At 67.7% G+C, this 55,618-nt stretch carries 53 protein-coding genes and 1 tRNA gene (1 of these 54 cut by a window edge); 33 read left to right on the top strand and 21 right to left on the bottom strand.

The window, feature by feature from the left end:
* Positions 1 to 201: the beginning of a hypothetical protein gene (locus tag AC1D0A_RS14875; RefSeq protein ID WP_243181967.1), read on the bottom strand. Its footprint begins 228 nt before the window's first position; 201 of the gene's 429 nt are visible here — the first part of the coding sequence; its start codon is at positions 199 to 201; its stop codon lies beyond the left edge, outside the window.
* Between the two features lie 20 nt (positions 202 to 221).
* Complete coding sequence (locus AC1D0A_RS14870) at positions 222 to 887, bottom strand: trimeric intracellular cation channel family protein (RefSeq protein WP_243181968.1); 666 nt, start codon at positions 885 to 887, stop codon at positions 222 to 224.
* Between the two features lie 60 nt (positions 888 to 947).
* Here AC1D0A_RS14870 and AC1D0A_RS14865 point away from each other — a divergent pair, with 60 nt between their 5' ends.
* From AC1D0A_RS14865 to AC1D0A_RS14810, 12 genes are all read left to right on the top strand, one after another.
* Positions 948 to 1,694, top strand: coding sequence for a sirohydrochlorin chelatase (locus AC1D0A_RS14865; protein WP_043436026.1), 747 nt, complete (start codon positions 948 to 950; stop codon positions 1,692 to 1,694).
* 131 nt (positions 1,695 to 1,825) lie between these two features.
* Positions 1,826 to 3,571, top strand: coding sequence for a nitrite/sulfite reductase (locus tag AC1D0A_RS14860; RefSeq protein ID WP_028276668.1), 1,746 nt, complete (start codon positions 1,826 to 1,828; stop codon positions 3,569 to 3,571).
* The gene (locus AC1D0A_RS14855) at positions 3,568 to 4,278 is read left to right on the top strand and encodes a phosphoadenylyl-sulfate reductase (protein ID WP_476946126.1); all 711 of its coding nucleotides are present in this window, start codon (positions 3,568 to 3,570) and stop codon (positions 4,276 to 4,278) included. Before AC1D0A_RS14860 ends, AC1D0A_RS14855 begins: the two co-directional genes overlap by 4 nt.
* Positions 4,275 to 5,342, top strand: coding sequence for a sulfate adenylyltransferase subunit CysD (gene cysD / locus AC1D0A_RS14850; RefSeq protein WP_476944365.1), 1,068 nt, complete (start codon positions 4,275 to 4,277; stop codon positions 5,340 to 5,342). The genes AC1D0A_RS14855 and cysD overlap by 4 nt, the downstream gene beginning before the upstream one ends.
* Complete coding sequence (locus tag AC1D0A_RS14845) at positions 5,342 to 6,766, top strand: sulfate adenylyltransferase subunit 1 (RefSeq protein WP_028276671.1); 1,425 nt, start codon at positions 5,342 to 5,344, stop codon at positions 6,764 to 6,766. Before cysD ends, AC1D0A_RS14845 begins: the two co-directional genes overlap by 1 nt.
* A 283-nt stretch (positions 6,767 to 7,049) precedes the next feature.
* Positions 7,050 to 8,228, top strand: coding sequence for an ABC transporter substrate-binding protein (locus AC1D0A_RS14840; RefSeq protein ID WP_476946125.1), 1,179 nt, complete (start codon positions 7,050 to 7,052; stop codon positions 8,226 to 8,228).
* A gap of 44 nt (positions 8,229 to 8,272) precedes the next feature.
* Entirely contained in the window at positions 8,273 to 8,998 is a 726-nt protein-coding gene (locus AC1D0A_RS14835) for an ABC transporter ATP-binding protein (RefSeq protein ID WP_028276673.1), read from the top strand.
* The gene (locus AC1D0A_RS14830) at positions 8,988 to 9,926 is read left to right on the top strand and encodes an ABC transporter permease (protein WP_243181974.1); all 939 of its coding nucleotides are present in this window, start codon (positions 8,988 to 8,990) and stop codon (positions 9,924 to 9,926) included. The genes AC1D0A_RS14835 and AC1D0A_RS14830 overlap by 11 nt, the downstream gene beginning before the upstream one ends.
* A gap of 199 nt (positions 9,927 to 10,125) precedes the next feature.
* A complete protein-coding gene (locus AC1D0A_RS14825) occupies positions 10,126 to 10,422 on the top strand; it encodes a putative quinol monooxygenase (protein ID WP_223913715.1) in 297 nt (98 codons plus the stop codon).
* A 123-nt stretch (positions 10,423 to 10,545) separates the two neighbouring features.
* Positions 10,546 to 11,832, top strand: coding sequence for a uroporphyrinogen-III C-methyltransferase (gene cobA / locus AC1D0A_RS14820; protein ID WP_476946124.1), 1,287 nt, complete (start codon positions 10,546 to 10,548; stop codon positions 11,830 to 11,832).
* Positions 11,833 to 11,921: 89 nt separating this feature from the next.
* A complete protein-coding gene (locus AC1D0A_RS14815) occupies positions 11,922 to 13,397 on the top strand; it encodes an FAD-dependent oxidoreductase (RefSeq protein ID WP_243181976.1) in 1,476 nt (491 codons plus the stop codon).
* Positions 13,398 to 13,584: 187 nt separating this feature from the next.
* Positions 13,585 to 14,586 carry a DNA topoisomerase IB gene (locus AC1D0A_RS14810; RefSeq protein WP_243181977.1) on the top strand — a complete coding sequence of 334 codons (1,002 nt, stop codon included), beginning with the start codon at positions 13,585 to 13,587 and terminating at the stop codon, positions 14,584 to 14,586.
* A gap of 19 nt (positions 14,587 to 14,605) precedes the next feature.
* On the opposite strand, the gene AC1D0A_RS14805 is transcribed toward AC1D0A_RS14810, so the two are convergent.
* Positions 14,606 to 15,187 carry a hypothetical protein gene (locus AC1D0A_RS14805; protein ID WP_476946123.1) on the bottom strand — a complete coding sequence of 194 codons (582 nt, stop codon included), beginning with the start codon at positions 15,185 to 15,187 and terminating at the stop codon, positions 14,606 to 14,608.
* A gap of 111 nt (positions 15,188 to 15,298) precedes the next feature.
* Positions 15,299 to 16,138: a DUF1206 domain-containing protein gene (locus AC1D0A_RS14800; RefSeq protein ID WP_476946122.1), complete on the bottom strand. Its 840-nt coding sequence runs from the start codon at positions 16,136 to 16,138 to the stop codon at positions 15,299 to 15,301.
* 240 nt (positions 16,139 to 16,378) lie between these two features.
* Here AC1D0A_RS14800 and AC1D0A_RS14795 point away from each other — a divergent pair, with 240 nt between their 5' ends.
* Complete coding sequence (locus AC1D0A_RS14795; RefSeq protein WP_476946121.1) at positions 16,379 to 16,915, top strand: hypothetical protein; 537 nt, start codon at positions 16,379 to 16,381, stop codon at positions 16,913 to 16,915.
* Between the two features lie 113 nt (positions 16,916 to 17,028).
* Here the strand turns inward: AC1D0A_RS14795 and AC1D0A_RS14790 are convergent, their stop codons facing one another.
* The 5 genes from AC1D0A_RS14790 to AC1D0A_RS14770 form a co-directional block, all read right to left on the bottom strand.
* Complete coding sequence (locus AC1D0A_RS14790) at positions 17,029 to 19,797, bottom strand: cation-translocating P-type ATPase (protein WP_476946120.1); 2,769 nt, start codon at positions 19,795 to 19,797, stop codon at positions 17,029 to 17,031.
* A 28-nt stretch (positions 19,798 to 19,825) separates the two neighbouring features.
* Positions 19,826 to 20,656, bottom strand: coding sequence for a polyphosphate kinase 2 (gene ppk2 / locus AC1D0A_RS14785; protein ID WP_476946179.1), 831 nt, complete (start codon positions 20,654 to 20,656; stop codon positions 19,826 to 19,828).
* Between the two features lie 379 nt (positions 20,657 to 21,035).
* Positions 21,036 to 21,716, bottom strand: a complete 681-nt coding sequence (locus tag AC1D0A_RS14780; protein ID WP_028276684.1) for a FadR/GntR family transcriptional regulator — start codon at positions 21,714 to 21,716, stop codon at positions 21,036 to 21,038.
* Positions 21,713 to 23,005, bottom strand: coding sequence for an MFS transporter (locus AC1D0A_RS14775; RefSeq protein WP_476946119.1), 1,293 nt, complete (start codon positions 23,003 to 23,005; stop codon positions 21,713 to 21,715). Before AC1D0A_RS14775 ends, AC1D0A_RS14780 begins: the two co-directional genes overlap by 4 nt.
* A 196-nt stretch (positions 23,006 to 23,201) precedes the next feature.
* Positions 23,202 to 24,644, bottom strand: coding sequence for a PucR family transcriptional regulator (locus tag AC1D0A_RS14770; protein ID WP_476946118.1), 1,443 nt, complete (start codon positions 24,642 to 24,644; stop codon positions 23,202 to 23,204).
* Between the two features lie 145 nt (positions 24,645 to 24,789).
* Here AC1D0A_RS14770 and AC1D0A_RS14765 point away from each other — a divergent pair, with 145 nt between their 5' ends.
* On the top strand, positions 24,790 to 26,220 hold the full coding sequence (locus AC1D0A_RS14765; protein ID WP_028276687.1) for a gamma-aminobutyraldehyde dehydrogenase: 1,431 nt from the start codon (positions 24,790 to 24,792) through the stop codon (positions 26,218 to 26,220).
* A gap of 103 nt (positions 26,221 to 26,323) precedes the next feature.
* Positions 26,324 to 27,688, top strand: coding sequence for a 4-aminobutyrate--2-oxoglutarate transaminase (gene gabT / locus AC1D0A_RS14760; protein WP_476943919.1), 1,365 nt, complete (start codon positions 26,324 to 26,326; stop codon positions 27,686 to 27,688).
* 163 nt (positions 27,689 to 27,851) lie between these two features.
* Here gabT and AC1D0A_RS14755 read toward each other — a convergent pair whose 3' ends face one another.
* Positions 27,852 to 28,631 (bottom strand): AMIN-like domain-containing (lipo)protein, encoded by a 780-nt coding sequence (locus AC1D0A_RS14755; RefSeq protein ID WP_476943918.1) that lies wholly within the window; start codon positions 28,629 to 28,631, stop codon positions 27,852 to 27,854.
* Between the two features lie 190 nt (positions 28,632 to 28,821).
* Between AC1D0A_RS14755 and AC1D0A_RS14750 the strand changes: the two genes are divergently transcribed.
* On the top strand, positions 28,822 to 29,694 hold the full coding sequence (locus AC1D0A_RS14750; protein WP_243181984.1) for a universal stress protein: 873 nt from the start codon (positions 28,822 to 28,824) through the stop codon (positions 29,692 to 29,694).
* On the opposite strand, the gene AC1D0A_RS14745 is transcribed toward AC1D0A_RS14750, so the two are convergent.
* The 4 genes from AC1D0A_RS14745 to rarD form a co-directional block, all read right to left on the bottom strand.
* Positions 29,661 to 30,482 carry a class I SAM-dependent methyltransferase gene (locus AC1D0A_RS14745; RefSeq protein ID WP_476946117.1) on the bottom strand — a complete coding sequence of 274 codons (822 nt, stop codon included), beginning with the start codon at positions 30,480 to 30,482 and terminating at the stop codon, positions 29,661 to 29,663. The genes AC1D0A_RS14750 and AC1D0A_RS14745 overlap by 34 nt on opposite strands.
* Before the next feature lie 65 nt (positions 30,483 to 30,547).
* Positions 30,548 to 32,080 (bottom strand): putative bifunctional diguanylate cyclase/phosphodiesterase, encoded by a 1,533-nt coding sequence (locus AC1D0A_RS14740; protein ID WP_243181986.1) that lies wholly within the window; start codon positions 32,078 to 32,080, stop codon positions 30,548 to 30,550.
* Positions 32,067 to 32,471: a DUF7793 family protein gene (locus AC1D0A_RS14735; protein WP_243181987.1), complete on the bottom strand. Its 405-nt coding sequence runs from the start codon at positions 32,469 to 32,471 to the stop codon at positions 32,067 to 32,069. Before AC1D0A_RS14735 ends, AC1D0A_RS14740 begins: the two co-directional genes overlap by 14 nt.
* A gap of 92 nt (positions 32,472 to 32,563) precedes the next feature.
* Positions 32,564 to 33,598 carry an EamA family transporter RarD gene (gene rarD / locus AC1D0A_RS14730; RefSeq protein WP_476943927.1) on the bottom strand — a complete coding sequence of 345 codons (1,035 nt, stop codon included), beginning with the start codon at positions 33,596 to 33,598 and terminating at the stop codon, positions 32,564 to 32,566.
* A gap of 121 nt (positions 33,599 to 33,719) precedes the next feature.
* Between rarD and AC1D0A_RS14725 the strand changes: the two genes are divergently transcribed.
* From AC1D0A_RS14725 to AC1D0A_RS14700, 6 genes are all read left to right on the top strand, one after another.
* Complete coding sequence (locus AC1D0A_RS14725) at positions 33,720 to 35,165, top strand: FAD-dependent oxidoreductase (protein ID WP_243181988.1); 1,446 nt, start codon at positions 33,720 to 33,722, stop codon at positions 35,163 to 35,165.
* A gap of 105 nt (positions 35,166 to 35,270) precedes the next feature.
* Positions 35,271 to 36,650: a GAF domain-containing protein gene (locus AC1D0A_RS14720; protein ID WP_476946116.1), complete on the top strand. Its 1,380-nt coding sequence runs from the start codon at positions 35,271 to 35,273 to the stop codon at positions 36,648 to 36,650.
* Between the two features lie 133 nt (positions 36,651 to 36,783).
* Positions 36,784 to 38,307, top strand: a complete 1,524-nt coding sequence (gene exaC, locus AC1D0A_RS14715) for an acetaldehyde dehydrogenase ExaC (RefSeq protein WP_459385463.1) — start codon at positions 36,784 to 36,786, stop codon at positions 38,305 to 38,307.
* Positions 38,308 to 38,432: 125 nt separating this feature from the next.
* Entirely contained in the window at positions 38,433 to 38,843 is a 411-nt protein-coding gene (locus tag AC1D0A_RS14710; protein ID WP_243181991.1) for a DUF779 domain-containing protein, read from the top strand.
* A gap of 119 nt (positions 38,844 to 38,962) precedes the next feature.
* On the top strand, positions 38,963 to 40,519 hold the full coding sequence (locus tag AC1D0A_RS14705; protein WP_476851254.1) for an amino acid permease: 1,557 nt from the start codon (positions 38,963 to 38,965) through the stop codon (positions 40,517 to 40,519).
* A gap of 141 nt (positions 40,520 to 40,660) precedes the next feature.
* Positions 40,661 to 41,266 carry a TetR/AcrR family transcriptional regulator gene (locus tag AC1D0A_RS14700; RefSeq protein WP_028276965.1) on the top strand — a complete coding sequence of 202 codons (606 nt, stop codon included), beginning with the start codon at positions 40,661 to 40,663 and terminating at the stop codon, positions 41,264 to 41,266.
* 8 nt (positions 41,267 to 41,274) lie between these two features.
* On the opposite strand, the gene AC1D0A_RS14695 is transcribed toward AC1D0A_RS14700, so the two are convergent.
* The 3 genes from AC1D0A_RS14695 to AC1D0A_RS14685 all read right to left on the bottom strand — a co-directional run bounded on the left by AC1D0A_RS14695 (position 41,275) and on the right by AC1D0A_RS14685 (position 44,104).
* A complete protein-coding gene (locus AC1D0A_RS14695; protein WP_459385459.1) occupies positions 41,275 to 41,925 on the bottom strand; it encodes a DUF2461 domain-containing protein in 651 nt (216 codons plus the stop codon).
* A 189-nt stretch (positions 41,926 to 42,114) separates the two neighbouring features.
* Complete coding sequence (locus AC1D0A_RS14690; protein ID WP_028276967.1) at positions 42,115 to 43,614, bottom strand: catalase; 1,500 nt, start codon at positions 43,612 to 43,614, stop codon at positions 42,115 to 42,117.
* A gap of 22 nt (positions 43,615 to 43,636) precedes the next feature.
* Positions 43,637 to 44,104, bottom strand: coding sequence for a Fur family transcriptional regulator (locus AC1D0A_RS14685; protein ID WP_026537503.1), 468 nt, complete (start codon positions 44,102 to 44,104; stop codon positions 43,637 to 43,639).
* A gap of 102 nt (positions 44,105 to 44,206) precedes the next feature.
* Here AC1D0A_RS14685 and AC1D0A_RS14680 point away from each other — a divergent pair, with 102 nt between their 5' ends.
* On the top strand, positions 44,207 to 45,478 hold the full coding sequence (locus tag AC1D0A_RS14680; protein WP_476946115.1) for an MFS transporter: 1,272 nt from the start codon (positions 44,207 to 44,209) through the stop codon (positions 45,476 to 45,478).
* Between the two features lie 70 nt (positions 45,479 to 45,548).
* On the top strand, positions 45,549 to 46,418 hold the full coding sequence (gene htpX / locus AC1D0A_RS14675) for a zinc metalloprotease HtpX (protein WP_476946114.1): 870 nt from the start codon (positions 45,549 to 45,551) through the stop codon (positions 46,416 to 46,418).
* Positions 46,419 to 46,543: 125 nt separating this feature from the next.
* Here htpX and AC1D0A_RS14670 read toward each other — a convergent pair whose 3' ends face one another.
* Entirely contained in the window at positions 46,544 to 47,035 is a 492-nt protein-coding gene (locus AC1D0A_RS14670; protein ID WP_018773569.1) for a YajQ family cyclic di-GMP-binding protein, read from the bottom strand.
* A gap of 196 nt (positions 47,036 to 47,231) precedes the next feature.
* Between AC1D0A_RS14670 and AC1D0A_RS14665 the strand changes: the two genes are divergently transcribed.
* Positions 47,232 to 47,486, top strand: a complete 255-nt coding sequence (locus AC1D0A_RS14665; RefSeq protein WP_028276970.1) for a hypothetical protein — start codon at positions 47,232 to 47,234, stop codon at positions 47,484 to 47,486.
* A 161-nt stretch (positions 47,487 to 47,647) separates the two neighbouring features.
* Positions 47,648 to 47,729, top strand: a tRNA-Tyr gene (locus tag AC1D0A_RS14660).
* A 104-nt stretch (positions 47,730 to 47,833) separates the two neighbouring features.
* On the opposite strand, the gene AC1D0A_RS14655 is transcribed toward AC1D0A_RS14660, so the two are convergent.
* Positions 47,834 to 48,412, bottom strand: coding sequence for a LysM peptidoglycan-binding domain-containing protein (locus AC1D0A_RS14655; protein WP_476946113.1), 579 nt, complete (start codon positions 48,410 to 48,412; stop codon positions 47,834 to 47,836).
* A gap of 133 nt (positions 48,413 to 48,545) precedes the next feature.
* Here AC1D0A_RS14655 and AC1D0A_RS14650 point away from each other — a divergent pair, with 133 nt between their 5' ends.
* The gene (locus tag AC1D0A_RS14650; protein WP_476944244.1) at positions 48,546 to 49,139 is read left to right on the top strand and encodes a DinB family protein; all 594 of its coding nucleotides are present in this window, start codon (positions 48,546 to 48,548) and stop codon (positions 49,137 to 49,139) included.
* A 128-nt stretch (positions 49,140 to 49,267) separates the two neighbouring features.
* Here AC1D0A_RS14650 and AC1D0A_RS14645 read toward each other — a convergent pair whose 3' ends face one another.
* Positions 49,268 to 49,759, bottom strand: a complete 492-nt coding sequence (locus AC1D0A_RS14645; RefSeq protein WP_476946112.1) for a DUF1810 domain-containing protein — start codon at positions 49,757 to 49,759, stop codon at positions 49,268 to 49,270.
* Positions 49,760 to 49,876: 117 nt separating this feature from the next.
* On the opposite strand from AC1D0A_RS14645, the gene AC1D0A_RS14640 reads away from it, so the two are divergent.
* The 5 genes from AC1D0A_RS14640 (at position 49,877) to AC1D0A_RS14620 (ending at position 54,082) form a co-directional block, all read left to right on the top strand.
* Entirely contained in the window at positions 49,877 to 50,809 is a 933-nt protein-coding gene (locus AC1D0A_RS14640; protein WP_476946111.1) for an ABC transporter ATP-binding protein, read from the top strand.
* Entirely contained in the window at positions 50,802 to 52,394 is a 1,593-nt protein-coding gene (locus AC1D0A_RS14635; RefSeq protein WP_476946110.1) for an ABC transporter permease, read from the top strand. Before AC1D0A_RS14640 ends, AC1D0A_RS14635 begins: the two co-directional genes overlap by 8 nt.
* A 117-nt stretch (positions 52,395 to 52,511) precedes the next feature.
* Entirely contained in the window at positions 52,512 to 53,243 is a 732-nt protein-coding gene (locus AC1D0A_RS14630; RefSeq protein WP_028276975.1) for an MgtC/SapB family protein, read from the top strand.
* A gap of 84 nt (positions 53,244 to 53,327) precedes the next feature.
* Positions 53,328 to 53,870 carry a GNAT family N-acetyltransferase gene (locus AC1D0A_RS14625; protein WP_476944240.1) on the top strand — a complete coding sequence of 181 codons (543 nt, stop codon included), beginning with the start codon at positions 53,328 to 53,330 and terminating at the stop codon, positions 53,868 to 53,870.
* Positions 53,870 to 54,082, top strand: coding sequence for a VOC family protein (locus AC1D0A_RS14620; protein WP_459385449.1), 213 nt, complete (start codon positions 53,870 to 53,872; stop codon positions 54,080 to 54,082). Before AC1D0A_RS14625 ends, AC1D0A_RS14620 begins: the two co-directional genes overlap by 1 nt.
* Positions 54,083 to 54,095: 13 nt before the next feature.
* Here the strand turns inward: AC1D0A_RS14620 and AC1D0A_RS14615 are convergent, their stop codons facing one another.
* Positions 54,096 to 54,530: a DUF7144 family membrane protein gene (locus tag AC1D0A_RS14615; RefSeq protein ID WP_043436157.1), complete on the bottom strand. Its 435-nt coding sequence runs from the start codon at positions 54,528 to 54,530 to the stop codon at positions 54,096 to 54,098.
* Positions 54,531 to 54,712: 182 nt separating this feature from the next.
* On the opposite strand from AC1D0A_RS14615, the gene AC1D0A_RS14610 reads away from it, so the two are divergent.
* The gene (locus AC1D0A_RS14610) at positions 54,713 to 55,441 is read left to right on the top strand and encodes a Type 1 glutamine amidotransferase-like domain-containing protein (RefSeq protein ID WP_476944239.1); all 729 of its coding nucleotides are present in this window, start codon (positions 54,713 to 54,715) and stop codon (positions 55,439 to 55,441) included.
* The last annotated feature ends 177 nt before the right edge of the window (positions 55,442 to 55,618 follow it).

The following is a 55,618-nucleotide window of genomic DNA, read 5'->3' as shown; positions in this document are numbered from 1 at the left end:
GAAGTAGTGGTAGGCCTCCATGATGTCCTCGCAGCCGCCGACTGCCAGGTAGAACTCGCGCAGGACCATCGGGACCTGGAACTGGTGTTCGGCGAGGGCGGCGTCGAGCTCCTCGGCCGGGAGGCCATCTTCTTCCTGCCATTCGTCTTCGAGATACTTCGGGACAAGCGCGCGGAATTTCTCGAGGAACATGTCAGTCATGGTCTTATCCTAGCTAATCCTCAGCGGTCGTTTTCCGCGCTGTCGAGGCCCAGCCGGTGCCAACCGCGCACCGCCAGCGGAACGTACCAGTGGCGCCGCCAGGCCGTGACCCGGAAGGCGAAGACAAGCCCGGCGACGGCGCAGGCGCTCACCGCGGTGAAGGTCCCCGTGAGGGACAGGATCACGGTCAACGCCGACCCGGCGAACGCCGGCAGAGCGTACAGATCCTTGGGGTCGAAGAGCTGTGGGACCTCGTTGGCGGTGATATCCCGCAGCAGGCCGCCACCCACCGCCGTCGTGACACCCAGCAGGACGGCGGCCACAGGATTCATCCCGGCGGCCAGCGCCTTCAGTGTGCCGGTGATGCAGAACAGGGCCAGCCCGCCGGCGTCGAACAGCATCAGCAGCGACGTGAAGCGCTGGACGCTGGAGAACAGGAAATACACCAGCACCGTGGCAAACAGGGGCGGTGCCAGATATGCCGGGTTGGTGAACGCGGCGGGCGGGCCCGCGTTGATGATGATGTCGCGGATGACGCCGCCGCCCAGGCTCACCACCGAGGCCAGGAGCAGCGAGCCGATGATGTCGAACTGCTTCCGCGCCGCGAGCAGCGAGCCGGAGACCGCAAAGAAGAACACACCGGCGAGGTCAAGCCAGACCAGGACAAGGCTGAAGGAGAAGGTCATGAAGCGTCCCGGTCGGTTGCAAGGGGCGGATAGGGCGGCTCCAAGGTTACGCTAACGGCTATGAATACCCCCATCCTGATCGCCTGCGCCCACGGCACGTCGAGCCCGCACGGGGCCGCGGAGGTCAACGCGCTCCGGGACGGCATCGCCGGGCTCCGTCCCGGGCTGGACGTCCGCGAGGCCTACGTCGACGTGCAGGATCCGGACCTGCCGGCCGTCGTGGCGGGCCTCCCGGCGGGGGTAACCGCCGTCGTGGTTCCGTTGCTGCTCAGCGTCGGATACCACGTCAAGGTGGACATCGCCCGCGCCGTGAAGAGCCGGCCGGACACCCTGGCCGCGGCGCCGCTGGGGCCGGATCCGCGGCTCGCAGCGCTGCTCGATGCGCGGCTGCGCGAGGCCGGGGTAACGGACAACGACGCCGTGGTCCTCGCCGCCGCCGGGTCCTCCGATCCCAGCGCCGCACAGAATGTCGAGGAACTCACGGACCAGCTCCGTGCCCTGCGTTCCAACCGGATCGTGGCCGCCTACGGCGCCTCCGCCAAACCCTCGGTTCCCGACGCCGTCGCCATGCTCCGCGAGGAGGCCGCCGGCGGTGCCGGCGCGGGGGAGTCGGCCGGAGCGGTGGACCTTGGCGGCCGCGTCGTCATCGCCTCGTATCTCCTGGCGCCCGGCTTCTTCCATGACCAGCTGGCCAAGGCCGGCGCGGACCTGGTGACGGCGCCGCTGCTTCCCTCCCCGGTCCTCGCCGAAATTGCCCTGGAACGCTACGACGCGGCGCTGGCCGGGGCCCGGCAGCCCCGGCCCTGACGGTCCGCGCAGATGCACAGCTGCAGGGCGACTTCAAGGGTTTTCGGCGGTTCGTGACGAAATGTTGCCCTAGGTGACTCCCCGTTTCTGACCCTTTGTGACGGGATTACGGCCGCCCCTACAGTCGATGCATGACTGATACAGCTCTAGCCGGAGCGTCCACGGACGAGGCTGCCGCCGGCCGCACCAAGCGCCCTCCCCGCCCGGCCGCAAAGCCGCACGGCCAGTGGAAAGTGGACGGCACCACGCCGCTGAACGCCAACGAGACCTGGAAACAGGAAGACAACGGCCTCAACGTCCGCGAGCGTATTGAGTCCGTCTACTCCAAGCACGGCTTCGACTCGATCGACGGCACCGACCTGCACGGCCGCTTCCGCTGGTGGGGGCTCTACACCCAGCGCAAACCCGGGATCGACGGCGGCAAGACCGCCACGCTTGAGCCGCACGAGCTCGAAGACAAATACTTCATGCTCCGCGTCAGGATCGACGGCGGTGCGCTCACCACCGGGCAGTTGCGCGTCATCGGCCAGATCTCCGTGGACTTCGCCCGCGACTCGGCCGACCTCACGGACCGCCAGAACATCCAGCTGCACTGGATCCGGGTCGAAGACATGCCCGAAATCTGGCGCCGGCTCGAAGGCGTGGGACTGTCCACCACGGAAGCCTGCGGCGACGTGCCCCGCGTCATCCTCGGCTCCCCGGTGGCGGGCATCGCCAAGGACGAGATCATCGATCCCACGCCGCTGATCCAGGAACTCGCCGAGCGGTTCATCGGCGACCCGGAACTGGCCAACCTGCCGCGCAAATTCAAGACCGCCATCACCGGCCACCCCAGCCAGGACGTGGTGCACGAGATCAACGACGTCGCCCTGGTGGGCCTGGTCCACCCCGAACTCGGCATCGGCTACGACCTCTGGGTGGGCGGCGCGCTCTCCACCAACCCCATGCTGGGCAAGCGCCTCGGCGCCTTCGTCCGGCCGGACCAGGCCGCCGACGTGTGGCTCGGCGTCACCAGCATCTTCCGCGACTACGGCTACCGGCGCATGCGCACCAAGGCCCGCCTGAAGTTCCTGCTGGCCGACTGGGGGCCGGTGAAGTTCCGCCAGGTCCTCGAGGACGAATACCTCGGCTACAAGCTCGCCGACGGCCCGGCCGCCCCGAAGCCCTCCACGCCCGGCGACCACATCGGCGTGCACGAACAAAAGGACGGCAAGTTCTTCATCGGCGCCACCCCGCTGGCCGGCCGCCTCTCCGGCAGCCAGCTGGTCAAGCTCGCGGACACTCTAGAGGCCCGCGGCTCGCAGCGCCTGCGCACCACCCCGCACCAGAAGCTCGTGGTCCTCGACGTGCCCAAGGACGAGGTGGACCCGCTCGTGGCCGAACTCGACGCGCTGGGCCTGTCCGCCCGCCCGTCCGTGTTCCGGCGCGGCACCATCGCCTGCACCGGCATCGAGTTCTGCAAGCTCGCCATCGTGGAAACGAAGGTGACTGCGGCGACGGCGGTTGCCGAGCTGGAGCGCCGGCTGGCCGATCTCGCCGAGAGCAAGCAGCTGCCCCAGGCGCTGTCCCTGCACATCAACGGCTGCCCCAACTCCTGCGCCCGGATCCAGACGGCGGACATCGGCCTCAAGGGCATGATGCTGCCAACGCCCGACGGCGACCCCACCCCGGGCTTCCAGGTCCACCTCGGCGGCGGGCTCGCGTCCGACAGCCGCGAGGAGGCAGGCCTGGGCCGCACCGTCCGCGGCCTGAAGGTCACGGCCGGGGAGCTGCCCGACTACGTCGAACGCGTGGTCCGCAAGTTCGTCGCCGACCGCTCCGAGGGCCAAAGCTTCGCCGAGTGGGCCTTCGCCGCGGAAGAGGGTGATCTGCAGTGACCGCAGCGCTCCGTTCCCACGACGAGCTCAAGGCCCTCGCCGAGGCCGGCGCCGCCGAGCTCGGCTGGGACGCCCCTGCCCGCGACGTCATTGCCTGGGTGGCCCGCAATTTCGAACTGCCGGCTGTCGCCGTCGCCTGCTCCATGGCGGACGCGGTCCTCCCGGCGCTGGTCGCGGACGAGCTCCCCGGCGTCGACGTCCTGTTCCTGGAGACCGGCTACCACTTCCCGGAGACGCACGCGACGCGCGACGAGGTCGCGGCCAACCTGCGCGTCAACGTCGTGGACGTGCTGCCGGAGAACACCGTGGAGCAGCAGGACCGGCTCCTGGGCAAGGACCTCTTCGCCCGCGACCCCGCGCAGTGCTGCGCCCTGCGCAAAGTGGCTCCGCTGCGCCGCACCCTGGCCGGCTACGAGCTCTGGTTCACCGGAGTCCGCCGCGACGAGGCGCCCACCCGCACCAACACGCCGCTGATCACCTGGGACGAGGCCAACGGCCTGGTCAAGGTCAACCCGGTGGCGGCCTGGACTTTCGACCAGCTGGTGCAGTATTCCGACGACAACCTTCTTCCCGTCAACCCGCTGCTTTCGCAGGGCTACCCGTCCATTGGCTGCCAGCCCTGCACCCGCAAGGTGGCGCCCGGCGACGACCCCCGCGCCGGACGCTGGGCAGGAACCGACAAGACAGAATGCGGACTACACGTATGAGAACTCAAATCACCAACGAGGACCTGGAGCTGTCGGTGCTGGACAACGACGCAGCTGAGACGCCGATTGCCGCCCAGGGAGTGGCATCGGGCCTGTCGGAGCCGCGCGCTGGGCTGATCGAAGATCAGCCGCGCGGCGCAGGGGCGGGGGCGGCAATCGGCGTCGCAGGTTCACGCCTCTCGAGCCTCGACACCCTTGAGTCCGAGGCCATTCACATCATCCGCGAGGTCGTCGCCGAGTTTGAGAAGCCTGCGCTGCTGTTCTCCGGCGGCAAGGATTCCGTGGTGATGCTGCACCTGGCCACGAAGGCCTTCTGGCCCGGCAAGGTGCCCTTCCCGGTGCTGCACGTGGACACCGGCCACAACTTTCCCGAGGTCATCGACTTCCGCGACCGCACTGTGGAACGGCTGGGCCTGAAGCTCGTCGTCGGCTCCGTCCAGGAGTTCATCGACTCCGGTGAGCTGGCCGAGCGTGCCGACGGGACCCGGAACCCGCTGCAGACCGTCCCGCTGCTGGATGCGATCCAGCGCAACAAGTTCGACGCCGTCTTCGGCGGCGGCCGCCGCGACGAGGACAAGGCCCGGGCCAAGGAGCGGATCCTGAGCCTGCGCGACGAGTTCGGCCAGTGGGACCCCCGCAACCAGCGGCCCGAGCTGTGGAACCTCTACAACGGCCGGCACACGGTGGGCCAGCACGTCCGCGCGTTCCCCATCAGCAACTGGACCGAACTGGACGTGTGGCGCTACATCGAGCGCGAGAACATCGAGCTGCCGGGCCTGTACTACGCCCACGACCGCGAGGTGTTCGCCCGCGACGGCATGTGGCGCGCCGTCGGCGAGGTCTCCCAGCCGCGCGAGCACGAGGAAGTCATCACCAAGACCGTCCGCTACCGGACTGTCGGCGACATGTCCTGCACCGGCGCCGTGGAATCGGCCGCCGCCACGGTGCGCGACGTCGTCATTGAGGTTGCCGCCTCGACCATCACCGAACGTGGCGCCACCCGGGCCGATGACCGCATCTCCGAGGCCGCCATGGAAGACCGCAAGAAGGACGGCTATTTCTAATGAGCACGGAAACGTTTCTCCCGGGCCCGGACCTCGTTGCCGCGGCGCTGCCCACCACGCTGTTCCGCTTCGCCACCGCAGGCTCCGTCGACGACGGCAAGTCCACCCTGGTGGGCCGGCTCCTGCACGACTCGAAGGCGATCCTCGCCGACCAGCTCGACGCCGTCGCCCGCACCTCGGCGGACCGTGGGTTCGGCGGTGAAGGGGCCACCGGCACAAAAGCGATCGATCTCGCCCTGCTGACCGACGGCCTGCGCGCGGAGCGCGAGCAGGGCATCACAATCGATGTCGCCTACCGCTACTTCGCCACGGACCGGCGCAGCTTCATCCTCGCGGACTGCCCCGGGCACGTCCAGTACACCAAGAACACGGTGACCGGCGCGTCCACCGCGGACGCCGTCGTCGTGCTCATCGACGCCCGCAAGGGTGTCCTCGAGCAGACCCGGCGGCACCTGTCCGTGCTGCAGCTGCTGCGCGTGGCACACGTGATCGTCGCCGTGAACAAGATCGACCTCGTGGATTTCAGCGAGGACGTGTTCCGCGGGATCGAGGCGGACGTCCAGCAGGTCGGGCGCGAACTCGGGCTCGGTTCCGATGGAGTGGCGGATCTCCGGGTCATCCCCGTCTCCGCCCTCGACGGCGACAACGTGGTGGACCGCTCGGAACGGACCCCGTGGTACGACGGCCCGGCGCTCCTGGAGGTCCTGGAGACGCTGCCGGCCGCCGACGAACTCGAAAGCCACCTCGAAAGCTTCCGTTTCCCGGTCCAGCTGGTGATCCGGCCGCAGGGCGCGCTGGCTCCGGACGCCATCGCCGGCGGCCTCGATCCTGAGGCCTACCGCGACTACCGTGCCTACGCCGGCCAGATCACCGAAGGCTCCGTGAAACTGGGGGACCAGGTCAGCATCCTGACCCCGGGCCAGGCCCCGCGCACCACCACCATCACCGGGATCGACTTCGCGGGCCGCGAGCTCGCCGAGGCGGCCGCCCCGCAGTCCGTGTCCCTGCGCCTGGCCGATGAGTTCGACGTCGCCCGCGGTGACACGATCGCGGCGGCGGGGACCGTGCGTGAAAGCAGTGCAGACCTCTACGCCGCCCTGTGCTGGCTCTCGCCCAAGCCGCTCCGGGAAGGCTCCAAGGTCCTGGTCAAGCACGGCACCCGCACGGTCCAGGCCCTGGTCCGGAACGTGACAGGCAGGCTCGACCTCGCCAGCTTCGGCCTGGAGCCGACCACCACCCTGGAGCTCAACGACATCGGGCACGCGCAGCTCCGGCTCGCCGCGCCGCTGCCGCTGGAGAACTACCTGCACCACCGCCGCACCGGGGCGTTCCTCGTGATCGACCCGCTCGACGGCAACACGCTCGCCGCAGGCCTGGTCAACGACCACCCCGGCGACCACGAGGACGAGCGCTACTCGATCTAGGCCACGTGTCACACGGGCGCAGCTTGTTTCCCGGTCGGTCGCCATGGGCGCCCGTCCGGGAAACAAGCTGCCGTCTTTTGGGGCCGAATGTGACGCTGCGTGAACCTGCGTGACCCCCGGTTTCCGGGCCGTTGAACCCCGAATGTGACACTCCCTATGGTGAATGAATGAAGACACAGGAACGGTTCCCCGGCCTCCCCCGCAGGGACTTCCAGGGGCGATGTCGCCGGCGCTGACCATCCGCCCGGCCCTTCCGCACACACCCCAGAACAGGACTTCACCCATGTCACACACCCCCGAAAACCCCGGGCCCGGCTCACAGCCTGGCACCACCCGGATCGTCGCCGGCGAGACCGGCAAACCCAAACGCAAGCGCACCCTGGAGATCGCCCTGGTCGCGGGCCTCGTGCTCCTGATCGGCGCCGGCGCTGCCGTTGCATCCTCGTTGTCCCGCAGCCCCGAAACAGCCCCCGCAGCGGCAGCGGCGGACGCCGGCCCGGCCACGGAACTCAGGCTCGGCTACTTTGGCAACATCACCCACGCCCCGGCCCTGGTGGGTGTCAACAAGGGGTTCATCGCCAAGGACCTCGGGGCGACCAAGCTCAGCACGCAGGTGTTCAACGCCGGCCCGGCCGCGATCGAGGCCCTGAACGCCGGCGCCATCGACGCCACCTACATCGGCCCCAACCCGGCCATCAACTCCTATGTCAAGAGCAACGGCCAGTCCATCAGCATCATCGCCGGCGCCGCGGCCGGCGGAGCGCAGCTGGTGGTCAAGCCTGGCATCAACTCGGCGGCCGACCTCAAGGGCAAGACGCTCGCGTCGCCGCAGCTCGGCGGCACCCAAGACGTGGCCCTCCGCGCCTGGCTCGGCAAGCAGGGGTTCAAGACCTCCACGGACGGCAGCGGCGACGTCTCGATCAACCCGACCGAGAACGCCCAGACCCTCAAGCTGTTCCAGGACGGCAAGCTCGACGGCGCGTGGCTGCCGGAGCCCTGGGCCTCCCGCCTGGTGCTCCAGGCCGGCGCAAAGGTCCTGGTCGACGAGAAGGACCTGTGGGAGAAGGGCGAGTTCGTCACCACTGTCCTGATCGTCAACAAGACGTTCGCGGCCGAGCACCCTGCCACGGTGCAGGCGCTGCTGAAGGGCCATGTCGAATCCGTGGACTGGCTCAACGCGGCGTCCGCCGCCGAGAAAGCCACCGTGCTCAACGACGGACTCAAGGCTGCCGCAGGCAAGGCCTTGCCGGCCGACGTCATCGACCGGTCCCTGAAGAACATCGTCTTCACCACCGACCCGCTCGCAGGGACGTACAGGAAACTGCTCCAGGACGGCGTCGACGCCGGCACCACCAAGCAGGCCGACATCAACGGCATCTTCGACCTCACGGCGCTCAACAGCGTTCTGAGCGAGAGTGCGGCCGGCAAGAAGATCTCCGCCGAGGGGCTCGGCAAGGACTAGCGCCCGGGCCCCCAGACATCCGCCACAACAGTAAGGACCAGACCATGCCAGTCGTACTGGAACACCTGGGCAAGCGCTTCGGCGCCGGCGCCCCGGTGCTGGACGACGTCAACGCCACCATCGGGCAGGGCGAGTTCGTCGCCCTGCTCGGTGCCTCCGGCTGCGGCAAGTCCACCCTGCTCAACATCATGGCGGGACTGGAGGCCCCGACGTCGGGCGCCCTGGAAGTGCCCAGCGACGGCGCCGCCTTCATGTTCCAGGACGCGGCACTGTTTCCCTGGCTGACCGCGCGGGAGAACATCGAGCTGGCCCTGAAGCTGCGCGGGGTGGGGAAAGCCGACCGCCGGGTCCGGGCGGGGGAGCTGCTGGACCTGGTGCACCTGGGCGGTGCGGGGGACAAACGGCCCCACGAACTCTCCGGCGGGATGCGCCAGCGCGTCTCCCTGGCCCGGTCGCTGGCCCAGGACCGCCAACTGCTGCTCATGGACGAGCCGTTCGCGGCCCTGGACGCGATTACGCGGGACCTGCTCCATGACGAGCTGGAACGGATCTGGAAGGAAACCGGCCGGACCATCGTCTTTGTCACCCACAACGTCCGCGAGGCCGTGCGGCTTGGCCAGCGCGTCCTGCTGCTCTCCTCCCGGCCCGGCCGCGTGGTGCGGGAATGGCACGTCAGCGAAGAGCACCGCACCGACGCCGGGCTGGCCGGCCAGCTCACCGGCGAAATCACCACCCGGCTACGCGAGGAGATCCGCCGCCATGCCAAGTAACCAGCTTCCCGTGGCGGAAGCACCGGCCGAGGCCCGCAAGGTCCACGCCGCCCTGACCCGTTCCTCCACCGGCAAGGAAGATCTCCGCGAGCTCGAAGCGGGCCTCGACTCCCTGCAGTCTGACTCCATCCGCAAGGTCCGCATCGACTGGAGCCGGATCCTGCTGCCGGTGGCCGCGCTCGCGGTGCTGATCATCCTCTGGCAGTTGTACGTCTCCCTCGGCTTCAAGCGGCGCGACGTCGTGCCCGGCCCCCTGGATGTCATCGGCCAGGTCGGAATCCTGTGGGGCGAGGGCAAGCTTCAAGAGGCCGTCTGGACCTCGCTGCAGCGCGGCGTCGTGGGCTTCCTGATCAGCGTGGTGATCGCGACGCCGGTGGGTCTGGTGCTGGCCCAGGTGGCACCGCTGCGGCGCGCTTTCGGGCCGCTGATCTCCGGGCTGCAGGTCCTGCCGTCGGTGGCCTGGGTGCCGGCCGCTATTCTCTGGTTTGGGATCACGGATGCCACCGTGTATTTCGTGGTGTTCATGGGTGCGATTCCCTCGATCATCAACGGCCTGATCTCCGGTGTGGACCAGATTCCGCCGCAGTACCGCAGCGTCGGGAAGGTCCTGGGTGCGTCCCGTCTCCAGCTGGCCCTGCAGATCATCCTGCCGGCAGCCCTGCCCGGGTACCTGGGCGGCCTCAAGCAGGGCTGGGCGTTCTCCTGGCGCTCGCTCATGGCGGCGGAAATCATCGCCGTCGGCGGCACCATCGGCTTCGGTCTGGGCTCCATGCTGGACCAGGGCCGCGTCCTGTCCGACATGACCATCGTCATGTCCGCCATCCTGCTGATCCTCGCCGTCGGAATCCTGATCGAGCTGCTCGTGTTCGCGCCGGTTGAAAAGCGGCTGCTCCGCCGCCGCGGCCTCCTGGCCGGCAGCACCCGCTAGGCCAGCCCCCAGCCCCTCCAAAGCAACGCGCGGTTACTTACGGCCCATATTTCCATTGGTTTATGGGCCGTAAGTAACCCCGCGTTCCTTTTTCGATGGCTCCTTGCCCGGGTACAGGCACGGGCCTACACTCACGCCTAGAGGCCGGGTTGCGGCCCCTTCCACGGCTGATGCAAAGCCCGATTCCTAGGAGGTCGCTGTGGCAGCAAAATTTGGCGTGCTGGCCCTGGTCGAAGCCAAAGCGGGGAAGGAACAGGACGTCTGGGACTTCCTGAACGGAGGGCGCGAAATCGTGCTCAACGAGCCCGGAACGCGCACCTGGTATGCCTTCCGGGTCAACGAGAACACCTTCGGCATCTTCGACACCTTCGATACCGAGGAGGACCGTCAGGCCCACCTCAGCGGCGCCATCCCCGCCGCCCTCGGCGAACACGGTCCGGCCCTGCTCGCCAAGGATCCCGACATCAAGCTGATCGAACTCATCGCCGTGAAATAGGGGTGCCCCCGGCCGCCGCAGATCAGGAGCGGCGATTGCCATTATGTGACGCGGCGTTACCTTGCGTGAACTGGTGTTGCCGCACCGTTGTTCCGCTATGTGACGCCGCCCTATCGTCGATGCATGGCAATTCAGGACATTTACCCCACGGCGCTGCGCCTCCTCGGCCGTCCCGTGCTGGTGGTCGGCGCCGGACCGGTGGCCGCCCGGCGCACCAAGGGGCTGCTCGACGCCGGAGCCCGCGTCACCGTCGTGGCCCCGGCCGCCTGCCCGGCGATCGCCGAACTTGCCGGCGCCGGCCTCCTGAACTGGGAGCCCCGCCCGTACCGTGCGTCCGACGTCGACGGCGTGTGGTTCGTCCAGACCGCCACCGGCGACGCCGCCGTGGACGCCCAGGTCTCCGCCGACGCCGAGGCGCAGCGCATCTGGTGCGTCAACGCCTCCGACCACGAAGCCTCCGCCGCCTGGACGCCCGCCGTCGCCGTGGTGGACGACGTCAAGATCGCCGTCAACGCCGGCGGAGACCCGCGCCGCGCCATGGCCCTGCGCGACGCCGTCGCCACGGCCCTGGCCACCGGAGACCTGCCGCTGCGCCGCCACCGGGTTCCCGGCACGGGGGCAACTCCCGGATCCGTGGCCCTCGTGGGCGGCGGTCCCGGCGACACCGGACTCATCACCGTCCGCGGCCGCCGGCTCCTTGGCCAGGCCGACGTCGTGGTGGCGGACCGGCTCGGCCCGCGTGAACTCCTGGCCGAACTGGCCCCCGATGTCCGCGTGGTGGAGGTCGGCAAGACCCCCGGCCACCACCCGGTGCCGCAGTCCGAAATCAACCGGATCCTGGTCGAGGAAGCCCTGCAGGGCCACCGCGTGGTCCGGCTCAAGGGCGGCGACCCCTACGTGCTGGGCCGCGGCGGCGAGGAAGCCGAATTCTGCCGGCAGCACGGCGTCGAGGTCGAAGTGGTTTCCGGCGTCACGTCGGCGATTTCCGTCCCCGCCGCCGCCGGCATTCCGGTCACGCACCGCGGGCTGGCCAAAGGCTTCAGTGTGGTCACCGGCCATGAGGAACTCTCGGAAGTCCCGGCCCGTGCCGACCACACTGTGATCCTGCTCATGGGTGTGGGCCAGCTGCGCGATTCCGCAGCCTCCCTGGGCCGCGCCGGTTTGCCTCTTCAGACGCCTGTTGGCATCGTAGAGAATGGATACCTGCCAAACCAGCGGGTGACCATCGGAACCCTCGGGACCATCGCGGACCAGGCGGAGGCCGCAGGCGTAGCGAATCCCGCCGTGATCGTGATCGGCGACGTGGTCCGCGTCAGCCCGTTCGCGCCGTCGCACTTCAAGACCGCGGACTACAGCACCACCTCCCCGAACGCTCCCCGCACCACCAAGACCCGCGTACTGACCCCCTAACACCCGTCGATTGCTCCACAACTGCCGTTATCAAGCCCCAAAAGGGCGTTTGTGGAGCAACGGATGCAGAAGAAAAAAGGAACACAGCCGTGTCAACTAGCACCCCCGTAGGAACCGCCGCCCGCCCGCTGCGCGTCGCCGTCGTCGGCTCCGGTCCCGCCGGCGTCTACGCCGCGGACATCCTGACCAAGAGCGAGGCCGTCAAGAGCGGCGAGCTCACCGTCAGCATCGACCTCTTCGACCGCTACCCGGCACCCTACGGTCTGATCCGCTACGGCGTGGCCCCCGACCACCCCCGCATCAAGGGCATCGTCAACGCCCTGCACAAGGTCCTGGACCGCGGCGACATCCGGTTCTTCGGCAACGTGGACTACGGCACGGACTTGTCCATGGATGACCTCCGCACCCACTACGACGCCGTCATCTTCGCCACCGGCGCCATCAAGGATGCTGACCTCAACATCCCCGGCATCGAGCTCGAGGGCTCCTACGGCGGCGCCGACTTCGTGTCCTGGTACGACGGGCACCCCGACGTGTCCCGCGAATGGCCGCTGGAGGCCAAGGAAATCGCCGTGATCGGCAACGGCAACGTGGCCCTCGACGTGGCCCGCATGCTCTCCAAGCACGCCGACGACCTCCTGGTCTCCGAAATCCCGGACAACGTCTACGCCGGGCTGAAGTCCTCGCCGGTCACGGACGTGCACGTGTTCGGCCGGCGCGGACCCGCCCAGGTCAAGTTCACGCCCCTGGAACTGCGCGAACTCTCCCACTCCAAGGACGTGGACATCATCCTCTACGCCGAGGACTTCGAGTTCGACGCCGAATCGGACCGGCAGATCCAGAGCAACAACCAGACGAAGACCATGGTGGGCACGCTCACCAACTGGATCGCCGAACAGCCCGAGGACCTCTCCGAGCTCACCGCGTCCCGCCGGCTGCACCTGCACTTCCTGCACAGCCCCGTCGAGATCTACGCAGAAACCATAGACGGCGCCGACGCGCCCGGCCGCGTCGCCGGGATCAAGTTCGAGCGCACCGAACTGGACGGCACCGGCAACGCCCGCGGCACGGGCGAGTTTGTCGAGTACCCGGTCCAGGCCGTGTACCGCGCCATCGGCTACTTCGGCTCCGCCCTCCCCGAGGTCGAGTTCGACCACAGCAAGGGAGTCGTCCCGAACGACGGCGGCCGGGTCCTGGACGCCGCCGGCACCCACGTGCCGGGGATCTACGCGACAGGCTGGATCAAGCGCGGCCCGGTGGGACTGATCGGCCACACCAAGGGTGACGCCCTCGAAACCGTGACCTACCTGCTTGAGGACCGCGAAAACCTGCCGCTGGCCGCGGCGCCCGCCCCCGAGGCGATCGTCGAGCTCCTGGCGGGCCGCGGCGTCGCGTACACGAGCTGGGAAGGCTGGCTGGCCCTGGACGAGCACGAGCGCGCCCTCGGTGAAAAGGCCACCGCTGCCGGCGGGTCGCACGGCGTCGCCGTCCAGCGCGAGCGCATCAAGGTGGTGCCCCGCGAGGACATGGTGGAGATCTCCCGCGGCGCCGCCGTCGAGGTCTAGCCTCGACGCAGAGCAACGACGCAGAGCAACGACTCAGAGCAACGCGGGGTGACTTCGCGCCCATTCCAGACAGGAAGAGGGTCGCGAAGTGGCCCCGCGTCGTTTTCATGGCCTCCAAGGGCGTGGAAACCCGGGTGGTAGTCAGTAGGCTTACCGTCATGGATGAACACTCGCCCGGGGCCGGCCAATGAGGCTCCGCCACAGCAACGCGTCCGGCCGCGGATACCGCAGGGTCCCCGCAGGGACCGGGTTCAGTTACAAGGACCTGGACGGTTCCACCCTGCCGCCGGGCCCCGTGCGGGAACGGCTCGAGGGCATCGGGATCCCGCCGGCCTGGACCGACGTCTGGATTGCCCCGTACGACAACGGGCATATCCAGGCCACGGGCGTCGACGCGGTGGGCCGGCGGCAGTACATCTACCATCCGAGCTGGCGGGAACGGAAGGACCGGCTGAAGTTCGACCGTTCGCTCCAGCTGGCTGAGACCCTGCCGGCCGCACGCCGCCTGGTGACCATGGACCTGCGCTCCGAAGGGCTGACGCGGGAACGCGTGCTGGCGGCCGCCTTTCGGATGCTCGACAGCGGATCATTGCGCGTCGGCTCGGAGCGCTACACCAACGAAAACGGCAGCCACGGCCTCGCCACCCTGCTCTGCGCCCACGTCAAGGTGCGCAAGGACGAACTCCGGCTCAGCTTCCCGGCCAAGAGCGGCAAGACCTGGGAGTCGCGGATTGACGACGCCGACCTCGCCGCCGTCGTGCGCCAGCTCAAGCGCCGCGGCGGCAACGCCCGCCTGCTGGCCTACAAGGACGGCCGCAGCTGGCATCCGGTGTCGAGCGCGGACATCAACGAGTACGTCAAGGAGCGCACGGGGGAGGACTTCACCGCAAAGGATTTCCGCACCCTGCGGGGGACGGCGGCGGCAGCGGTCAGCCTGGCGCAGAGCGGCCCCCAGGCGAAGGTCTCTGCCCGGAAGAGCGCGGTGAGCCAGGCCATGCAGGACGCGGCCGCGGTCCTGGGCAACACACCGTCGATCGCCCGGAAAAGCTACGTGGATCCCCGGCTGCTGGACCACTTCGCGGCCGGGGAAACGATCGACCCGAGGCGGCTGGATTCCGCCGAGTCCGAGATCCGCGCCCTGCTGTACCAGGAAGGGGACGTGGTGCCGCTGCGGAAGGCCGCCGGCTAGGGCGCGGCCCGGCGGCACCTCAGAACTCGGCGTTGATGAACCCGATGACAATCGCCGTCCACCAGCACAGCTGCGAGATCACCAGGCACAGCAGCAGATGGACCCGTTGCCCGGCGGCCAGGTCCCTGAACGAGGCGTCGGGCGTCAGCCTGGCCAGCCGCCGCATGAGCGGAATGAGCATTATCCCGTTCAGGCTGAGCACAAGGACGGCCGCGAGCTTGAGGTCCGTCATCGGGTTGCTCAGGTGCGGGTTCAGGAACGCGCCCGTGGCCAGCATGCCGGCCAGACCGCCCCAGATCAGCGGTGTCGCCGCGCCGTCGAGCCTGATGGTTTCGGCCAGGTCGCGTCTGCCGATCAGCCACAGGAAGCCGTGCCAGTCCATCAGGACGACGGCGCCAAAGGCCACCACCATCGACAGCACGTGCAGCACGACGGCGACATGGTGGACATAGGTGTCGACATGGACCGCGGTGGACAACGTGACCGAGAGCAGCCAGGCCGCGGCGGCCGCGGCGGACAGGCCGGCCACAAGCCGCCGCGTGGACCGCTCAGATTCACGGTGCCGTCGGAGGGTGCGTCTGCTCACCGGAACGTAGCTCATGCCATACCTCTGCGAGACCTGCCGCGGTGGCCGTCCCAGCCCGGCCCGGGGTAGCTCCACGATAGTCCCGCGGGCGGATGCCAACAAGGAAATCCCCGCCCAGGGCGGCGGCTACATCCGGCCGAAGCGCGCCCGGACCAGCGCGAACACGCCGTAGGCAATGAAGCCCGCCCCGATCGCCAGGAGCAGGTACGGGCCGAAGGGGTGGTCCCGGAGCGCCTTGAGGCTGCCGTCCAGGCCGGTGGAGGAACCGGGATTGTTGGTCGCCGCGGCCACGACGAAGAGCAGCCCGGTCAGGATCAGCGCCAGCCCTTTCGAGACGTGGCCGGTGACGCCAAGGGCGCTGATGACCCTGCCGCGGCGGGTCCCCTCGAAGTGCTGCAGTTCCTCCTTGAACTTCTTCCCGAAGCCCTTGACGATGAAATACACGCCGATTCCCATGATGGTGAGTCCGAGGCCGACCAGGGCCGGAACCCCCAGCGGTGACTGGACCAGGGCCGTGCTGAAATCCCGGGTCGAGTCGCCCGAATCGCCGCGCTGGCCGAGCCCGAAGCCCGCGAAGCTCAGCCCGACGCTCCCGTACGCGATGGCGAGGAAGCCGGAGGAAATGAGTTTGCCCAGCTGCTCCCGGCGCGGCAGGTGGCGGCCCCGGAGCGTCGCCTCGCTCAGCTGCCAGAGCGCGAGGCCCGCGCAGGCGATGCAGGCCGCCCACATCACCGCCGGACCCCAGGGGTTGGCGGCGAGTTGTTCGATGGCGCCGGTGGGTTCGGCCTGGCCCGGCGCGCCCAGGACCAGGGCGACGGCGATGGCCCCGATCACGATATGAAGCAGCGCCATCACCGCGAATCCGGAACGTGCGACGACGTCGAGCGCGGTGCTGTTCGACGCCGCCTCCGCGGTGTCGACGGCGTCGCCGAGGGTGGCTTCGATCCCGGACTCTTCTTCTGCCATGGTGATGCGGGTATTCCTCGTCTGGTCCGGTGGAACGGCGGTGTGCCGTGTCGTGCCTGCGGCGGTGTGCCTATGCCGCCGATTCTACGCGCGGCGAAGTGGCAGCCGCGTGGACTACCGCGTTTTTGGTAAGTGTGCTTACCATAGCCGAGTCATGGCCCCGCTCGTGGACATGCCGCGGACCGGCAGCCTTGCTGCCCCCGCGATTCGGATTCGAAGACAGATGATAGGAAGCTCAACATGGCAGGTAATCTTGTTGCCCGATCCATTCACGACCTGACGGCAGCCGCCTGGTTCGGCGGTTCCCTGATGGGCGCCATTGGGCTCAACGGTGCTACGGCTGTTGCCAAGGACCCTGCGGAACGTACCCGCCTCTCAAGCCTGGGCTGGAAGAATTGGGCGCCGTACCAGACGGCGGCGATTGGGGCGCATTTTCTTTCGGGCCTCGCCATCATGTGGGAGAACAAGGGCCGGATGGCCAAGCAGGACGGCGTCACGCGCCTGAGCGTCTACAAGTCCGTCGTCACCCTCGCCGGAGCCGCTGTGACCCTGTACGCGGGCCTGCAGGGAGCCAAGGTGGACAAGCTGGCCGCCGAGGGCGCCAAGGGTGCCACCGAGCCGAAGCCGGGTGCCTCCGAGGAACTCCGTTCCGCGCAGCAGCAGCTGAAGATCCTGCAGTGGACCATCCCCGTATTCGCCGGCTGGGTGGTCGTGCTCGGCGCCAAGCACGGCGAGATGCAGCGGCCCAAAAACGTCCTGAAGGGCCTCGTCCGCTAGCCCTGGCACAGCCGGTATGCGCCACTGTTGAGGGCCGGAACATCGCGTTCCGGCCCTCAACAGTGGCAGTCGCACTCTCGCCGGAACAGCACTCTCTCGCCGGAACAGCACTCTCACGCCGGAACGGGGGGAGCCGAGACTGCGGCCCGGCCCTTCGATTGCCGGGCCCGCAGGATGATCTTGAAGATTTCACCGAGGAACAGCAGCACCACGCCCGGCACCAGGCAGAGAAGCCACTGCTGGCCGGTAAGCGGCAGCGTGCCGAACAGGTCCTGCATCACCTTCATCTGGGTGATCAGCATCGACCCGAGGACGGCCCACGCGAACGCCCAGAGCAGCTTCGGGTTGGACACCGTGGCGGGCCCGAAGGCGCTCTCGGTCGGGTAACGCAGATTGAGCGCCACGAAGATGTTCATCAGCCCCAGCCCCACCACGGCCATGGTCTGGCCGACCTCCAGTGAACCGTAGGTGGTCTTGCCGATCTGCACGAGGACCAGCGTCGCGGCCGCCATGAAAAGCCCGACGACGAACAGGCGGACCATCATCGACCGGACGAGGATCGGCTGGTTGAAGGGCCGCGGTTTGCGGTCCATGATGCCCGGCGTCGCGAGATCCAGGCCCATCACGGCCCCAATCGGGGCGACGATCGCCATGTGGATCCACAGCACCTGGGCGGGGCTGAGCAGGGCCGTGCCGGCTATGGCGAAGGCCGAGGATCCGATGAACGCCAGAATGAACATGAACAGGTTGGCAACCTGGATCCGGATGAACTTCTGCAGGTTGTCGTACACGAGCCGGCCCTCTTCGACCGCCGCGACGATGGTGGCAAAGTTGTCGTCGGCCAGGATCATCTTGGCCGCACCCTTGGCGACGTCGGTGCCGGTGATGCCCATCGCGATCCCGATGTCGGCGGCCGCGATGGCCGGCGCGTCGTTCACGCCGTCGCCGGTCATGGCCACGATGTTGCCCTTGCGCTTGAGCACCTCGACCAGCCGTACCTTGTGTTCGGGGGCGACACGGGCGATCACGCCGATCCCGTCTACCTGGCTGTCGGCCTCCGCGTCGCTCATCGCCGCGAACTCGGCCCCGGTCACCGCGCGGCCCCTGATGCCCAGTTCGTCGGCGATCGCCGCAGCAGTGACGGCGTGGTCGCCGGTGATCATCCGGACCCGGATGCCGGCGTGCTTTGCCTTGGCGATGGCGGCCACCGCCTCGGCGCGCGGCGGGTCAACCTCGCCGATCAGCGCCGAAATCTCCAGATCCTGCATCAGCGCCATCAGGTCGCCCGAAGGCTGGAACGTCGCCGGGTCGAACTCGCGCTGCGCAAGGGCGAGCACCCGCCTGCCCTGGCTGGCGATGCGATCGTTCTCGGCAAGCACCTTGCCCCGCATTTCGTCGGTGAGGCGCTCGGCGTGGCCGCCCGGCATCCGGCCGAACGAGGACCTGCTCAGGAGGACGTCGGGTGCCCCCTTCACGTAGGCCCGGATCACGGGCATGCCATCGTCCCCCGGCATCCGGTGGAACGTGGCCATGAACTTGTAGTCGGAATCGAACGGTACCGACGCCACGCGCGGGTTGTTCCGGCGGAATTCCCTGACGTCCACGCCGCCTTTCTGCGCGAGCACGTAGAGCGCCGCCTCAGTGGGGTCCCCGACCACCTCGCCGTCGTTGATATCGGAGTCGTTGCACAACGCGCAGGAGAACATCACGTAGTCCAGGTCCCGTTCGGCGTCCCCGGTGGTCCGTTGGATCTGGCCGTCGAAACTGTAGCCCTCACCGCTGACGGTGTAGTGGTGCTGCACTGTGGTGATCTCGCGGACCGTCATCTGGTTCAGGGTCAGGGTGCCGGTCTTGTCCGAGTTGATGGCCGAGGTGGAGCCCAGGGTCTCGACCGCAGGGAGGACCTTCATGATGGCGTTCTTCTTGGCCATATTGACCGACCCGACCGACAGGATGGTGGTGACGACGGCGGGCAGCGCATCCGGGATGGAGCCGACTGCCAGCGCCACACCGATTCCGAAGAGCACCGCGAAGGACTCGCCGGAGGCCAGGCCCATCACGACGATGGCGATAAACGCGAAGAGGGCCGCGACAATGATGAAGATGGTGAGCCGGTCGACCTGCTTGGTGAGCGGGGTCTTCTCCACTTTCTGCCCGGACAGCATGTGGGCGATGTGGCCGACCTCCGAGCCCATGCCGGTGGTGGTGACGAGGATTTCGCCGTGGCCCCGCGTCACGTTCGTGTTCATGAATGCCATGTTCAGGCGGTCGCCGATGCCGACGTCGTGCCGGCCGATGGTCTCGGTGTCCTTCTCGACGGCGACGCTCTCCCCGGTCAGGGCGCCCTCCTCGATCTGGAGGGTTGCCGCCAGGATGATCCGGCCGTCGGCGGGGACGCGGTCACCGGCATCGACCACCACGATGTCGCCGGGGACGATCTGTTCGGCGGGGAGCTCCACAACGTCACCGTCGCGGCGCACCTTGGCCATAGCCTTCATCATCTCCCCCAGGGAGGCAGCGGCTTCTTCGGCCTTGCCCTCCTGGTGGTACCCCAGCCACGCGTTGAACAGCGTCAGCAGGGCAAGCCCAATAGCGGTTCCGTATTCCGCGATCAGCAAGCTGACCAGGGCGGCGACCACAAGGACGATCTGCATGTAGTCCTGATAGTGCTTGAAGAACCGTTTCCATACCGGCTCCTGCTTAGCGGCGGCCAGGGCGTTCGGGCCGTACTCCTGCAGCCGCTGCTGCGCCTCTCCCGTGCTTAACCCGCCAACTGGATCCACCTTCAGCTCGGCCGCCACTTCAGCCGGTGCCAGCGCGTACCAGCTCGCGTCAGCCTCCGCCGGGGCCACCCCAGCTACTGCTCCGGGATCGTCGCTCATGACTTCCTCCTCATCGCCGGGGCGCTGCTTAGAACGGGGTGGGGATGTGCCGCACGGACAGTGCCGGCTCGGTGTAATCGCCGGCCTTCTGGCGCTTGGGGAGCTCGACGTCAAGCCCCGGGTACGGCTCGTAGGGCACCTGGCTGAGAATATGGCTGATGACGTTGAGCCGGCCGCGCTTCTTGATGTCATTGTGCGCGATGTACCACGGCGCCCAGGCGGTGTCGGTCGCCTCGAACATGGCGTCCCGGGCCCGGGAATAGTCGTACCACCGTTTGTAGGACTTCAGGTCCATCGGAGAGAGTTTCCAGGTCTTGCGCGGATCATCCATGCGGCTCTCGAGCCGCCTGGTCTGCTCGTCCGCACTGACCTCGAGCCAGTACTTGAGCAGGATGATCCCGGAGTCGACCATCGCCTTCTCCACCATCGGGGTCATGTCGAGGAACCTCTGGGTCTGTTCCGGGGTGCAGAAACCCATCACCCGTTCGACGCCCGCACGGTTGTACCAGCTGCGATCGAAGATGACCACCTCGCCCGCCGCCGGGAAGTGCGACATGTAGCGCTGGAGGTACATCTGCGACTTCTCCCGCTCGGTCGGTGTGGGGAGCGCGACCACGCGGAATACCCGGGGGCTCACCCGCTCGACGATGCGCTTGATCGTGCCGCCCTTGCCGGCCGTGTCGCGGCCTTCGAAGACGATGCAGATTTTGGCTCCGGTGGCCTTCACCCACTCCTGCATGGCGACCAGTTCACCCTGCAGGACCTCCATCTCCGCTTCGTACTTCTTGCGCGGCATCTTCTTCCCGGCGCGCTCGTCCTCTGTGTCGGAGCCCTTGGACTTTTTCTTCTTGCCCACCATCGACCTCCTCGCGACGTACTTGCTGAGGTAAACCACAACACTGCGACACCGGCGAGACTGTCATCCAACGAGACCGGCACCCCGGCCCGGGACTGGGGCGCAGCTGCACTTGTCGCGGGCACCCTCGTGCGGCGTCCTGCCATTCTTAGTGTTGACCGCGGCTGGAGTCCGGTCTACGGCACTAAGACCCTAATGGGCGCCGGTGGAACCGGGTCTCTCTCGGCCGAGCCGGCCCCTGCTGCTGGGCGCAGGGGCCGGCGGTCCGGACTCGGCGCTGACGCCGATGATGACGGAAACCCGCCTGGCCGCGAGGCCGGTGCGCGGGTGGCGGCCGCCACTGAGACAGAGCATCTTCCGCGCACCTTGGGAAAGTCTTGGGTTACTCCTGGAGCCATTCCGCGCAGGAATTCAGGTTCCGGGTGACGCTTTCGACGGCGGCCGCCTCGTCGCGGGCGGCAATCGCAGCCACGAGTTCGTCGTGGCCCTCGTGCGGCAGGCCGTTGAAGCCTCCCCGACGCTGCTGGCGGAGCAGGTCGTTGTGGAATACGCTGCCGAAACTGACATACAGCTCATGCAGCAGCGGGTTGGCGGACGCCTCGGCCACGCGCGCATGGAAGTCCCAGTCTGCCCGTGCCCACGCGGCGTAGTCCTCGGCGAGCCAGGCGGCACGGCGGGCGGTGAGCAAACCGCGCAGGGCGGTGAGGTCGTCGGCCGTCGCATGCCGTGCAGCGAGCCGGGCCGCCTGGGTGTCCAGCCCGACCCGGACCTCGAGGATGTGCTCCTGGGAGTGGTCCTCATACATGCGCTGCGTGGCGCCTGCGATCTCGCTCGTGGCGCGGACATACGTGCCGTCCCCGCGGCGGACCTCGAGCATTCCGCTGTGGGCCAGCGCTTTGATGGCCTCACGCAGGGTGCCACGGGAAACCCCAAAGGCGGCCATCAGCTCAGGTTCGGCCGGAATGCGCTGCTGCAGCGGCCACTCGCCCGAGTGGATCAGGGCCCGCAGCTTGGCAGTGATTTCCTCCGCCAGCGGTGGCCGGTGCGAAGCTGTGAGTGTCATGGCCGGGTTCCTTCCGAGGCGTGCGGGGCGGTGGCCCGCAGCTTTTTGGCTGCCAGTTCCTTGGCCCGCAGCTCCTTCGGACCGGCCGAGAGCAGGTGGCCAACCGCGATCTGGCCGAGGGCCACGGCCAGCAGCAGGGCCAACGGCAGCGTCCAGGAATTGGTGGCGCTGTGCAACAGGCCCATGCCGAACGGGCCGAGCGTCGCCAGCAGATACCCGGCGGACTGGGCCACGGTGGACAGCGCGGTGGTCTCGGCCGTGCTGCGGCCGCTGCGGCTGATCATCACCATGACCAGCGGGAAGATGCCGAGGCCGAAGCCCACCAGCACAGCGGTCAGGGGAGACCAGGCAGGGGGGAGGATCAGCATGGCCAGGATGCCCAGGGCCATGGTCACGGTGGCAAGGTAGAACGCCGTCCGCAGCATCCGGGGGCGTGAGCCGATGGCCACCAGCACCATGCCGGCGGGGACGGAGACGAGCTGCATGAGTCCGAACATGAGCCCGCTGTCGGAGGCGGTGAGGCCCATGGTGGCCAGCATGTAGGGGAACCAGCTGAGCACGGCATAGGCCAGGAGCGCCTGCACCGTGAAGCCGAGGGTGATCAGGGCGCCCGTGCGGGTCCGCAGCAGGGGCCATGGCGAGACCCGGGCAGCCTTGGTCGCGGGCGCGTTGCGGTGGGCGTGCACAGCGATCGGGAGGAAGCCGAGGCACGCCCCCAGGGCCAGGAATCCGATCGCGCCGACGCCCGCCGACGGCGAGCCCAGGGCCTGGGCCACCGGAACGATCAGCACGGCGGTGGCGGTGGCGCCTGTGGTCATGGTCAGCGTGTAGACGGCGGTCATGAGGGACGTGCGGTCCGCGAAGTGCACGCGGATGAAAGAGGGCATGGCCACGTTGCAGATGGCCAGCCCGGACATCCCCGCCACGGTACCGGCCAGCAGCATCCCGGTGGACGGGACGCCGCGGAGCAGCAGCCCGGCGGCCAGCATCACGAGGGAGAGCAGAATGGCTTTTTCCAGCCCCAGCTGCCGGGTGAGCCAGGACGTGGCAGCGCCGGCCACCGCGAAGCACAGCGTGGGGATCGAGGGGAGCAGCGCTGCGATCAGCGGGCCGTAGCCCAGGACAGCCTGCAGGTCGTGGAAAAGCGCGGCGGCGCCGGTGATGCCGGCGCGCAGGTTGAGCCCGATGAGCACGAGCGCGACGACGCCGGCCACGATCACGCCCCGCGGGCGGACCGCGCCGGGTGGAGCTGTCTGGGAAAGTGCGGAAACCGCCGTGCTGCTAGCCATACCTAAAGGTTAGACGTTTGATGTTTGTGACTCAGCCTTTAGTGGCGAATATCTCTGCAAGTGACGGAAAGCAACGCGGGGTCACTTAGCGCCCATCCCGGGCCGCTCAATGGGCGCTAAGCGACCCCGCGTTGCTTGAGTTGCGGCTGGTGTGTGGCGCTGGTCGGTGCGGCGGTGGCCGGTGCGCTGCTGCGGGTCAGCGCGGGTGCCGGGCGCTGAGCCGCTGCACCGCGAGCGCGAGCCAGAGCTGCACCCGGTCCGCTGTCTGCGCGGGGTCATATCCGGTGAGTTCGGTGATCTGCGCCAGCCGGTAGCGGACAGTATTGCGGTGCAGCGTCAGTTCCTCGGCGACGGCCGCCACCGAACCGTTGTTGCCGAGGTAGCTTTCCAGCGTGGACATGAGTTCGGCGCCGTGCGCCGCGTCGAAGGCCCGCAGCGGGTTCAGTGATTCGCTGGCCATGTCCGCCAGCGGAACGTCCTCGCTGGCCAGCAGCAGCGAGGTCAGGCTCAGCCGCTCGGGCTCGTTGACCGGCAGCCCGTGGCTGGCCGCGTCGCGGGCCTCGAAATAGCTCCAGCGCAGGCCGTTGGGCTTGGTGTACGCCCCGCCTATGCCGATCGTGGCATGGATCCCGGCCTCGGCGAGGTGGTCGCTGAGGCTGCGGGCAAGGGCGCTCGCGCCGCTCCCGTCGTCGGCCACCACCACCACGAGGTCCTTCCCGACGACGGAGCCGACCGCCGCAGCCAGCGGCTGGGGCAGCGACGAGCTTCCCAGCTGTTTCTGGTGGGCGGCCGATTCGGCGAGCAGGACCACGTTCTTGCGGGTGCTGTTGATGCCGACGCCGGCCAGGCGCCGGGTGGCTTCGGACGCCTCCAGCGTCCCGTGGATAACGTCGTCGAGGACCTGGCCCGCCAGCGCCCGCTGCGCCTGCCGTTGCTTGACCATGTTGTTGAGCTCAACGCTGATCAGGTTTTGGGCGTAGCCCACGATGCCCGTGTCCTCGAACGGCTGCTTCACCCACAGGGTGCAGGCGTCGCGCCGTCCCGTGGGGATGGGATAGGACGCCCAGCCCTCGGCCTTGGGCGCCGGGTGGCCGGCAACGCTGTTGTACAGCTGGGCGGTGAACTGGGTCAGGACGATCTCGGTGCGCAGCATCGACCCCAGGTGTTTCAGGAGCTCGGCGAGGCCGCCGCCGGTCAGCAGGGCGCGGGCCAGGATCTGGTGCCCGGCGATGAGCCGCTCAAGCTTGACCAGGTGGTCCGCGGACTGGGCGTCGGCCACGAGCTTTCCGATCGCGATGAACGGTGTCTCGTAGGGCACTTCCACCACCGGCAGCCCCCACCGGTTGGCTTCGGCGATCAGGGCCGGCGGAACGGCGTCGTGCGTCAGGCCCACCCCGAACCCGATGCCCACCGCGCCCGCCCGCTGGACCTGACGCACGAACCGGCGCTGCTCCGCGGCACTCTTGAGCCGCATCCCGGTCGTCAGGATCAGTTCGCCGCCATTGAGGAACCGCTGCGGATCCTCCTGTTCGGTGACGGCCACCCAAAGAATGTCCTGGTGCCAGGTGGTTTCGGCGAGTCCGGCCTTGGTGAGATGCAGGGACGGAACTCCCAGTAGGGCTGCGAGTGAAATGGCCATGGATTCAGGATAGCCGGGTGCTGGTCAAGCGCACTAAAGTTCTGCGGGGATGGTGTGCAGGTGCCTATTCCCTGCCTTGGCCTGCTGGCATAGGCTCGTGACCAGTCACACATCCGTCATTGGCAGTAGAAAGAGGTTGTACACCGTGGTTCAAACCTTGCAGAACTTCATCAACGGCGAGTTCGTCACCCCCGCCGGCACAGGATTGCTGCCCATCGTGAACCCCGCCAACGGCGACGTGGTGGCGCAGGCGCCGATCTCGGTACAGGCCGACGTCGACGCCGCCATGACGGCAGCCAAGAACGCGTTCAAGACCTGGAAGCACACCACGCCCGGGCAGCGGCAGCTCATGCTGCTCAAGCTCGCGGATGCCGTCGAGGCCAACAGTGACGAGCTCGTGGAGGCCCAGCACCGCAACACCGGCCAGGTCCGCTCCCTGATCGCCTCCGAGGAAGTGGCCGCGGGCGCCGACCAGCTGCGCTTCTTCGCAGGCGCCGCCCGCATCATGGAAGGCAAGTCCGCCGGCGAGTACTTCGAAGGCCACACCTCCTACGTGCGGCGCGAGCCGATCGGCGTCGTTGCGCAGGTGGCCCCCTGGAACTACCCGTTCCTCATGGCCATCTGGAAGATCGGACCCGCCCTGGCCGCCGGCAACACCGTCGTCCTCAAGCCCTCGGACACCACCCCCGAATCCACCCTGGTGCTGGCCCGGCTCGCCGGTGAGATCTTCCCGGCCGGCGTCCTGAACGTTGTCCTGGGAACCGGCGAAACGGGCGCCATGATGGTCGAGCACAAGGTCCCCGGCCTGGTCTCCATCACCGGTTCCGTCCGCGCCGGCATCGCTGTCGCCTCGGGTGCCGCCAAGGGACTCAAGCGCGCCCACCTGGAACTCGGCGGGAAGGCCCCGGCGATCGTGTTCGCCGACGCCGACATCAAGAAGAGCGCCGCGGCGATCGCCGAGTTCGCCTTCTTCAACGCCGGCCAGGACTGCACGGCCATTACGCGCGTCCTCGTCCAGGATTCGGTGCACGACGACGTCGTTGCCGCCATGGTGGAGCACACCAAGACCCTGCACACCGGCTCGCAGAACGACGAAGACAACTACTTCGGCCCGCTGAACAACGTCAACCACTTCAACGCGGTCACCTCCGTCGTCGAGCACCTGCCGGCGAACTGCAAGATCGAGACCGGCGGCCACCGTGCGGGCGAGAAGGGCTTCTTCTTCGAACCCACCATCGTCACCGGCGCCAAGCAGACCGATGACATCGTCCAGAAGGAAACGTTCGGCCCGGTCATCACGGTGCAGAAGTTCAGCACCGAGGACGAGGCCGTGGAACTGGCCAACGACGTCGAGTACGCCCTGGCCTCGAGCGTCTGGACGACGAACCACGGAACCGCCATGCGCCTGAGCCGCGACCTCGATTTCGGCGCAGTCTGGATCAACACCCACATTCTCCTCACCGCCGAAATGCCGCACGGTGGCTTCAAGCAGTCCGGCTACGGCAAGGACCTGTCCATGTACGGCGTGGAGGACTACACCCGCATCAAGCACGTCATGTCTGCGTTGGACGCATAACGCAGGCGCATAACGCAGGCGCATATCGCAGGCGCATAACGCTGCTAACTCAACCTGACGCATAACTCGCGCGCCTCAACCGCACGCTTAGGAAGGCCTTCCCATGACCACCACCGCACATGACATCACCTACCGGCTCGAGCAGAAGCGCCGCGTCCAGGCCGACTTCCCGGGCCCCAAGTCCGTTGCCTTGACCGAGCGCCGCAAGGCGGTCGTCGCGGCCGGCGTCGCGTCCAGCGTCCCGGTCTTCGTGGCCGACGCCGACGGCGGCATCATCCACGACGTCGACGGCAACTCCTTCATTGACCTCGGCTCCGGCATCGCCGTGACGAGCGTCGGCGCCTCGGACCCCGCCGTCGTCGGCGCCGTGAAGGAAGCCGTGGAGCACTTCACCCACACCTGCTTCATGGTCACGCCGTACGAGGGCTATGTCGCCGTTGCCGAGCAGCTGAACCGCCTCACCCCGGGCGACCACGAAAAGCGCACGGTGCTGTTCAACTCCGGCGCGGAGGCCGTCGAAAACGCCGTCAAGGTGGCCCGCCTGGCCACCGGCCGGGACGCCGTCGTCGCATTCGACCACGCCTACCACGGCCGCACCAACCTGACCATGGCGCTGACCGCCAAGGCCATGCCGTACAAGACCAACTTCGGCCCGTTCGCGCCCGAGGTCTACCGCATGCCGATGAGCTACCCGTTCCGCGAGGAAAACCCGGAGATCACCGGTGCCGAGGCCGCCAAGCGCGCCATCACCATGATCGAGAAGCAGATCGGCGGCGAGCAGGTTGCCGCGATCATCATCGAACCCATCCAGGGCGAAGGCGGCTTCATTGTCCCCGCCGACGGGTTCCTGCCCGCGCTGGCGGACTGGGCCAAGGCCAAGGGCATCGTGTTCATCGCCGATGAGGTCCAGTCCGGCTTCTGCCGCACCGGTGAATGGTTCGCCGTGAACCACGAAGGTGTTGTCCCGGACATCATCACCATGGCCAAGGGCATCGCCGGCGGCATGCCGCTCTCCGCCATCACGGGCCGCGCCGATCTCCTCGACGCCGTCCACCCGGGCGGCCTCGGCGGCACCTACGGCGGCAACCCGGTGGCGTGCGCAGCAGCGCTGGCGTCGATCGGCTCGATGGAGCAGTACGACCTCAACGGCCGCGCCAAGCACATTGAAGAGATCGCCCTCGGCAAGCTGCGCGAACTCGCCGCCGAGCTTGCTGACAGTTCAGTGATCGGTGACGTCCGCGGCCGCGGCGCCATGCTGGCCATTGAACTCGTCCAGGCCGGTTCCAAGGAGCCGAACCCGGAGCTGACCAAGGCCGTCGCTGCAGCCTGCCTCAAGGAGGGTGTCATCATCCTCACCTGCGGCACCTACGGCAACGTCATCCGGCTGCTGCCCCCGCTGGTGATCAGCGACGAGCTGCTGCTGGACGGCCTCGGAGTCCTGGCCGCGGCCATCAAGGCCAACGCCTAGCCCAAGGCCCAGTGAGCTGCCGGGAAGGCGATCCTTTCCCGGCGAGCCGGCGCTACCCGAAAACGGGCGACACAGCGGAGGAGCCGCGGACACCTTGTCCGTGGCTCCTCCGCTGTTTCCGGCTTGGCTTTGTTCGGCCCTGCATCCGGTCCTGCGTCCGGTCCTACTTCCAGGCGGTCGCGTCCAGCTGGATCGCCACCACGTACAGGTGCTGGCCCTGCTCGATCTTCTCCACCTCAGTGACCCGCACCTTCGTCTCCGGAATCGTGCCCATCGGACGGCCGACGCCGATCCCGTAGCTCAGCACGCCTTCGAAGTCCCCGGCCGGCGCGTAGCTGGTGAGCGCCTGGTATCCGATTGCCGGCGGCGGCGCACTGGTCACGGTGCTGGCCGTGCCGTCCGCGGTGTGCGACTGGGCCCCGCGGAAGGTCACCTCGAGGAGGGTTCCCGTGCCGGGCATCGGGATGGGCAGGCCGCTGCCGTCGTCGACGAGTTCGGGGACCGTTTCGACGTCGTAGCTGGGGAAGCCACCGGTGAAGCGGAAGCTCAACTGGTCGTACGGCGGCGCGTCGGAGGGGTGCTGGCCCGCGCCGATGGCGGACAGCGTCGGCAGCGGTGCCGCCGGCGGGGGCGCGATCGGCACAGGGTTCTTGTGGTCCGTGTGGAACGGGGTGGTTGGCCCCGGCACGGACCAGTCGTGGGTGACCGTGGAGGAGATCACCTTGTCGCCTGGTTGCGGCGGCGCCGTTTCGTCGGCATCCCCGGTTGCCGACGGCGACGGGCTGGCGGTCGGGCCGACGGAGGCGGTCGGGGACTGCGACGGCGGCTGGCTGCCGGCGGAGGGCTGCGGGGCCGGCGTGCAGGCGGTCAGGACCAGCAGGAGCGTCAGGGTTCCCACTCCCGCGGTCCGCGTCCGCGTCCGTCCGTTGCGAATGGCGTCCATGGTGCGCTCCCCTCGACCATTCCAGCGTAGGTCCGGAAGATTGTGCTGGTCAGGGTAATAAGTCACCACCTTTTGACGTGCCGCTGGACTAGAGTCGTTCCTATCCACTGCAGGAACGCAGACCGGCCGACGTCGCCCGGAACCCCCGGGGCGCAGCTGGCATCTGCCCCAGACCCAAAGGGGTTCATACATGCGATACGTAGTCGGCTATACACCCACCGAACGTGGTGCGGACGCCGTTGCCTTGGCCTCAGCCATGGCCCGCGCGCAGGGAGCGCATCTCGACCTGGTCTATGTGGTGGATCGGCACACGCCCTATGTGGCGATGAATCCGGAAGGAAACCAGGTCAGCGCCGCGGAGCAGCAGATCCGCTCAGCGGAACGCCAGGGAATGGAACTGGTCCCCGAGGGGCTGGAGGCGCACTTCCATGTCCGCCAGGCAGAATCGTTCGCGGCCGGCCTCATCGAGGCCGCACTCGAGTTCAGGGCCGGCTTGATCGTGGTGGGTGCCGCCAGCAGCGGCCTGTTCAAGCGCCATACCGTGGGCAACGTGGCCAACGCCCTGCTGCACGCTGCCCCGGTACCGGTGGCACTGGCGCCGCGCGGCTACCGCCAGACCGAAGCCATCACGCGTCTGACCCTCGCGGTGGGCCAGCGCGTCGGAGCGGAGGCGGCGATCGACGTCGCGATCGAATCCGCCGAGCGCCGTGGCGTGCCGCTTCGGCTGGTTTCCCTCGTGGAACTGGACGTCGAGGGGGACGGCGGGGAGAACGTCAACGCCGCCCACATCCACGCCAACACCGTCCTCGCTGCCGCCGCGCACCGTCTGCCGGAGGGCCACCATGTCAGCGTGGAGGTCGCGCACGGCCGCACGATCGAGGAAGCGATCGATGACCTGGAATGGGACGACGGCGAGGTCATGATCGTCGGGTCCTCCCGCCTGGCGGAGAAGCACAAACTGTTCATTGGCAGCACGGCTTTCAAGGTGCTGCGGGCGCTTCCGGTTCCGATGGTGGTGGTCCCGCGCGACTACCAGCGGGTGGATGCCTTCCCGGAGGTCTGAGGCGCCGGGGCCAGGACCGCCCAGTACGCGGGAATGCTGCCGGGCGGTCCACCGGCCTCCATCGGCACCGTCTTCAGGACGGTGGGTCCCTCCGCGATGAGGGTCCAGCGGTCCGGGGGAAACACGCGGGAGCGTTGCCCGGCACCGAAGTGGCCCGGTTTCGGCAACGAGGCAATGGCCTGGCGGAGCGGTCCCGGGATCCGCCTGCCGGTGGCGCCGAGTTCCCGCAGGTAGCTCAGGGCGCTGCCCGGCACGTTCGTTTCGACGAGGTAGATCCTGCCCCGGGTGCCCAGGAGCGCTTCGATGGAGCCTGCGAGGCGTGCCTGCCGACGCCGGCTGAGGACATGGAGCACGCCGCGGACAAAGACGTTGGCGTCGCCGAGTTCGCCCGCCAGCGCAGCCGCCGCGGCCGGCTGCGTGGCATCCAGGCTCCGGAAACGGAGGCCTGCAACCTGCGGCTGCGCGGAATGCGCGGCTGCCACGGCCTGGGGTGAGACGTCGACGCCGAGGACCGAGGCGAAGATGTCGGTAAGCCGCCGTGTGATGGTGCCGTTCCCGCAGCCGAGATCGATCACCGGAAGGCTGGTGTCCATCGCGCCGGCCATCACTCGCAGGTGGTGCCGGATCTCTTCGTTCCCGGCGCCCGGGGCGGCGTCCCAGATGACCGGTTCCCGGAGGGATCCCTGGGACACGCCGCGCCAGAAGGCATCCCAGCGCCGGTCCGGGCGGCTGGGACGGTGCAGGGAGAGCACGGCAACCCTGGCCGCGAGCCGGACACTATCTGCCACCCAGTGCACGCGTTTTCCTGTTTTGCGTTTTCCTGTTTTGCGTCTGCCCGCCGGCACGGTTCCTCTCACGCGACCGCGCCGTCTCTGTGCGCGAGCAGGTCCGTCATGTCCGCCACCGGGAGCGGGCGGCTGAAGAAATACCCCTGGCCGAACTCGCAGTTCAGCTGCCGCAGCCTGTTGGCTTGCTCCCTGTCCTCGATGCCTTCGGCGACGGCGCCCAACCCGGCCGAATGGATCAGCTGCAGGATGGCGGCGACGAAGGTTTCCTGCTGCCGGTCCGTGGTCAGCCCGTCGAGCAGGGACTTATCGATCTTCGCCTGCGCGGCGGGGAGCGTGCGCAGGTAGCTGATGGAGGAATAGCCGGTGCCGAAGTCGTCGATCTCGATCCGGACGCCGAGGTCATTGAGCGACTGCATGGTGGCGGCCACTTCGGGGCCGCCGCGCATGATCGCGGTTTCGGTGATTTCGATCGAGATATGGCGGGGCTCGACGCCGTTCTGGCTCAGCAGGCCTTCGACGTAGGGTGCCAGATCGACGTGGTGCAGGTCCGCGGGGGAGAGGTTGATGTGCGTGCTGAAGTCCGCGGGAAGCCCCGGATCGGACTTCCAGCGGCCGGTTTGTGCGATGGCGTTCCGGAGCACCCAGTGGCCGATTTCCACGGTGAGCCCGGCCTCGTCGGCGGCGTCGAGGAAGGTATCCGGCCCCAGCAGGCCCAAGGCGGGATGGCGCCAGCGGATCAGGGCCTCGGCGCCGGCGATCGCTCCGGTGCGCAGGTCCATGATGGGCTGGTACTCCAGCTCGAGCTGGTCCGTCGCCAGTGCCGTCCGCAGCTCCGCCACCTGGTGGACCCGCTGCTTGGCGGCCTCGTGCATGGCCGCGGAAAACACCAGGAGGGTGTCCCTGCCGCGTTTCTTGGCCTCGTGCATGGCTATGTCGGCATCGCGGATGAGTTCCTCGCTTCGCAGGCCCGGTTCGCCGAGCCGGACACCGGTGCCGGCCGTGAGGGCGACCGCCACACCGCCGGCAATGATTCTGTCCTTCAGTGATTCGCCGAGCCGGGCCGCGGTCTGCAGCACGGACTCCGTGTCCTGGTCCGCGACGAGCACCGCGAATTCATCGCCGCTGAGGCGTGCGATCAAGTGGCCCGGTCCGGCCGCGGCGCTAAGCCGCAGGGCCGTCTCGCGCAGTACGGCGTCCCCGGCGGCGTGGCCGAGGCTGTCGTTGATGAGCCGGAAGGAATCAAGGTCCATCAGGATCAGGGCTGGCTGGCGTCCCGTGCCGGCCCCGGCAACGGCTTCGGCCACTTTTTCCTGCAGCAGCGAGCGGCTGGCCAGGCCGGTCAGCTCATCGGTGTTGATGACGCGCCGGAGTTCGGCTTTGGCCGCCTCCAGGAGCGCGGTCCGCTCGGCGACCCGGACTTCCAGGTCCTCGTACATGCTCTGGAGCTCTTCGGCCAGCAGGTTGATGCCGGTGGTGACTGCGTCTATCCCGTCCCGGGCCGGTGAGACCGGCAGCCGGTTCGACAGATCGCCCGAGGACAGAACCACGATGCCGTCCACGAGTTCCTCGAGGCGGCGGTCATCATCACGCCCCGTCATGGCCCTGTGAGGTCAGCCAGCGGACCGCCTCTTCACCGTTGGTGAAAAAGCGTGTCGGAACCGGCGCGGAATTGACGCCGAGGAAGAAGTTGGCGAGGACCCGGTCCACGGCGGAGGAGCCGAGGAGTGCGATTGCCGAGGCGTCGCAGTGCTTGGCGAACACGGCCCGGGCGGCCCGGCTGACGGAGTCCGTGGTGGCCATGTCGATCAGCAGCGGCGTGGGCCGCCCGCCGCACAACTCATTGACGCGATCCATGGCCAGCTGGGCGTTGGGGGCATCAATCACCACGCCGCGGGCCCACTGAAGGCGCAAGATGCCGTTGCTGTCGAAGTCCAGGGACGAGATGTCGCGCCCGCCCTGAGTTTCACGATCCTCGTGTGGCACCAGCAATCCTCAATTTCGCCCCGACATGTCCCCTTCATGATGACACTAACGCACAGTGGCAGGGGTGCGCAGGCCGCCAACCCGCCGGGGCGGTAGAGCTAGGCGGCGGCGCGGGCCCGTTTCCGGGTCACGGAGTTCTTCCGGGCCGTGTGCAGCATGTCCACGGTCAGTACCAGCAGCGCCAGCCAGACGACGCCGAAGCCGGCCCACCGGTCCGGTGTCATTGTTTCCTTGAACACGACGAGCGCCACGATGAACTGCAGGACGGGCGCGAAGTACTGCAGCAGGCCGATCGTGGTCATCGGCAAGCGGCGGGCGGACGCACCGAAGAACAGCAGGGGCACCGCGGTGATGACGCCTGACGCCACCAGCAGCCAGAAATGTCCCGCACCGTTTGCGGCCAGAGTTGCCGACCCGCTGACCGCGAGGAAGATCATGGTGGCCGCAGCTACGGGCGCCAGGACGATCGTCTCCACGGTGAGGCTTGTGATCGCCTCCGCCCGCGGGCCCACGCGCTTCTTGACGAATCCGTACAGGCCAAAGCTCAGCGCGAGTGTCAGTGCTATCCAGGGGAGCTTGCCGTAGGAGACCGTCAGCACGCCGACGGCCACGAAGCCGATGCCGACCGCGGCCCACTGCAGCGGCCGCAGCTTCTCCTTCAGGACGAAGACCCCCAGCAATACGGAGACCAGCGGGTTGATGAAGTAGCCCAGGGAGGCCTCGACGGCCTGGCCGGTGGTCACGCCGTAGGTGTACGTCAGCCAGTTCACCGCGATCAGGGCAGCGGCGATGGACAGCGGCCCAATCACCGTGCGGTCCCGGAAAGCAGCAGCCAGCACCCGCCAGGACCGTGTGACGGTGATGAGCAGGACGCAGAACAGGAGGGACCAGACCACCCGGTTGGCAACGATTTCGACCGCGCCGGCCGGATGCAGGACATAGAAGTACAGGGGCAGCAGCCCCCAGAGCCCGTAGGCGCCGATGCCGAACAGGATTCCCGCCGTCGTGTCCTTGTCCACCGGTGCCGGTCCGCCCGGCCGGGCCGGCACCGGCCCTGCTCCAGCGGCCGGGCTGGCCGGCGCTGTCAAGGGGGCGGGGGACAAGGATCCTTCGGGCTTAGGCACAAAACCAATAACACCACCTGCGCGACGCCTATTCCTGCCAATCGGAGCGCGAGCAGGCCGGTCACATTTAGAATAGGGGCCTGTGCGCTGTATCTACTGGCGCTGTCCCTAAGACTCAGAAGGGCTCCCGGTGTCCAACTCGGCCGAATCCACATCCTCTCGTCCCCTCCGTGTCGCGATTGTTGGCGCGGGCCCGGCCGGTGTCTACGCCGCGGACATCCTGACGAAATCCAATGAGGTCAAGGACGGCGACTTCCAGGTCAGCATCGACCTCTTCGAAGCCTATCCGGCGCCCTACGGCCTCATCCGCTACGGGGTGGCTCCCGACCATCCGCGGATCAAGGGGATTGTCAATGCGCTCCACAAGGTCCTGGACCGCGGAGACATCCGGTTCCTCGGCAACGTCACCTATGGCCGGGACCTGACGCTGCATGACTTCCGCGCGTTCTACGACGCCGTCATCTTCTCCACCGGCGCCATCAAGGACGCGGACCTGGATATTCCCGGGATCGGCCTGGAGGGATCCTTCGGCGGGGCCGACTTCGTCTCCTGGTACGACGGCCACCCGGACGTGCCGCGGGACTGGCCGCTGGAGGCCAAGGAGATTGCGGTGATCGGCAACGGCAACGTGGCCCTCGACGTGGCCCGCATGCTGGTCAAGCACGCCGATGAACTCCTGGTCACCGAAATCCCGGACAACGTCTACCGGGCGCTCAAAGATTCGCCGGTCACCGACGTCCACGTGTTTGGCCGCCGCGGCCCGGCCCAGGTGAAGTTCACGCCGCTGGAGCTGCGCGAACTCAGCCACGCCAAGGACGTGGACATCGTCCTGTATCCCGAGGACTTCGAATTCGACGAGGCCTCGGACGAGGCCGTTCGCAGCAACAACCAGATCCGGACCATGGTCAACACCCTCACGAACTGGCTCGTCGAGGAGCACGCCGAGGCCGAGGAACCGTCCTCGCGCCGGCTGCACCTGCACTTCCTGCACAGCCCCGTCGAAATCTATGGAACAACAGACGACGCCGCGAACCCCGGCAAGGTCGCCGGCATCAAGTTCGAACGCATGCAGCTGGACGGCACCGGGAACGTCAAGGGCACCGGTGAGTTCCTCGACTACCCGGTCCAGGCCGTCTACCGCGCGATCGGCTACCACGGTTCGCCGCTGGATGAGCTGGAATACGATGCCCGCCGCGGCGTCGTCCCGAACGAAGGCGGCCGCGTGCTCGACGCCGAGGGCAACCCCGTGCCCGGAATCTACGCCACGGGCTGGATCAAGCGCGGCCCCGTCGGGCTGATCGGCCACACCAAGGGCGACGCGCTGGAGACCATCGGCTTTCTGCTGGAGGACCGGCTGACGCTGCCGCCGGCGCAGAACCCGGACCCGCAGGCCATCATCGACCTGCTCAAGGAGCGCGGCATCGAGTACACCACGTGGGAAGGGTGGATCAAGCTCGATGCCCACGAGCTTGCCCTCGGCGCCGAGTGGTCCGCGGCGGAGTCCGCCAACGGCATCGAACGGGAGCGCATCAAGGTGGTGCCGCGCGAGGACATGATCGAGATTTCCCGCGGGTAGCAGGGGCGGTTCCCGGCGTCTCTGGCGGGTGGCCTGCAGGCCCATTAGACTGGGCCGGACGTGGCTGCCTCCGGCACGCCATCGAGCCCGTCCAGTGGGAGTTCAATGAAGAACCTGGTCCATCCGGCAGCATTGTTACCGCCAACAGGCGGGGTCACCGCAAAGCTGCGCCAGCAATATGCCAGTGCGGGCCATGAGCAGCTGGACTCCCGTGGACTGGCGTTCTCCGAGGGCCTACAGTTGCCCGGTATCAGCACCCTGATTCAGGAATCGTGGCAGCGTTCCGTCCAGCTGCACGCCAACCCGGACAACCCCGAAGCCCCGCTCGCCATGGACCGCGAAGAACTCGAAGCATACCGGCGGCAGCACCCCTTGGCCGCCATCATGCCCGTGATCCACAAGCTGCTGGTCCTGCCCAGCCACGACAGCGGCATGCTGGTGGCCGTGGGGGACGAGGTGGGCCGGCTGCTCTGGGTCGAAGGCGACGCCGCCATGCGGCGCCGGGCCGAAGGGATGATGTTCGTCCCGGGAGCCGACTGGTCCGAGGCAACCGTTGGCACGAGCGCCCCGGGTACGGCGCTGGCCCTCGGCCGCGGCATCCAGATCTCCGGCGCCGAACACTACAAGCGCTCCGTCCACCCGTGGAGCTGCACGGCCGTGCCGTTGCACGATCCTGATTCCGGCGCCCTGCTGGGAGTCGTGGACATCACCGGCACGGAATCGGCCGTCGCAGCGCATACGTTGTCCCTCGTCGAAGCGACAGTGGCCGCCGCCCAGGCGCATCTGCGGGTGGAACGGCTGCAGCTGGCCGCAGCCGGGCAGTCCCCGGCGTCCCGGCGGCGGAGCCCGGCGCCGAAAACGTCCGGGGACCCGGGCGCCAACAGCCTCTACCGCAACAGTCTCCAGCTGCTCGGCCGGGACCAGGCGCTGCTCAGCATCGACGGCCGCACCGTGGCCCTGTCCGCCCGGCACAGCGAAATCCTGGCCCTGCTCAGCACCCACTCTGAAGGGCTGAACGCGGAGGAGCTCTGCACCCTGCTCTACCCCGGGGATGCCTCCACCATGACGCTGCGGGCCGAGATGGTGCGCCTGCGCAAGGTCCTGCATCAGCTCAACCCGGACGCGGTTCCGGAATCCCGGCCCTACCGGCTGCCAATGGACCTGTTGCCGGACTCCGGCCAGGTCCTCAACTGCCTGCAGCGCGGTGCCCACCGGATAGCGCTGGAAATTTACCGCGGCGCCGTGCTGCCCCGCTCCGAGGCGCCCGGCATCGCCGAGCTGCGGAGCCGGGTCTCTTCCCTGCTGCGCGAGGCCGTGCTGACGGACGGCAGCGCGGAATCGCTCCTGAAGTACGCCGAGCTGCCCGAGGCAAGGGACGACGTCGAGGTCCGGTCCGCCGCACTGAAGCTGCTGCCGCCCCGCTCGCCCAAGCGCGCCGCCGTCGTCGCAGATCTCGAACGGCTGGACCGGGAACTGAGCGCCTGACCGGCCTTTCCCGGGAAAGTGACCCGGATCACTTGCTTGCAACCTGACTGCAACCTTCCGGCTTCTACGCTGTAGGCAACGGTGAGCGCCAGAAACTGGCCGCCACAAATTTTGCACAGCAAAGGAGCTAGCAATGACTGTCTACGCCCAGCCCGGTACCGAGGGCTCGAAGGTCACCTTCAAGGACCGCTACGAGAACTGGATCGGCGGCGAATGGGTTGCCCCGGTCAAGGGCCAGTACTTCGAGAACATCACCCCCGTCACCGGCAAGGTCTTCTGCGAGGTGGCCCGCGGCACCGCCGAGGACATCGAGCTGGCGCTGGACGCGGCCCACAAGATCGCACCGTCCTGGGGCAAGACCTCCGTGGCCGAGCGTGCCGCGATCCTGAACAAGATCGCCGACCGGATCGATGAGAACCTGGAGATGCTCGCCGTCGCCGAATCCTGGGACAACGGCAAGCCGATCCGCGAAACCCTCAACGCCGACATTCCGCTCGCTGCGGACCACTTCCGCTACTTCGCCTCCGCCGTGCGCGCGCAGGAGGGACGACTGTCCCAGCTCGACGACGACACCACGGCCTACCACTACCATGAGCCGCTCGGCGTCGTCGGCCAGATCATCCCGTGGAACTTCCCGATCCTGATGGCCGTCTGGAAGCTCGCCCCGGCCCTCGCCGCCGGCAACGCCGTCGTCCTGAAGCCGGCCGAGCAGACACCGTCCTCGATCCTGGTGCTGATGGAACTGATCGGCGACCTGCTGCCGGCCGGTGTCCTCAATGTGGTCAACGGCTTCGGCGTCGAGGCCGGCAAGCCGCTGGCCTCCAGCCCCCGTATCCGCAAGATCGCCTTCACCGGCGAAACCTCCACCGGACGGCTGATCAGCCAGTACGCCAGCCAGAACCTGATCCCGGTCACGCTGGAGCTCGGCGGCAAGAGCCCGAACATCTTCTTCAACGACGTCGCGGACACCAATGACGCGTTCTACGACAAAGCCCAGGAGGGCTTCACGCTCTTTGCCTTCAACCAGGGTGAAGTCTGCACCTGCCCATCCCGCGCGCTGGTCCAGGAAGACATCTACGATTCCTTCATGGCCGACGCCGTGGCCCGGGTGGAGAAAATCATCCAGGGCAACCCGCTGGACACCGAAACCCAGCTCGGCGCCCAGGCCTCCAACGACCAGCTGGAAAAGATCCTGTCCTACATCGACATCGGAAAGCAGGAGGGCGCCAAGGTGCTCACCGGCGGCGGCCGGGCCGAAATGCCCGGAGATCTGGCCGGCGGCTACTACGTCCAGCCGACCATCTTCGAAGGCCACAACAAGATGCGGATCTTCCAGGAGGAAATCTTCGGCCCGGTGGTGTCCGTAACCCGCTTCAGCGACTACAACGACGCCATGGGCATCGCCAACGACACCCTCTACGGCCTCGGCGCCGGCGTCTGGTCCCGCAACGGCAACGTCGCCTACCGCGCCGGCCGCGAGATCCAGGCCGGGCGTGTGTGGGTCAACAACTACCACGCCTACCCCGCCGGTGCCGCGTTCGGCGGGTACAAGTCCTCCGGCATCGGCCGCGAGAACCACTCCATGATGCTGGACCACTACCAGCAGACCAAGAACCTCCTGGTCAGCTACAACGAAAACAAGCTCGGCTTCTTCTAAGCCGCATTGACCCGGGGGGGGGGGGGGGGGGGGGGGGGGGGGGGGGGGGGGGCCGCCCCCCCCCCCCCCCCCCCCCCCCCCCCCCCCCCCCCGCACCACTTTCCGGACCAGCCAGGGAGACCCCAATGACCCAGACCAGGCTCGACGCCGCCGTGACCCGCCCCGGGGAGGAATTCTCCCGGGTGGCGCTCATGCCGGAGTCCGTGGACCTGCTCCGCAAGCTCTGGACGCAGCACGGGCCTTTGATGTTCCACCAGTCGGGCGGCTGCTGCGACGGATCCTCACCCATGTGCTATCCGGCGGGGGAGTTCCTGACCGGCGACTCCGACGTCCTGTTGGGCCTGTTCGACATCTCCGACGGATTGCAGCCCCAGCCGCTGGAATTCTGGATGTCGCGTGAACAGTTCAACTACTGGAGCCACACGCACCTGACCGTCGACGTCGTCCCCGGCCGGGGGAGCGGCTTCTCGGTGGAAGCGCCGGAAGGCAAACGGTTCCTCATCCGCTCGACGCTGATGGAAAACTGGCCCGTCTGACCCGTCCCCCGGCCGGGCCTTTGTCTCACTATGTGGGACAAATCGGGCCGTCCAGTGGATGGACTCTAAGATGGATAGGTCTGTTTCCACCCCAGTTATCGAGATTGCGGACTTTCCTAATGAACCTTTTCCGGACCAAATCCATCGAGCAGTCCATGTCCGACGCCGATGAACCCGGACGCAAGCTGAAGCGCACGCTAAGCACGTGGGACCTCATGATCATGGGGGTCGCGGTTGCCGTGGGCGCCGGGATCTTCTCGGTCGGCGCCAAGGCCGCCGCGAACTTTGCCGGCCCTGCCGTCACCATTTCCTTCGCGATCGCCGCCGTCACCTGCGCGCTCGCCATCATGTGCTACGCCGAGTTCGCCACGGCCATCCCGGTGGCAGGCTCGGCCTACGTCTTCACCTACGCGACCATGGGTGAGATCCTGGCGTGGATCATCGGCTGGAACCTGATCCTCGAACTCTTCACGGCCGGCGCCGTGATCGCGAAGTACTGGGGCATCTACCTCAGCAAAGTCTTTGCGCTCATGGGCGTGGACATTCCGCCGTCGATCTCCCTGGGCGGGGTCGACCTCTACTGGGGCGCCTTCCTGATCGTTGCCATCTTCACCGTGCTGCTGGTCCTCGGGACCAAGCTCTCCGCCCGCGTCGGCAACATCTTCACGCTCATCAAGATCGCGGTGGTCCTCTTCGTGATCGTCGTCGGCTTCACGTACGTGAAGTTCGAGAACTACGCCCCGTTCGTCCCGGCCTCCGAGCCGACCGGAGGCACCGGAACCGCGGATGTCCTCAAGCAGTCGTTCTTCGGCTTCCTGACTGGCGCCGCCCCGGCCCAGTACGGAACCCTCGGGATCTTCGCCGGCGCCGCCCTGGTCTTCTTCGCCTTCATCGGCTTCGACGTCGTCGCCACCTCGGCCGAAGAGGTCAAGAACCCGCAGAAGACGCTGCCCCGCGGCATCTTCGGCGGCCTGGCAATCGTTACCGTGCTGTACATCCTGGTGTCGCTGGCGTTGACCGGCATGGTGTCCTACACCCAGCTGGCCGAGGCCAAGAACCCGACGCTCACCACCGCCTTCGAAGCGGTCGGCAATACCGACGCCGCCAAGGTCATTGCCTTTGGCTCCCTCGTGGGCCTGACCACCGTGATCATGGTGCTGCTCATGGGCCTCTCGCGCGTGGTGCTCGCGATGAGCCGCGACGGCCTGCTTCCGCGCTCCCTGTCCAAGACCAGCTCGGTGCGGGGGACGCCGGCCCGCCTGCAGATCATCTGCGGCGCCGGAGTGGCGCTCGTCGCCGGCCTGACCAACGTGGACCTGCTCGAGGAAATGATCAACATCGGGACCCTGTCCGCCTTCGTGATGGTGAGCCTTGGCATCCTGGTGCTGCGCAAGAAGCGCCCGGACCTGAAGCCGGCCTTCCGTGTCCCGTTCGGCAAGGTGCTCCCGGTCGTCTCTGCGGTCCTGTGCCTGTACCTCATGACGAACCTGGCCGTGGAAACCTGGATCTTCTTCGCCATCTGGCTCGTGATCGGTATTGCGATCTACTTCGCCTACGGCCAGCGCCACTCCCGGCTGAATGAAAAGTTCGCGGAGGCCCGCGCCTCGGTGAACGGCACGGCCAGCGCGGCCGGAGCGCCCGCGGAGGACAACGAGGACGCGCTCACCCGCTCCTGAGACGGGAGCGATCGGCCCCGCCGCATCGAGGTCGCCGGAGCCGTGCGAATTCGCTGGAAATTTCCGGCGTAACCGCACGGCTCCGGCGACTTCGGCGTTGGTGCGCCGCTCCGTAATGGCGGCGCTCCCTAAGATGGACACATGGCCCGCCCAGCAAGACCGGAACGCAAATCAGAGTTGCTGTCGGCAATTCTCGACTACCTCATGGACAAGACCCTGGCGGAACTGACGTTTCGCGGCCTGGCCGACGGGCTGGGTGTCAGCAGCTACGTCCTGGTCTACCACTTCGGGCACCGCGAACAGCTGATCAACGAGATCATCCGCGGCATCGAATCCCGGCTGGACAGCATCCGCGCCACCGACGTCAGGGACATCGACCGGGACGCGTGGCGGGCCTTCCTGCTTGAGTCCTGGCAGTGGACCATGGCGCAGCGCAACCGGCACCTGGCCCGGCTTGAATTTGAGGCCACGGCGCAGGACATTGTGGCGGCGGTGCCGCGCGGCACAGCGCAGGAGCACTTCCGGATGCTGCACGAGAAGGCCCGGGACTGGCTGGTCATCCAGGGCATCCAGCCGGAATTCGCCGACACCGACGCCCGGCTGTTCACGGCCGCGTTCTACGGGCTGCAGTTCGATTTCGTCGTCAACAACCAGCCAGAGGAAGCCACCAAGGCCTTTGAGCTGATGATGCTGGTCTTCTTCAACAACCTCGACAGGCGCCTCGCCACCGACGGCCAGCACATCTGAGCAGAACGTCAGGGAGCAGCGTAGCGGCCCTCCCACTCCACGAGGGGGCGCAGTTGCTCCCAGCGCTGTGCCACTTCCTCCACCGCCCCGGGACCGGCAAGCCAGCCGGGCTGGCCCACGTTGACGCCGGCCGTGAGGGATTTGTGCTTGAGCAGCTCCGCCCGGGGATGGTCCTTGTCGAAGCCCCGCGGCACCGTTTTTAGCCGTTCGCCCTCCACCGCGAACCCTGCCGCCTCGACCTTCCGCACGATCGCCTGGAGGGCGTCGCCGCTGGCGGGATCGTCCACGGCACCGCGAAAGCGTGCCAGCTGGGCCGGAGTGTGGGTGTGGCAGCCGCCGCCGATCAGGAGGCCGTCGGCGCTGAGCTGGATATAGAAGCCCACGCCTTCGTCCACCGCCGCGAAGGCCCCCTGCGCGGTCTTATAGGGTGACTTGTCCGGCGAGAACCGGACATCCCGGTTGGGGCGAAAGAGCTTGGCCCGTCCGAAGCGTGGCTCCAGCTCGGCCAGCAGCTGGGTCAGAGGCCCCTTCACCACGGCCTCGTAGACCGGCTTGTGCTCGAGCCACCAGTCCCGGTTGTTGTTCTGTTCAAGATCGGCGTAGAACCGGAAGGCGTCACGTGGAATGCCTGCGAATGGAGTGCCAGCGAAAGCGGTCATGCCCAAATCCTACGGAGCCGCGGCACGCGGTGGCGAGGGCCACGCGCACCCATGTGGATAACCGCAAAACGCCCCGCCACGGGAGTCCGTGGCGGGGCGTTCTGTTGGCTCCAGCTGTCACCGAATGCCGGTCACCGGCCGCCCAGGCGGCCGTCAAGGCCGGCAATCAGGCAACCTTCGACGCAACTATCAGACCTTGTTGGCGGCCTCGGCGTCGGACTCAACCTGGCCGGCACCGAGGTTGGCGCGCAGCTTGGCGCCGAATTCAGCGTCGACGTTGGTCCAGTACGCGATGGCGCGTTCCTTGATGCTGGCGTTCTTGACGCCGCTGACGGCGCCGGTGACGGTCTCCAGCAGGCGGGCCTTCTCGCCGTCGTTGTACACCTCGCGGTACAGCGTGCCGGCCTGGCCGAAGTCGCCGTCCTCGGCATGCAGGGAGTGCGCGGAGAGCGTGAGCTCGCCGTCGTTCTCCCAGCCGCCGCCCGCAACGCCGGGCTCAACGGCAGCCGGGCCGCCCACAGAGTTCGGTGCGTACACCGGAACGGACGGGGCGTTGAAGTGGTAACGCCCGGCGCCGTCCTGGCTGTAGTTGTTGACCTGGCTCTTGGGCAGGTTCACCGGGAGCTGCGCGTGGTTGGTGCCGACGCGGTAGCGGTGCGCGTCCGCGTAGGAGAAGATGCGGGCCTGCAGCATCTTGTCCGGGGAGGCGGCGATGCCCGGCACGAAGTTCGACGGCGCGAAGGTGGCCTGCTCGATCTGCGCGAAGTAGTTCTCCGGGTTCTTGTTCAGCTCCATGGTGCCGACCTTGACCAGCGGGTAGTCCGCGTGCGGCCACACCTTGGTGAGGTCGAAGGGGTTGAAGCGGTACGTCTTGGCGTCCTCGTAAGGCATGACCTGGACGTGGAGGTCCCAGGAGGGGAAGTTGCCGGCGGCAATGTTTTCCTGGAGGTCGCGGATGTAGAAGTCGCCGTCGGCGCCGGCAAGGGCCTCGGCCTCGTCCCCGGTCATGGACTTGACGCCCTGGTTGGACTTGAAGTGGTACTTGACCCAGAACCGCTCGCCCTCGGCGTTGATCCACTGGTAGGTGTGCGAGCCGTAGCCCTGCATTTCACGCCAGGAGGCCGGCAGGCCGCGGTCACCCATGAGCCAGGTGACCTGGTGGGCGGACTCGGGGGAGAGGGTCCAGAAGTCCCACTGCATGTCGGCGTCGCGCAGGTGGGTGCCGGGGAGGCGCTTCTGGGAGTGGATGAAGTCCGGGAACTTGATCCCGTCGCGGATGAAGAACACCGGAGTGTTGTTGCCGACGAGGTCGTAGTTGCCCTCGGTGGTGTAGAACTTCACGGCGAAACCGCGGGGGTCGCGCCACGTGTCGGGGGAGCCTGCCTCGCCGGCAACGGAGGAGAAGCGGATGAGCATGTCCGTCTCAACGCCGGGCTGGAACAGTGCGGCCTTGGTGTACTTCGAGACGTCCTCTGTGGTCTTGAAGGTACCGAAGGCGCCGCCGCCCTTGGCGTGCACGACGCGCTCCGGGACACGCTCGCGGTTGAACTGCGCGAGCTTCTCGATCAGGTAGTGATCGGTCAGGATGATCGCACCGTCGGCGCCGACGGACTTGGAGTGGGCGTCGGAAGTGACGGGAGCCCCGGACTGTGTCGTGGACACGGCGGGCGCAGAGATGATCTCAGTCATAGTTCTCCTTGGGTTGGGTTTCTTAGTTTCGTTCGGAGGGAAGCTGTTGGGTGCGCTGGCAGTCCTGGCAGATGCCCTGGTACAGCACGTCCGCGATCTGGATGGTCATCGGCTTGGCGTCCGCGTTCCAGTGCGGGGTCAGGCAGGGCGCGTGGCCCACGGCGCATTCGACGTCCTCCACCCGGCCGCAGCTGATGCACACGGCATGGTGGTGGTTGTCCCCGACCCGCGTCTCGTACAGCGCGGGGGAGTGCGGGGGCTCAAAACGGCGCAGCATGTGCAGATCCGTGAGGTCCCCGAGGACCACGTAGACAGACTGGGCGGTCAGGTCCGGCAATTCCTGCCGGGCGGCGGCAAGGATTGCCTCTGCCGGCGAATGCGGGTGATGTTCGACGGCGGCCAGCACGGCCAGGCGCTGCTTGGTCACCCGGCGGCCGTGGGCACGCAGGGCGGCTGCCCATGCGTCGTGGGTACCCGAGGAATCCGTCATACCCCCATTCAAGCACTTATTATGACTGCCTCACAATAAGGCGTGGCTAATATTGTCCGGCCGTGTCACAGGGCAGTCCCGGTTCGCCACTAGAGTTGCCCGGTGGAGAAATTGCTGGCGGACATCACGCCGTTGCGTGAAAGTCCGGCCTTCCGCCGTCTGTGGCTTGGGTCCGCCGTCTCCGCCCTGGGCAGCCAACTGACCTTGGTGGCCGTCAGCTTGGAGGTCTACCGGCTGACCCAGGACAGCCTCTACGTGGGCCTGCTGAGCCTCTTCGCCCTCGTGCCGCTGGTCTTTGGCGGCCTCCTGGGCGGCTCGATCGCCGACGCCCATGACCGCCGCACCGTGGCCCTGCTGGCCTCGTCCGTCCTCTGGCTGACCACCGCCGCGCTGGCCCTCCAGGCGTGGCTGGAAGTGGGCAACGTGTGGCTGCTCTATGCGCTCGTGGCGGTGCAGAGCGGTGCCCAGGCCATCAACCAGCCGGCACGCAGCGCCATCATCCCGGTGCTGGTGCGCAAGGAGTTGCTGCCGGCCGCAAATGCCCTGAGCATGATGATTTTCGGGCTGACCATGACCGCCGGCCCGCTGCTGGCCGGCGTGCTCGTGGCATGGGTGGGGTTCGGCTGGACGTACACGATCGACGTCATCAGCTTTGCGTTTGCGTTCTGGGCCCTCCTGAAACTGCCTTCCATGCCGCCGGGCGAGCACGCCAGGCCGGCCGGGCTGCGTTCCGTGGTGGAGGGGTTCCGTTTCCTTGGCACCCGGCCCAACCTCCGCATGACGTTCGTGATCGATCTCGTGGCCATGATCTTTGCCCAGCCCCGGGCGCTCCTGCCGGCCATCGGGGCGTTGATGATCGGTGGCGGTGAGGCCACTGTGGGGATCCTGTTGGCCTCGATGGCCGTAGGGGCGTTCCTGGCCGGCCTGTTCTCGGGGCCGCTGGGCGGCGTCCGCCGGCAGGGGGCCGCGGTGGTGTGGTCCGTGATGGGCTGGGGCGGCTCGGTGGCGGCCTTCGGCCTGGTGGTGGTCCTGGCCGGGCATTCCGGCGACGACGGCGTGGGCATGTGGCTGCTGCCCGCCGCCCTGTGCTGCGCGCTGGCCGGCATCGCGGATTCCGTGAGCGCAGTCTTCCGGACCACCATCCTGCAGGCCTCCACCCCCGACCATCTGCGCGGGCGTCTACAGGGCGTCTTTGTGGTGGTGGTCGCCGGCGGACCCCGGATCGGGGACATGCTGGCCGGCGGCGCGACTAAACTTTTGAACGAGGGGTGGGTCCTGCTGCTCGGCGGCATGTTGTGCATCGCTGTGGCCTGGATATTGGCCCGCCAGCAGAGTGGATTCCTGCGGTACGACGCGCGGAACCCGGTGCCATAGCGGTTCGTTTTCCTTGGTAGGTCAGTGAATTACAGGGCATCAGCTTGCAGTACACGTATCAGGAGGACCAGTGCACAAGCATCACAACGGACTGAAGACCGCGGCGCTGTTCGGAGTGCTGTGGGCGGTCCTGCTGGGCCTGGGGGCGTTCATCGCCGCGGGGACCCGCAGTGCGGCGCCGATCTGGATCATGGCCCTGATCGGGGTCGGCACCACGGCCTACGGGTACTGGAACAGCGACAAGCTCGCCATCCGTGCCATGCAGGCCTATCCCGTCACGGAGGCCGAGGCGCCCCAGCTGTTCCATATCGTCCGGGAGCTGTCCGGCCGGGCCAACCAGCCGATGCCGCGCATCTATGTCTCGCCCACCATGGCGCCAAATGCCTTCGCCACCGGCCGGAACCCGCAGAACGCGGCAGTGTGCTGCACCGAGGGCATCATGCGGATGCTGGACGCCCGCGAACTGCGCGGCGTCCTGGGGCATGAACTGATGCACGTCTACAACCGGGACATCCTGACGGCGTCGGTGGCCGCCGCCGTCGCCGGCGTCATCACTTCGGTGGCGCAGATGATGTTGCTGTTCGGCGGCGGGGACCGCCGCAATGCGAACCCGTTCGCGGCGATCGCCATGGCCCTGCTTGCCCCGTTCGCCGCATCCCTGATCCAGATGGCCATCTCCCGTACACGGGAGTACGACGCCGACGAGGACGGCTCGTCGCTGACCGGAGATCCGCTGGCGCTCGCCTCCGCCCTGCGCAAGATCGAGCAGGGCGTGCAGCTGGCGCCGTTGCCGCAGGACCAGCGGCTGGTCAACGCCTCGCACATGATGATCGCCAACCCGTTCAAAGGCGGAGGCGTGGCCAAGATGTTCTCCACCCACCCGCCGATGGCCGAGCGGATCGGCCGGCTGGAGCGGATGGCCGGGCGGCCGCTCAGCTGAAGCAGGCTGCGGGTCTGGCGACGCGCGAGTAGTTCCGCGACACGCAAAAGGGCTGGCGACACCGGTATTCCGGTGTCGCCAGCCCTTTTACACGTCGTGCGGAAATTTGCGCCGCGGACGGGCAGCTAGCTGCGGAAGTTCACGAACTGCAGGTCGGCCTCGTCGAAGCCCTTCAGCAGGTTCATGGTCTCCTGGAGATCATCGCGGGACTTCGAGGTCACCCGGAGCTCGTCGCCCTGGATCTGTGACTTGACGGACTTGGGGGCCTCGTCCCGGATCAGCTTGTTGATCTTCTTGGCGAGGTCCTGGGCGATGCCCTCCTTGATGGAGGCCTCGAGCCGGAATTCCTTGCCGGAGGCGTAGGGCTCGCCGGTGTCGAGGGACTTCAGCGAAATGCCGCGGCGGATGAGCTTGGACTGCAGCACATCGAGCACCGCGAGCACCCGCTCCTCGGAGTTGGCCTTCATCAGGATCTTCTCGCCGCTGAAATCGACCTCGGCGCCGACGCCCTTGAAGTCGTAGCGCTGGGCAATTTCCTTCTGCGCCTGGTTCAGCGCGTTGGCGACTTCCTGCTTGTCTACCTTGCTGACGACGTCGAACGTGGATTCGCCTGCCATGACTTTCCTCCTGATGGTTGCCGGGTGCCTGCGTGAGGCCGGGATGTCTGCATTCCAGACTAGTACGGATGCCCCCGATGTGGCGGCCGGCCTTGCGTCTCGGGTTTCACAGTCCGCTCATAGCTCAATCACGGCGGGAACGAAGCCGGGCTGGCCAGAGTTGCAAGAGTTGGAACCGCTGCTGAAAGGCAAGAACATGCACCAAAAGGCCGTCCGCTACGTCAACCGCACCACCGCCGCCGCTGCCAGCACCCTGGCCGCGACGGCGAGCTCCGTAGCCGCCGCCGCGCTGGCGGCGTCCATCATCCTGAGCCCGGCCGCCGACGCATCAGTCCGCATGGACGGGGTCCACACGGACCTGGCCCGTGCCGTCGAGCTGAACCAGGTCACCGCCGAGCAGGCGGCACGATTCGAGGCAAGGCTGGCGGGGCGGATCCTCGGCGAGGCCTGAAATTCCGCGGATTCTGGCCCTTTTTTGATCTGCTGAGGCGCCGATTCGATTCTTCGGCGGAAGTTCTGTAAAGTTGTCTTGCCCGCGGGTGCTGGAAGCGGAACGAACTGGAAACAGGCGTTCCAGGACTGGAATCCGCGAGTGATCTTCTTTTGAAGTTCGGCAGATTACCCGAGCGGCCAAAGGGGGCTGACTGTAAATCAGCTGGCAACGCCTACGGGGGTTCGAATCCCTCATCTGCCACCCTTGGAGAAGCCTCCGGAACCATTAGGTTCCGGAGGCTTTTTCTTTGTCCACGGCCCGACGGCCCGTCTCCACAGTGCAAAGGCCTGTCGCAAAGGCCCGGCTCAGTCGGCCTGGGGATTCGGAATGGTTACCGTGGTGCCGGCGGGCGGAATCCATTCGCCTCCGGTCAACAGGTTCAGGTTGGCTGTCCGCAAGGCATAGAGCGGGACGCCGTAGCGGCTCGCGATGCCCGAGGGAGTGTCTCCGGCGCCCACCCTGTACAGGAGCCGTCCCTGCCCGTCCTGCCCGGTCACGCTGCCGCCGGCCCCTAGCTGGGGCACGTCCACGCCCCTGAGGTCGATAATCTCTCCTGCGGCAACGGACTCCGCTTCGTTGAAGCTCCTGAGGATCTCCGGAGTCATCCGGAAGTGGGCGGCGATGCCCTCCCAGGTGTCGCCGTCGACGGCCGCGTAGCGCATCGGCAGGAGGAACCCGTTCACTTCGGTCGTCCCCCGCAGGCCCCCGGACGCCGGGGACGTTGCGGGGGCGGACGCCGCAGGCCGGCCCGCCGGAACTCCGCCCGGGGCCTCTGCGCCGGAAGAACAGGCTGCCAACAGAATGGCGAGAGCCGCCGCGAGAACCGCGGCCAGGAGAACTGCGGCGGCGGGCCGGACCCGATGTGCACCGGAATCGAGATTCACCCTGTGTGTCCTGTCGATCGGGGCCTCCCCCCGAGGCCCGCTGTCGCCAATTATTCCATACGTTTTATGAAACCCGCTGTTCCGCCAGGCTGTCCTGTCAGGCAGCGCCCCCGCATTCGGTATAGTGCCGGTCATGGACGACAAAGCAATCTTGCACACTTACCTGCGCACGCGGCGACAAGACCTCCTAGGGAAGCTCGAAGGCCTCGGCGAGTACGATGTGCGCCGGCCCCTCACGCCCACGGGAACCAGCCTGCTGGGACTGGTCAAGCACGTGGCCAGCGTCGAACTCGGCTACTTTGGCGAGGTCTTCGGCCGTCCCAGCGAGCTGAAGCTGCCGTGGTTTGCCGACGACGCGGAGCCGGACGCGGACATGTGGGCAGCCCCCGGCGAGACGCGCGAGCAGATCACTGAGCTGCACCGGCTCTCGGCGGCCCACAGCGACGCCACCATCGATGAACTCCCGCTCGACGCGCCCGGTGTGGTGCCCTGGTGGCCGGACGAGCGCAAGCACGTGACCCTGCAGCAGATCCTCGTGCACATGTGCGTGGAGACCGCCCACCACCTCGGGCACGCCGACATCCTGCGCGAACTCATCGACGGCAGCGCGGGCCAGCGTCCCGGGGACCCGAACCTTTCGCCGCGCACCGCCGAGGAATGGGCCGTGCACCGGGCCCGCATCGAGGCGGCCGCCGTCGCTGCCGAAGCAGGGGCGGCAGGCCGTTAGTACGGCGGCGGGTACAGGCCGCTAGTGGACAGCCAGTGGCAGCCAAAACAGCATCAGGCGGCCACTGCCGGCCGCTTTGCCGGCGTCGCCCGCATGGAGCGGATGATCACGGCGCTGGCCGCGGACAGCTAACCGTCCGCCGGGTCCGGGCCGCCGGGTTGTCCTTCCCGCAACTGGCCTTCCAGCAGCTGGCCTTCGAGCAGTTGGTCCGTGGCGGGATCGGGCAGGCCATCGAAGTAGCGGTCCAGGACGACGCGGAACACGGGTTCGCCGGGCGCGGCCCGCTGGAACAGCGTCATGGAGGAGTGCAGCTTCCGGGTGTCGATGCCGCCGAAAATTTGCACCGCGGACCGCCCCTGAAGTTCGGCCACTGCGGCGGCGGCCTCCCGCAGCCGCGGGCCAAGGACGCCATGCCGGCAGTATGCCCGGGCCTCGGCCAGGGAGGAGATGGCGTACTTCTGGGCGGTTTCGCTGCGGCCCAGGCCTGCGAGCTGGGGGAAAACGAACCACATCCAGTGACTCCTCTTCATGCCTGACCGCAACTCCGCCAGGGCGTGCCCGTAGGTTCCGCCGGCGTCCTGGGCCGCCACGAACCGTTCAAGATCGTAAGGGTCTTCCATGCCCGCTAGGCTACGGCCCCCCGGTGCCGGAGTGATAGCGCGGCGACAGGCCGCCCGCGGGCGAAGGGGTCATTCGGCCGGGGCTGGATTGCCGGTCCCGGGCGTATCGTGTCCCCCATGGCGAATGTCTTGGAGATGGTCGGCGTTGTGAAGCGGTTCGGGCCCGTGGTTGCCTTGAATGGGTTGGATTTTTCAGTCGAGGCGGGCGAGGTCCACGGCTTCCTCGGACCGAACGGCTCCGGCAAATCGACCACGATTCGCCTGCTGCTGGGCATGCTTCGCGCCAATGCTGGCTCCATCCGGGTGCTGGGCCTTGACCCGTGGCGCGACGTCGCGAGCCTCCACCGGCGCCTAGCCTACGTCCCCGGGGATGTGGCGTTGTGGCCCAACCTGACCGGCGGAGAAGTGATCGACCTCCTCGGCCGGCTCCAGGGCGGCCAGGACCTGGCCCGGCGGGCCCAGCTGTTGGAGCTCTTCGACCTCGATCCGACCAAGAAGTCCCGGGCCTACTCCAAAGGCAACCGGCAGAAAGTGGCCCTGGTCGCTGCCCTGGCCACCGACGCTGAGCTGTTCCTGCTGGACGAGCCCACCAGCGGACTGGACCCCCTGATGGAGGAGGCCTTCCGCGGCTGTATCCGGGAACTGCGGAACCAGGGCCGCACGGTACTGCTCAGCAGCCATATCCTCAGCGAGGCCGAAGCACTTTCGGACCGCGTGAGCATCATCCGTGAGGGCCGGGTGGTGGAGACGGGGCGGCTCGATGAACTCAGGCACCTGACCCGTACCTCCGTCACTGCCGATGTCGCGGTGGTACCGGCGGGCTTGGATGCCCTGCCAGGCGTTCACGACGTCGTCGTCAGGAACCACCGCGTCAGCGCCCAAGTGGAACCGTCCGGCCTGGCCCCGTTCATGCGGGCGCTGACCGACGCGGGACTCGTCGCGCTGACCAGCCAGCCGCCCACTCTGGAGGATCTCTTCCTCCGCCACTATGGCGCGGCGGTGCCCGTGGCCGCGGCCGGGTCGAGCAGCGGACGCACCGCCGATGCGTGAAACGTTGGCGGGGACCGGAGTCCTGATCAGGCTCGGGCTCCGCCGCGACCGATGGCTGTTGCCGGCGTGGATCGCCGGATTCGCCGCGACAACGTATTCAACCGCGGTGGCCGGCGCCGAGCTCTACCCCGATGTGGGGAGCCGGGTCGAGGCCGCGACGGCCCTGAATGCCACGGCCTCGCTCGTGGCCCTCTTCGGCAGGGTCTACGACCCCACGTCCCTCGGTGCCCTGTCCCTCATCAAGTACACGGCGTTCATGGCTGCTATCCTCGCCGTCCTGATGGTGTTCATCACCGTCCGACATACCCGCAGCGACGAAGAGTCCGGGCGGCTCGAGCTCCTGGGCGGCGGCCGGATGGGCCGCGACGCGCCGCTCGCGGCCGCCCTCACCATCAGCTTCGGAGCCAGCATTGTCCTGGGGCTGGTCACGGCGGTGTCTTTGGCCGCCGGCGGACTTCCGGCCGCCGGCTCGATTGCGTTCGGACTGGGCTGGGCTGCCACCGGCATGGCGTTCAGCGCCGTGGCCGGGGTCACCGCCCAGCTGACGGCCAGCGCACGGGCGGCCACGGGAATGAGCCTCGGCGTCGTTGCCGTGACCTATGCGCTGCGGGCGGTGGGGGACCTCGCCGAACCGGGGCCCTCCGCGCTGTCCTGGCTTTCGCCGATCGGCTGGAATCAGCAGATCCGGGCCTTCGCCGGGGACCAGTGGTGGGTGCTCGCCCTGCCACTGGCGCTGTGCGCCTTACTCGTGCCCGTGGCCCTGGCACTCCGCGCCCGTCGGGACCTCGGCTCCGGCCTGCGCCAGGAGCGCCCCGGCCCGGCTCGCGGCTCGCTCCGCGGGGTTGGGGACCTCGCCGTGCGGCTCCAGTTCCGGCTGCTGGCGGCCTGGGCGGTCGCCTTCGTGGTGTTCGGCGTGGTGATCGGATCGCTGGCCGGCAACGTCACGGACTTGTTGAGTTCGCCCAACGTGCAGGACCTGATCATGATGCTGGGCGGAACCCAGGCCATGACGGACGCCTTCATTGCAGCGGAGATCAGCATCATGGGACTGCTGGCCGCTGCCTACGGACTGTCCGCGGCCAGCCGGCTCCGTGACGAGGAGACCGACGGCCACGTCGAGGCACTGCTGGGCACCGCCACCACCCGGCCGCGGTGGGCGACCAGCCATTTCGCCCTGGCCCTGGCCGGCGTCGCCGTGCTCATGCTGCTGGCGGGAGTGTCGGTCGGGGCCGGCGCAGCCACCGTCCTGGCCGATGCCAACCAACTCGGCCGCGTCACACTGGCCGCTGCCGCCCAGATCCCCGCGGCCTGGGTCATGACCGCGGCGGTGCTGGCGGTGTTCGGCTGGGCGCCCCGGCTCACCGGGACGGTCTGGGCCCTGCTGCTGCTCTTCGTCGCGCTTGGTGAGTTTGGCGTGCTGTGGAATGCCCCGGAGTGGCTGATGGAGCTCTCCCCGTTCCGGCACTCGCCGCTGCTGCCCCTGGATTCCGGCGCCGTCGGGCCGTTGCTCGGACTTACGGTGACTGCCGCGGCGCTCGCCGCGCTGGGGTACGCCGGCTGGCGCCGCCGGGATCTGGCCCCGTGAGCGGGCCAGAACAGCCACTACTCGCCAATAGGGGGCAGCGGTAATATCAGATTCGAGAGTTCTTGGCGCATTCCGGCACTGACGGGACGCCACTCTCGGGCCGGGTCGGAGGGCGGGATGCAGGACGCATACGGGCTATATACCCCGACCACGCTGGTGGAAATCGGGCTTCTGCTGGCGACATTTATCCTCTGCTCCCTGATTGGCACTGAGCGGCAGGTCCGGCAAAAGGTCGCTGGCTACCGCACCCACGTCCTGGTCGGGCTCGGATCGTGCACGTTCACCCTGATCTCCGCCTACGGCTTCGCCGCCGCGCTGGCGCCCGGGGCCACCATGGACCCGTCCCGTATTGCAGCCCAAATCGTCAGCGGCATCGGCTTCCTCGGTGCCGGGGTGATTTTCAAGGGACGGAACGTGGTCCGCGGCCTGACGACGGCCGCCAGCATTTGGGTTTCTGCCGCCGTCGGCATGGCGTGCGGGGCCGGAATGCTGTCCCTGGCTGTTTCGCTGACGGCTTTCCACCTCATCACGTTGTACGTCGTTTCTCCCGTGATCAGGAAGATCCCGACCCCCGACGCCCACCGGGTCCTGCACCTGGGCTATGACGACAACCGGGGCGTGCTGCGGCAAGTGTTGGAGATCGCCACGAATATGGGGTTCAGCTCGTCGATCCTGAGCATCAATAAGGCGGGCGATGAACAAAAGCCGATCGTCCTCATGGACATCCGCTTCCATGGTCATCTTCCGCTGCGGGAACTCGTCCCCTACCTCCTGGATGTGCCCGGCGTGCAGAGTGTGACCGTTCGCGGCACCGATCCGAACGAGGACGACGACGATCCCAGCGCCTGAGAACCCCAGCAAGCACGCCGCCGAGACTCCCGTGACTGGCGCACGCTGATTGAAGCCGTTCGGGATGACCGTTAGAGTCTGCGGATGACCGAGAACAGCGTCGCTTTGACGGATACCGTGTGCGTGCGGGTGCTGCGCAGGTCCGACGCCGGGCCCCTGGCCGACGCCTACCGGCGGAACCGGGAGCACCTGGCGCCCTGGGAACCGCTGCGGTTTGAGGAATTCTTCACCGCAGAGGGACAGGCCGCCAGCATTGAATCCAAGCTCGGGTTGTTCATCGCGGGAACGGACGTGCCCTGGGTCCTCGTGGAAGGCTCCCGCATCATCGGGGTGATCAACCTCAGCGGGATTGTCCGGGGACCATTCCTCAGCGCCCACCTCGGCTACTGGGTGGACAAGGACATGACGGGGCGGGGAATTGGCTCGGCCGCGGTGGAGTTCGCCCTGCAGACCGCGCGCAACGAACTGGGGCTGCACCGGCTGCAGGCCTCAACCCTCCCGCACAACGCCGCGTCCCAGCGGATCCTGAAGCGCGCTGGCTTTGAGGAGATCGGCCTGGCAGCCCAGTACCTTCGGATTGCCGGATCCTGGCAGGACCACATCCTGTTCCAGCGGATACTGTTCTGATGGCTGATATTCCGGTTGCACCCGGTCCGGCTGGACCAGGTCCCGATTCACCAGTCCGGGCCGACGTGGACGCCATAGCGGCGGAGGGACTGAGCCGCGGCTGGACGGAATTATTTCCAGACAAGTATCCGCACGCAGGCGGCCCCGCCCACTTCGCCGCCTACCTCGTGAATGCGGACGGCTACGAAGTGGAGCTGATTGCTGCGGGCTGATGGCGCCGGTGCCCTACGGATTGGTTGTCGGAGGTGCCTGCTCGGCCTTCAGTTCCTCGCCGTGGGCGATGATCGCGTAGATGATCAGCACGTCCATGGCGATGACGATGACGGACCACCACGGCTGCTGCGGAATGAGCATCAGTTGAACAACCGCACTGAAGCCGGCAACGACGACGCCAACGACTCGAGCCCACGTAGCGCCGGCGAAGAGCGCGACGGCGGTGAGGATCAAGAGCACCCCGAGGGCGACATTCCACCAGCCCCACCCCTTCGCATCGAAGAGGAACAGGGTTCCCGGGGTCGACAAATAGTAGGTGTCGGGTCCGGTGAGCGCGACGAGGCCTTGAAGGCCGCTGAAAACGCCGTTGATGATCAGAATGACTCCGGCGAAACGGACCCAACCGGTCCAGCCGGTCGCAGTGACAGGGTGATGGGCAGTACTCATAGTGTCGACCGCTTTCCGTTGAATGCTCTGCCGTCGGCCTCATGGTCGGCGCAGTCGTGGGGTGAAGCTAGTACCGATTCCGATTATGTTCCTCGCAGTCCGGGCCGGTCAATCGCTACAGGTCCTCGGAGCTGCCCGCGCCGGGCTCATTGCGATTGCCGTGGATCCGGGTACGTTGAACCATGACCATCCTGCTTGTTGGCGGCGGCCCGGACACCGTAACCGCAGCTGCCGTCTTCGACCGCTTCGTCAGGGAACTCCGGCACCGGGCCTCCGGCAGGGTTCCGCGCGTCGCTGTGGTTCTCTTTGACCATGAGGGCAGCTCGGAATATTTCCTGCCTGCCTATGTGGATCCGCTGCAGTCCCGGACAGCCTGCGAGGTCGTCCCGGTCCTCCTCGGCTCCAACCGGGGCGCGGACCCTGCCGCGTTCGACGACGTCGACGGCATCGTCGTCGGGGGCGGGCCGACGCCGGGCTACCTGGAAGGCTTGCTGCCGTCCGCGCAGCCCATCCGCAGACTGGTCTCCGACGGTGTGCCGTATATGGGGTTCTCAGCCGGCGCGATGGTGGCGCCGGTGCGGGCAATCGTGGGCGGCTACCGGATCCGCGGCCCCGAGGTCTGCCCGGCGGATTGGTCGGAGGGGCTGGAAGAAGTGGAGATCCGCGACGGGCTGGGCCTGGTGCCTTTCGCCGTCGACGTGCACGCCGCCCAGGCGGGAACCCTCGGCCGGGCCGTTGGGGCGGTCGCAAAAGGCCTTGTGGACCGCGCGGTCGCCGTGGATGAGAACACTGCCCTGGTCCTGCACCACGCGGACCTGGAGGAGCTGGACGTGATCGGCACCGGGAACTGCTGGACGATTCGCGGCGTTGGCACCAAGGCCACCGTCTCGGTTCTGTCGGCGCACAGCTGATATGAGTTGAGTCTGTCCTTCACAAACACCTCCGGAGATGTCAGGACGGGATGTATCAGATTCCTTTGAGGACCTGAGGTTGATCCGCGGGATCCTCCCGACACCTTCGGAGGTGTTTGTTATGTCTGTTCAGGGCGACACCTTCGGAGGTGTTTGTTATGTCTGTTCAGGGCGTGG

The sequence above is a fragment of the Arthrobacter sp. P1_D4 genome (assembly GCF_056406115.1).
Note: the sequence above shows the minus strand (reverse complement) of the source record. Positions and strands in the feature narration are given on the sequence as shown.

Excerpts from the sequence above, each read along its gene's own strand:
- AC1D0A_RS14870 (WP_243181968.1), bottom strand. The coding sequence starts at position 887 with ATGACCTTCTCCTTCAGCCTTGTCCTGGTCTGGCTTGACCTCGCCGGT.
- AC1D0A_RS14865 (WP_043436026.1), top strand. The coding sequence starts at position 948 with ATGAATACCCCCATCCTGATCGCCTGCGCCCACGGCACGTCGAGCCCG.
- AC1D0A_RS14860 (WP_028276668.1), top strand. The coding sequence starts at position 1,826 with ATGACTGATACAGCTCTAGCCGGAGCGTCCACGGACGAGGCTGCCGCC.
- cysD (WP_476944365.1), top strand. The coding sequence starts at position 4,275 with ATGAGAACTCAAATCACCAACGAGGACCTGGAGCTGTCGGTGCTGGAC.
- AC1D0A_RS14845 (WP_028276671.1), top strand. The coding sequence starts at position 5,342 with ATGAGCACGGAAACGTTTCTCCCGGGCCCGGACCTCGTTGCCGCGGCG.
- AC1D0A_RS14840 (WP_476946125.1), top strand. The coding sequence starts at position 7,050 with ATGTCACACACCCCCGAAAACCCCGGGCCCGGCTCACAGCCTGGCACC.
- AC1D0A_RS14835 (WP_028276673.1), top strand. The coding sequence starts at position 8,273 with ATGCCAGTCGTACTGGAACACCTGGGCAAGCGCTTCGGCGCCGGCGCC.
- AC1D0A_RS14830 (WP_243181974.1), top strand. The coding sequence starts at position 8,988 with ATGCCAAGTAACCAGCTTCCCGTGGCGGAAGCACCGGCCGAGGCCCGC.
- cobA (WP_476946124.1), top strand. The coding sequence starts at position 10,546 with ATGGCAATTCAGGACATTTACCCCACGGCGCTGCGCCTCCTCGGCCGT.
- AC1D0A_RS14810 (WP_243181977.1), top strand. The coding sequence starts at position 13,585 with ATGAGGCTCCGCCACAGCAACGCGTCCGGCCGCGGATACCGCAGGGTC.
- AC1D0A_RS14805 (WP_476946123.1), bottom strand. The coding sequence starts at position 15,187 with ATGAGCTACGTTCCGGTGAGCAGACGCACCCTCCGACGGCACCGTGAA.
- AC1D0A_RS14800 (WP_476946122.1), bottom strand. The coding sequence starts at position 16,138 with ATGGCAGAAGAAGAGTCCGGGATCGAAGCCACCCTCGGCGACGCCGTC.
- AC1D0A_RS14795 (WP_476946121.1), top strand. The coding sequence starts at position 16,379 with ATGGCAGGTAATCTTGTTGCCCGATCCATTCACGACCTGACGGCAGCC.
- AC1D0A_RS14790 (WP_476946120.1), bottom strand. The coding sequence starts at position 19,797 with ATGAGCGACGATCCCGGAGCAGTAGCTGGGGTGGCCCCGGCGGAGGCT.
- ppk2 (WP_476946179.1), bottom strand. The coding sequence starts at position 20,656 with ATGGTGGGCAAGAAGAAAAAGTCCAAGGGCTCCGACACAGAGGACGAG.
- AC1D0A_RS14780 (WP_028276684.1), bottom strand. The coding sequence starts at position 21,716 with ATGACACTCACAGCTTCGCACCGGCCACCGCTGGCGGAGGAAATCACT.
- AC1D0A_RS14775 (WP_476946119.1), bottom strand. The coding sequence starts at position 23,005 with ATGGCTAGCAGCACGGCGGTTTCCGCACTTTCCCAGACAGCTCCACCC.
- AC1D0A_RS14770 (WP_476946118.1), bottom strand. The coding sequence starts at position 24,644 with ATGGCCATTTCACTCGCAGCCCTACTGGGAGTTCCGTCCCTGCATCTC.
- gabT (WP_476943919.1), top strand. The coding sequence starts at position 26,324 with ATGACCACCACCGCACATGACATCACCTACCGGCTCGAGCAGAAGCGC.
- AC1D0A_RS14755 (WP_476943918.1), bottom strand. The coding sequence starts at position 28,631 with ATGGACGCCATTCGCAACGGACGGACGCGGACGCGGACCGCGGGAGTG.
- AC1D0A_RS14750 (WP_243181984.1), top strand. The coding sequence starts at position 28,822 with ATGCGATACGTAGTCGGCTATACACCCACCGAACGTGGTGCGGACGCC.
- AC1D0A_RS14740 (WP_243181986.1), bottom strand. The coding sequence starts at position 32,080 with ATGACGGGGCGTGATGATGACCGCCGCCTCGAGGAACTCGTGGACGGC.
- AC1D0A_RS14720 (WP_476946116.1), top strand. The coding sequence starts at position 35,271 with ATGAAGAACCTGGTCCATCCGGCAGCATTGTTACCGCCAACAGGCGGG.
- exaC (WP_459385463.1), top strand. The coding sequence starts at position 36,784 with ATGACTGTCTACGCCCAGCCCGGTACCGAGGGCTCGAAGGTCACCTTC.
- AC1D0A_RS14710 (WP_243181991.1), top strand. The coding sequence starts at position 38,433 with ATGACCCAGACCAGGCTCGACGCCGCCGTGACCCGCCCCGGGGAGGAA.
- AC1D0A_RS14705 (WP_476851254.1), top strand. The coding sequence starts at position 38,963 with ATGAACCTTTTCCGGACCAAATCCATCGAGCAGTCCATGTCCGACGCC.
- AC1D0A_RS14700 (WP_028276965.1), top strand. The coding sequence starts at position 40,661 with ATGGCCCGCCCAGCAAGACCGGAACGCAAATCAGAGTTGCTGTCGGCA.
- AC1D0A_RS14695 (WP_459385459.1), bottom strand. The coding sequence starts at position 41,925 with ATGACCGCTTTCGCTGGCACTCCATTCGCAGGCATTCCACGTGACGCC.
- AC1D0A_RS14690 (WP_028276967.1), bottom strand. The coding sequence starts at position 43,614 with ATGACTGAGATCATCTCTGCGCCCGCCGTGTCCACGACACAGTCCGGG.
- AC1D0A_RS14685 (WP_026537503.1), bottom strand. The coding sequence starts at position 44,104 with ATGACGGATTCCTCGGGTACCCACGACGCATGGGCAGCCGCCCTGCGT.
- AC1D0A_RS14670 (WP_018773569.1), bottom strand. The coding sequence starts at position 47,035 with ATGGCAGGCGAATCCACGTTCGACGTCGTCAGCAAGGTAGACAAGCAG.
- AC1D0A_RS14665 (WP_028276970.1), top strand. The coding sequence starts at position 47,232 with ATGCACCAAAAGGCCGTCCGCTACGTCAACCGCACCACCGCCGCCGCT.
- AC1D0A_RS14650 (WP_476944244.1), top strand. The coding sequence starts at position 48,546 with ATGGACGACAAAGCAATCTTGCACACTTACCTGCGCACGCGGCGACAA.
- AC1D0A_RS14645 (WP_476946112.1), bottom strand. The coding sequence starts at position 49,759 with ATGGAAGACCCTTACGATCTTGAACGGTTCGTGGCGGCCCAGGACGCC.
- AC1D0A_RS14640 (WP_476946111.1), top strand. The coding sequence starts at position 49,877 with ATGGCGAATGTCTTGGAGATGGTCGGCGTTGTGAAGCGGTTCGGGCCC.
- AC1D0A_RS14635 (WP_476946110.1), top strand. The coding sequence starts at position 50,802 with ATGCGTGAAACGTTGGCGGGGACCGGAGTCCTGATCAGGCTCGGGCTC.
- AC1D0A_RS14630 (WP_028276975.1), top strand. The coding sequence starts at position 52,512 with ATGCAGGACGCATACGGGCTATATACCCCGACCACGCTGGTGGAAATC.
- AC1D0A_RS14625 (WP_476944240.1), top strand. The coding sequence starts at position 53,328 with ATGACCGAGAACAGCGTCGCTTTGACGGATACCGTGTGCGTGCGGGTG.
- AC1D0A_RS14620 (WP_459385449.1), top strand. The coding sequence starts at position 53,870 with ATGGCTGATATTCCGGTTGCACCCGGTCCGGCTGGACCAGGTCCCGAT.
- AC1D0A_RS14615 (WP_043436157.1), bottom strand. The coding sequence starts at position 54,530 with ATGAGTACTGCCCATCACCCTGTCACTGCGACCGGCTGGACCGGTTGG.
- AC1D0A_RS14610 (WP_476944239.1), top strand. The coding sequence starts at position 54,713 with ATGACCATCCTGCTTGTTGGCGGCGGCCCGGACACCGTAACCGCAGCT.